The following is a 57,671-nucleotide window of genomic DNA, read 5'->3' on the forward strand; positions in this document are numbered from 1 at the left end:
TCATCGTACATAACCAATAAAAATGCGGCATTCGATTCAATAATAGGTTTATGACTACAAATACATAAGTGAGGACGCAACATACAGTGACGGCAACGCTCCACTTTCGCACCACGGGCACGGAATGGACGGGTCGAACGCGCAAGGCGTTCTTCATAGAGTTCATGGACAGCGTGAATGCGCATATTGCAGTTAACCTTAAACGAAAAAACGCCAGCATTGTACTGGCGTTAAGCTAAGTTGCAATAGCACTATTTATTGGGGAAACATTATGATTGCTACCAACTTGCTCTAATAGCAGAAATCAGGCAATAAAAAAGGTGGAATCAATCCACCCTTCTCACTTTTCTTAATGCATAGCTACAACTACTGACTAATCGCGCTATCAAATAGGTTCTTCACCAAACCTACGTAATCTTCAAGAAAAGTAATTTGTTCGTTGGTCGGACAGCGTGTCCATGCACCAGCAAGTACCTCACTTAGATCATCAACAACAGCATCAGCTTCTTGCATCAGTTTAAAGCGTAAGTCTTGCTCAATATCCGGGTTCTGGCTAAATACAACCATAAGGTTAGACGCGACCATATCTGTCACAACATCTTCCACTGTTTCAGTACAAGTATCCGTGTTTACATTTTCGAATAACGACAGGTGCTCGGTAAAATATTCTATCAGTGCCAAGTAACCTTCAGATTCAACAACCATATTCGTTCTTCACATTATTTACAATTGGGTCAATTCTAAATAGAAGAGAGATAATTTCAATCCCATTACATCATCTTGTTGCTACACATCAAATCTTGGGAGCCATTTTAACCCATTCGCCCGACCATTAAGCGATAACCACTAGAATTAAGGCATTAAGGTGAAACAACCGCTTCGCTTTCAGCAATAGTCATGTTTGATACTGTGCTCTGATTTCGTCCGTTTTGTTTCGATTCATACAAAGCATTATCCGCATTTTCTAACCAAGTCTCATACGTCCGAAAGCTAGGATTCCACTCGCTAACGCCTAAGCTAATGGTGACATTTATAGAGCGAACATCTACCGATACTGCGGCTTTTTGCACTCGATCACGCAATCGCTCCGTAAAATACAGTCCCATTTCAGCCGTTGTATTCGGTAAAATAACACCGAACTCTTCCCCACCGTATCGGCCTGCAATATCGCTTTGACGTTTAGTTCTTCGCAGTAAACTAGCCACAGTTCGAATGACACCATCACCGGCGACATGACCATAAGTATCATTGACTCGCTTAAAGTGATCGATGTCAAACATAATCAATGTCGCAGGTTGCTGCAATTGACGGCAGCGATCAAACTCTTCAAGTAAACAGCTTTCCCAGTGGCCACGATTATAAAGTTGAGTCAGGCGATCTGTCATACTCAAATGGGTTAGCTGCTCATTAGACTCACGTAAATGCGTTTTGTTTTTTGCAATATCAGACACATCGGTAATCGTCATACAGATATGACTATATTCACCACTTAATGATTTAAGTGGTGTTAATGTCATGTTCTGATACATCAAACTAGAGCCACCCGAGATGGGGCTGAAATTTTGAAAGTTAAAAATCTGCGGGCGATCTTCCCACCCTGTAAAAGAGCGCATGCGTAATTTGAATGTGGATTCAATTTTATTCTTCAACCACGCTACAGGCAGATCTTCGACTACATCAAAAAGATTATGCCCCATGATACTGTCGGTATTAATACCGCTATATGCTTGCATAAAGGTATTCCACGCCATCACGGTGTAATCACGATCAAGGATCACAACACCAGCGTCGATATTATCCATCACTTGTAGCGTTAAGTGAAAATCGGCTAAGTTCATCTGGTTCAATGTAGGGTTTCCATTATTTTTTGTATAACCGAAGTTGAACTGTTATCCATTAAGAACAGCACGTCACAATCTAGATCAAGTGACTCTGCTCGGTAGCCATACTCAATAGTAAAATATTCAGTTGCAGCGTTCTTGGTATTGTCACTCCAGTGCATGTACTCTTCTAACACTATGGGTTGACGTACCGAAAATGGAATATTCATGTGCTCTGTCAACGCACCAAGAAAGGATGACACCATTAAATTAGCAATATCGATAACTATTTCATTTGTGTGATCATCCACTTGACTAAACCCTAGCCGCTGGCCAAAAACTGAAATATCTTTGCCGTGTAAGCGCACTAAAGCTTCACCATAAATACCACCACCAACAAAACGCTGTGAAATAGCTACCGCGTGTTCATTATCACGGATTTCGTTTAACGTCATGGCCAAGCTACTCGCTTCTGTTGTCGCCACAACAGGCAAAGGCATAGTAATAAACTCACCCAAGTGATCAGAAATAATCGCAGCACCACGCCCAAGCGCAACGTTTGCGACCTCTCGAAAAACTTCAATATAGTTTGTTTCCACACAAGGAGATGCTGCATGCGGCAGGGCTGGTGATGTCACTCCAAAGCGACTTAAATTATCAAACAGTTCATTGGGCTCAAAAGGCTTTGCCATAAAATGCTTAACACCCAAAGTCTTACAGCGCGCGATAGCTTGCTGCTGAACATCGGCTGATAAAATAACAACATCGGTGTTATGTTCATTCACGGGCAAATGTTCAAGTAACGTATAACCATCCATGACAGGCATAGTTAAGTCGAGAAACAAAATATCTATGTCATGGTGGCGTAGACATTCAAGCCCCTCTTTGCCATTCAGTGCATAATGCAATACCAAATTATCGATAGAGCAGAGATAACGCGCCATTGTTCGGTGCACGAAAGGTGAGTCGTCACAAATTAGAATGTTATAGTTATGTAACACAGCTCTAGCCAGCCTTGAAAAGGACGTTTTAGATCAGTAATGATAATCAAACGATTTTATATTAGGTATTTTCATGCATGTAAATTTATTCAATAAGTGACACGGATCGTCTTTTTAGATAAAGGTGACATTTTTTTGGCAAATGAAACCATTGTTTTTATGGCTATTTTTTATATCTTCAGCCCAAAAGTACCGTTAAAGACGACAAGTTTACGTCAAATTTAACTCAATATTAACACTGCACAATACCGCTTCTAGCGCCAGTTTTGTCTAGTTTGTCATGCAATCAAAAAATGCAATACAGAATATGGAATGGCTGATAAATAATCGACTAATGTTGTTTTTATTTGAAATTGTTACCTTCAAATATGATTGTGATAAACTCTTCCATCACAAAAACATAACAATCAGGTAGATATATAATGAAAGTGATTCGCTGGATCTTAGGTCGTCTTATCTTGGTACTAAATACAATATTTTCGCCTAAAGGTTTAGCGCGCGAAGCCGATAAACAGCAAGAGGTAAATAATCAAGTTGAGAAATTAAAACTCTATCAATTTGAAGCCTGCCCTTTTTGTGTGAAGGTACGTCGCACTGCAAAACGCCTGAACCTGCCTTTAGAAACACGTGATGCCAAAGTTTCACCATGGGAACAGGAGCTTATTGAGCAAGGTGGTGCCAGAAAAGTACCTTGCCTGCGCATTGAAAAAGAAGACGGCGATATCACTTGGATGTATGAGTCAAACGACATCATCGCTTATCTTGAAAAACGCTTTGCATAAACCTTTACCTGCCACATTCATTATTAAACAGTTTGAGAAATAGAATGAAAAAAACCAAAACCATCACGACCGATGATATTTTATTAAAGCTTTGTCAGTCATTTTCAGGTGTATTATCAACCGCCACAGATACAGATGTTAATTACTCTGCAATGGTGCAAAAGATTAATAAAACCAGCTTAAAACCAGACATTGGTTGTTTCGTTTTATTTGATGGTGGTTTTACAGGCCTTGTTGTTGCCAACTTCTCACAGCATGCTGCACTTGAGCTTTACCAAGAATACATGTTGAAAATGGGTATTCCTGCTGATGAGCTTGCAATCCTGCATACATCAGACGATGTATCTAATGTACTCGGTGAGCTAATGAACCAAGTCATTGGTGATTTCACCAGTAAAATTCGCCGCGAACTGCAAATTTCTATTATGCAGAACCAACCAAAAATGTTGGCGCTAAACAAACAAATTTTACTATCGGTTGATACCAACCTAGACCGCCCTCAGGCTCGTCGTGTTAGTTTTACGACTCAGAAAAACAATATCTTCTACTTAGAATTAGCAATGGATAAAACAGAGTTCATTCAGATCGAAGAGTTTGAACAGCATGCGGCTGTCGACCCAGATAGCTTGATTGAAGAAGAACAAAATAAAAAAGCAGCATCAGGCGAAGCTAAATCAACATCATCAGTATCACAAGCAGAACAAGACCTGCTTGATGAACTAGGTATCTAATACCGATACTCAGTGTCGTAAAAAAGGGCTTGGCATCTATTGCCAAGCCCTTTTTAATGTTGGGTATATCTTCAGATTAGCGGTAACCGTGCTCGTTTTTCCAGCTACGGCTCATTTGATCAATAATACAGCTAGGTAGTGGACGGTGGGCTTGGGATGGTTTTGTAGTTATAGGTCGGTAACCTGCGATTTTTAATCGTAAATCAATCGCTTGGTTAATAGGCATACCTGCTTGAGCAAGATCCCAGCGAAATACCCTTAGTGCCGTATATTCGTGTTGTTCAATGTCACCACCATACGGGTATTTCAGCACTTTATCATAGGCTTGCTTTGCTAGTTCAAAATTAACTTGAATCATAAGCGCCTCCTGTAAACCAGTGTGCATCTTTTGCGTACTGGTTATAACCACAGTATTACGTTACAACGTAGCTGGCAAGTAAAATCACACCTTTTTCTGTCGTTTATTCATTAGTTACAAAAAAACCGAAACACAGTTTCGGTTTTAGCGAGTAAGTCATAATAAAGCTACTTAGGTATATTGAAATTCTTATCATCTGAGCAGGTGAAGGTATAGTAATTCTTCCGCTCGCTAAATACGGTAAAGCCTTTGCCATGACAATAGGCACCATTTAGCTCTTGCATATACGCTAACGTACTTTGATTCTTCACTACAAAGTAACTGTCGTTTTGGCAAATCACTCTTATTTTACCATCGTCACTTTTAGAGAATGCTTTCACTTTCGCACCGCATAAGGCATAGCTCGCTTCTACATAATCATCCGCTTGTTGATCGACCGTTTGACTGCATGCCGTTATTGCTGCTGTAAAGAAAATCACACTAAGTAAACGTATCACTGACACTCTCCTTTTCGATAGTGAAGAATTGTGTTCATTTTCAGTGTAGTAGTTAAGTTTGACGATGGCAGAATAATTACAAGGTGCGAAAGCAAAAAAGACCTAATCGCTAACCTTTTACGTGCTTTTTCTCATCGATGCGACGGCGATGCCAAATTGAATAATGACGTAGCCCAGCAGGGCCGTGCGCAATAAAAACAGATAAAATCAAAATGGTTGCAAAGAGTGCAGGTTTATTTTCAGGAATAATAACAAACGATGCTAACAAGCCCAGCTTTACAAAAGTCAGCACGCCTTTAAGCTGGATTAGCCATAGCTTGGAACTTAGTATTTCTGAAATCATCATCAAGACACCCGTCGCCATGGCTAACACCCACCATATTTGCCATTGATAACTTTCAACCTGGTATAAAATACCGGCGCTGGCCATCGCTATCCCAGTGATATGCAATGCTCGTAACCCTGTTTTACTTAAACGACGAATCCAAAAACGCGTTTCAGACATGCCGAACTCTTCTTGTTTCCCGCGCTTACGTGAAGAGCGAGCAGGCTCTTCCATCATTTTGTTTTTAGAAGCGTATTTTTGGTCGTTTTCTTTAGATTGAGTCATAGCATTTCATCACGAGTTTTAAACGGTTCGATTCTAATCGTTAATGACCAAATATCGAACCCTTGATTTCACTCAGATCGGATATACCTGAAATTTTATGGCTCACCAACAGAAGTGGCAGAAGTGAAAGTCGATATTTCCCCCTCGGTCACTAAAATACAATCCATTCCAGCTGCCAATGCAGCGCTCTGTCCTAGTAAGGTATCTTCAAATACGACACAGTATTTCGGCTCTACACCGACTTGTCTTGCTGCTTCAAGGAAAGTATCAGGGTGAGGTTTATGATTAGCCACATCACTTGCGGTAACGACAGCATCAAGTAGCGGCATCAGACCTGTGACATGTAATAACTCATCTGCGTGGCGACGCATACAACCAGTGCCAACAGCCACTTTTTTATCTTTACGATGTGCTTTCAAAATATCGACCGTAACAGGAATAATATTGCCTTTATGGCTGAGCGATTCGTAGTGCTGAAATTTTGTTTCGGCAAGTAGTTGTGGCTGCTGATCGAGACCAAACTTATCTATGATGGCTTGCGCTGTTTTGATGGTAGGCATGCCACCAAGGCTATGTAACCAAATCGCATCAAAAGGAATACCAAAGTCTTCACATGTTTTTTGCCATGAACCAACATGCGCAGGCATTGAGTCTATCAGGGTGCCATCCATGTCGAAAATCAGCGCTTGATACTTTGAAAGATCCATCTATATTCCCTCTTTCGATACGTGCTATTTGATTAATATCATTAACTCTCACGATATCCGAGAATAGTTCCGTTTACTAGCGCTTATCCAGATGGGCAATACCCCATTTTTTCGCTATACGATCAAAGAAACCCTGCGTCTGTTTTAATGTTACCCAATGGTTCACATAGTTAATCCATACTTGTTCATCATTTGGCATTAGCATGGCTATCGGAGTAGGCCTTTGCATCCCAGCCACGTTAGCCACTGTTAACTTTGGATAACGGCTTGAAAGCGACGCGGCTTCAATATTTGATGTTAGCGTCATGGTAACCCGTTTAGCGAGCAGTTCGTTATACGGGGTACTTCCTGCTACGACCATTTGGTGTTGGGCATCAGGAAAAAGTTCTTTCATGATCATCGCTTGCACCGTCCCCGCTGTTGCAGCAACTTTAACATAGCGAGAATTGAAATCTTGCCAACGCCGAAACTGGTTAAGGCTATCGACATGAACGACAGGCACAAAAGCCAGATAGAAGTAAGGTTTGCTATAGCCTGCGACTTTAGCGCGCTGCATATTCAATGATGCACTGCCCGTTATGTCGTATTTATCAGTGACTACACCACTAACAAGCGTTCGCCAATCTGCTGCAACATACTCAACAGTCACACCTAGATCTTTAGCCAGTTCAGTAGTGATATCTATATCGAACCCTTTATAGAAATTAGTCGCAGGATCACGCATTGTCATAGGGTGCCAATCACCCGTCGTTCCCACTCGAAGTACGCCACGATCAATGATTTCTTGCAGACGACTTTTCGCAGCCATTGCAGGCGATAAACTCAGCACAATACCGCACAATACCGCACAAATAAATTTCACCGAAGGATTCAGGAACAACGTTAGCTGCATAACGACCTCTCAAGGTTAGCGAACGTATTTAACCAAAACTCACCAGAGCCATGATGTAAACACATTCATTAAACATAGCAGTCTTTTACACTGATAAATAACAAATTAATCACATTTAACATTGGCCGTAGGCATGCTGCCATCGCCGTTTTATCGGCTATGCCCTTTCAAAAACACCTCGACACAAGATTCAAGATACTCCTTATTTTGCTGTTCTGAATCTTCAATTTTTTGTCCCAAGTAAGCCCAATAAAGTACCTTTCCATGTGCCATCAATAATAGCTGCATCGCCGCATCATGAGCCGGTAAGGCTAAACTAATCACTTGTTTATCGTGCTGAACTTGTAAGTATTGCGCTAACATGTCTGTTGTTGCTTGTGGGCCCGCTTGTAAATATACCTGGGCTAATTGAGGGTGTGTATCACTCTGGCTAACCGCCGCTCGGTAAGTTTGACAGGCTTCTTCGCTCAGCAGCATAGACTGAAAACGAAACACAAACTCTTTCAGTACAATATCAATGCTCCGATGATCCTCAAGCAAAGAGCCATCGAGCTGATTATCAACACATTTAGCTCGAATACAGGTATCAAAAAGATCATCTTTGGTCTTAAAGTGCGCATACACGGTCTGTTTTGAAACCTCCGCTTTGAGCGCAATCGTATCCATACTCACCCCATAGCCTTGTTCGCAAAACAATACACTTGCGGCCTTCAAAATCTGCTGTTTTTTTTGCTCACTTCGTGTTGTCACAATATCGCCTCACACAAACAATTTATTATCATTACCATTACAATCATACTAGACAGTCTAGTTTAATTCGTATATTTTTTAATCATACACTTTTCTTGTTCTATTGATAGATACACAGGAACCGATATGCCCTTTTCTGCAAAACGTTTTTCACTTCTACCGATAGGGCTAGCGATAGGCTTTTTGATCGGATCAAGCCTATTAATAGGATGTAATAGCTCAACAGCTGAGTCTGGTGACACCCCCGACATGGTACAAACCATCAAGGTTAATAGTGTTACCTTAGAGGCTAAGGATAGTTATCAAGTACAGCGTGAATACGTCGGGACAATACAAGCGGGGCAGCAAGCAAAACTAGGGTTTGAATTAAGCGGTAAAATCGCGCAATTGTTGGTCGATGTGGGTGACACGGTCAAACTGGGCGATCCTATGGTGATCCTTGATACACAGCTATTAAATACCGAGGCCGATCAACTAAAAGCACAGCAGGCACAAATAACGGCTCAACTCGATCTGGTGGAAGCAAACTTAAAGCGACAACGCTCATTAAAGAAAAAAGGGTTCAGCGCTGAGTCTGAAATCGATACCTTAAATAGCCAACGCAACGTATTACGTGCAAATTACCGTCAGCTCAATGCATCATTGGCAGCCAATCAATTACAGCAACAAAAATCGACCATTTATGCCCCTTACAAGGGTACGGTTAGTGCTCGTCATATATCAAAGGGCGATGTCGTTAGCATGGGCTCTCCTACCCTAACGTTACTCGCCACGACCCAGCAAGAAGCACATATAGGTTTACCTGCTAAACAACTGAGTAAACTTAAACAACAAAATCATGAACACAGTAATGCATGGTCAGTACGTGTTGGACAACTGCGTTACCCTGTCACCCTGTTAAACCCAGGTGCACGGGTTGATGTAAATTCTCGTACTGTTCAACTTCGCTTTGCTTTGCCTGATAGCGCACAAGTTATTGATGGTGAGTTGGCCTATTTAGCGTTTCAAGATAAACATCTCGCGGCCGGTTACTGGGTACCACTTTCAGCACTTACCGATGGTATTCGAGGAGTATGGAACGTATTCGCGCTTAACCCCGATGATTCGTCTTACACCGTTGAACGTCGTAGTGTACAGGTATTATTCGCCAACAATGATCAGGCTTTTATCAAGGGTGCTATCGAACCTGGAGAAAAAATTGTTGCAGATGGCCTTCATCGTTTAGTCCCCGGTCAAACGGTATCATTAGCAAAAAAGTTTCCCCTCCCTCTGAACAATGAGGGAGCATAAACTATGTTTACAATCATTAATAACACACGGCTGCTGATCTTAGCTGTTGCTTTATTGGTCGTCAGTGGCCTATCGGCCCTTAATACCCTTCCCCGAGCAGAAGACCCTATCATCAAGAATCGACACGCCAGTATTATCACCCACTATCCAGGTGCAACAGCTGAACGAGTTGAAGCCTTAGTCACAGAAAAGTTAGAAACCGAGCTACGCCAGTTGGATGAAATAAAAGACCTAACCTCTGTCTCTCGTCCCGGTATTTCAGTGATCACCATTGAGCTAAAAGACAATATTACAGACAGCGAACCCGTTTGGTCGCGAGCTCGAGATAAGCTATCCGATGCCGAGCCCCGGCTGCCAAAGGGATCTTCTCGTCCAGATTTGGATAGCGATCATACCTATGCCTTCACTGCTATCACCGCCCTGACCTGGCAAGGGAAATCAGACCCCGATCTGCTGACCATGCGCCGCTATGCCACCGAATTAGGTAATCGCCTGCGTAATTTGAGCGGCACTGAATTTGTTGATGAATATGGTATGCCAGATGAAGAAATTCTTGTCAGTATTGATCCTGCAGCCGCCAGTGCACTGGGGCGCTCTTCAATATCAATATCAAATGCCATAGCAGGTGCTGACGCTAAAAACTCCGCAGGCGAATTAGTAAACCGTCATAACCGCTTCACGCTAGAAGTGGCCGATGCTTTAAATTCGGTTGATCGCGTCAAGCGTGTACCTGTTGCTATTGACGACAATGGGCATGTTATCCGCCTTGAAGATATTGCAGACGTTGAACGCACCGCAGCTACCCCGCCCACACAGCTGGCCTATCTCCATGGTCAGCCTGCGGTGATCGTAGCTGCTCGTATGCAACCGCAGCTTAGAGTCGATAATTGGATGCAACGTGTACGTCTTTTTTTAGATGCCTACCAACAAGAGTTGCCAAGTAATATCAAAGTGAACCTGATTTTTGAACAACAAAGCTATACCGATAATCGACTGTCCGATCTTACCAATAGCTTGCTGATAGGCTTTTCGATCATTTTGGTTGTCTTACTACTCACTCTTGGATTTCGCTCAGCAGTCATCGTAGCACTATCACTACCGCTAACCAGTCTATTAACGCTAACCATGATGAAATTCACAGGGCTTCCTATTAATCAAATGTCAGTCACTGGTTTGATTGTGGCGCTGGGTATCATGGTAGATAACGCCATTGTTATGGTGGATACCATTCAACATTACCGCCAGCAAGGCGTTCAGAAAATACAATCGGCGATCAATGCCATCCACCACTTATGGATCCCTTTATTGGGTTCAACCTTAACCACGGTATTAGCATTCGCCCCTATCTTCTTGATGCCCGGCCCTGCGGGTGAGTTTGTTGGCGCTATTGCTGTGACTGTTTCTTTCTCGCTTATTGGTTCTTACATTATCTCGCATACCGTAGTGGCTGGATTTGCTTCTCGTTGGCTACCTCGCGCAAGTCACCATTCACAAGCTTGGTATCATACTGGTATTCACCTCCCTAAACTGAGCCATGTATTCAAACGGTCTATCAACTCAAGTATTAAACACCCTTTAATTACCGCATTACTCGTAGCCATTATTCCTTTTGCGGGCTTTTGGGGCGCGACGCAACTTACCGAGCAATTCTTCCCACCATCTGATCGTGATATGTTTGAAATTCAGCTTTTCATGCCGCCTCAGTCCAGTATCTACGCCACCGCAGATGCTACGGCACAGGTTGATAAAATCATGGCCGAGTATGCCAAGATTGAACAAGTTAACTGGCTGGTTGGCACTAACTTCCCCTCGTTTTACTACAACTTGGTTGCAGGCCAACGAGGGGCGCCCTACTTTGCTCAAGCCATGGTAAAAATGTCAGACTTTAGCGCCGCAAATAAGCTGATCCCTGAACTGCAACAACAATTAGATAACGCATTACCTCAAGCTCAAATTCTGGTTCGTAAGCTTGAGCAGGGGCCTCCGTTTAATGCGCCAATTGAAGTGCGTGTACTCGGTGCTAATTTAGATCGATTAAAAAGCATTGGCGAAGATATTCGTCTGATTATGGCGCAAACGCCAGATGTAACACACACACGTGAAACGCTACAGCCAGGTACACCTAAAGTTTGGGTGAGCGTTAATGAAGAAGCCAGCCAGCTCAGTGGGTTAACGCTGGCAGACTTTGCCAACCTACTACAGGCTTCCTTATCAGGCAGTGTTAATGGCTCCATCATCGAAGCCACTGAATCAATACCTGTTCGCGTTCGTGTCAGCGATACAGGCCGTGAGAATATCACTCATCTTAGTAATTTGCGCCTGCCCGTAAAATCGCAAAATGAAGCCACGGGCTTGCCTGTTTCTGCGCTTGCTGAATTGTCTTTAACACCAAGTCGTGGTGCGATTCCTCGCCGTAATGGCGAACGTGTCAACGTTATAGAAGGGTATCTTCGTGCGGGTGTACTACCACAAACTGCACTCGATCACTTTAAAGCACATTTAGCTGACTACCAGCAAACACTGCCTTCAGGCTATCGTATTGAATTTGGTGGTGAATCTGCAGAACGAGATGAGTCTGTTGGGAACCTAATGTCTAATCTTATGATGGTTATTACGCTTTTGATCATGGTTGTCGTACTTTCCTTCAACTCATTTAGACTCAGCCAGATCATTTTTACGGTCGGCTTTTTAGCGGCTGGCTTAGGGCTCTTCTCTGTTTGGCTATTTAACTACCCATTCGGCTTTACTGTCATTATTGGGATATTGGGCTTAGTAGGACTGGCAATAAATGCAGCAATTGTCATTCTTGCCGAGTTAAAGTCTTGCCCGAATGCAGTGAAAGGCGATCAAGATGCTATTTTGAGCGCTGTAATGAGTTGTACTCGCCATATAACATCAACCACGATAACAACAGTAGGAGGCTTTATGCCATTAATTGTTGCAGGTGGCGGGTTCTGGCCTCCGTTCGCTATCACAATAGCAGGCGGCACCCTGCTCACGACTATGGTTTCATTTTACTTTGTTCCCGCCATGTTTCGTGTTGCTGTAATGAAAAAACCGTTAGACGTTAGCTCGGCGACTACACCTATGAATGTTTAGGTATGTCTTAATAAACCAAATCACAGGTATTCAATAACTTCTGATAAGCACTTTCAAACCCCTCGTTTGGAAAATACTCATCATTAATCAGCAAGCTCTTACTACCGCTCCACTGGGCCAGCGTTGAGCCATTACCATAAGGCATACTATAAATAGTAAAGTGGCGATCACGGCGTTGGTATATCAGGTTTGCAGGTAAACGTCGGCTACGTAAATTTTGATTCATGTAATAATGAAACTCGCCTTGGCAATTACGTAAAACATACGAACCACCTTCACTACGTATCGCAATATAAGGCTGCTGAGTTTCGTCAAAATACCCTTCGTGCCATATTCCATACTCTCTGACCAGCTTAATCAAAGGCAAAGCTTTAGGCTTTTCAGGAATACTAGTAACCATTGATGCTTGAAGCTGATCATTCTGCTTATCGAGATCATCAGGGTGTGTATTCACTATCATAGGCTGTGAGTTCACCTTAACAGTTGGTGAATCAAACAAAGCCAGAATAGTTTGAATATGTTCACCCGCTGGTAATAGCATCATGGTAATAACCAGCAATGGCAGGCTAAATGCCACCCAAACTTTACGTTTATGGTTAACGCCTACCGTTTTAGCTTGCTTGAATACAGTCCCTACCCCTTGAAACGATGAATTTGGCTTCGTCGTTGCCGAAATGTCGGTGGTCAATGGTCGGATAGGATTTATTGATTTTGCCGTACGAAGCTCAATTTGCAGATCCGTGATATCACGCTTCAAACGTACATTCTCACGCTTGAGTTGGGTTAACTCATAGTCATCGGAAGATTGTTGGGCGTTTGTGCTACGAAGGTGTTTAAGCTCAGCTTCCGTTTTACGTAGTTTAACTTGTGAATCATCATATACAGCGCGAAGTTCTTCATGAATTTTTTCAAGCGTATCAAGCTGCTGCTGCAATTTATCTGCACGACTATCTTTCTTGACTACGGTACGAATAGCTTCACTAGCACCATTGCCTTTCATCACTTGCTCATAAGCTTGACGCACCATCTGCATCAAGGCCTTAGACCCCCCTTTATCAGGGTGAGAGCGGTTGGATAGCATTTTGTAGCGCTTTTTAATGTCTTCGCGAGACATAGAAGCGGTAGTGCCAAGTATATCGTGAAAAGATGTCATGTAATCGTAATGCCAATGAAATTCGCTTATGGATAAACTTTGCGTTACAACTATCGTTTTTTGTCATATGTGCAAAGCGAGGCTGATTATACATAAACACAAGCATAGACAATAAGTTTGTTTTAATCTTTCTCTGTATAGCGTCCCAATCATATATTCTCCTGTAATGGGTCCGCTATGTACGTGAGATAATCCAGTATAGTTCGCGACGAATATTCACATTAGGTATCTAAGTTTGTTTTTCGCATTCTAAACTCTCCTGGCGAACAACCTATGTGTTTTTTAAATACTCGAGAGAAATACGATACATCTTTAAAGCCTGTTGAATTCGCTATCGTTGCGATCTTTTCTCTATCAGAGCGCAATAAGCCACAAGCAAGGTCGAGTCTCTTTTTAATAATGTACTGTTTTAACGTCACACCCATAATGCTATGGAACAAGCGTGAAAAATACGTGGGAGAATATTGACAAGCATTTGCGAGATCTTCTTCTCTTAATGGCGCACTAATATTTTCATCAATAATTTTTAAAGCGGGTCGAATCGATATTTCACGGCTCTCTAAATTGCCTTTTGCGTCAGTGTGAATACTGTGGGTGTGCAATCGAGTAAAACACTCATCCAATTGTTGTCGGCTTGCATCAGCCCCGACGACGTCCTCTCCTCCTGCTCGTAATACATTTAACGCTAAGTCAGCATCAATTTTATGGTAAACCACTACAATTTTTGCTGAAGGAAAACGATTTTTTACAGCCCGTAGCAATTCAAAACCTTCCGAAGATGAGCTTAATACTTCTAGAAATATCAGCTCATGCCCCGTCATCGTTGAGAGCAATTCATATGGAGACACATCAACCACACTATGCGAAAACTTCAGGTTTTCTTTTGCTACAGTCGGCTTATCTTGTTGGCAACAACTTACCCAAATCACAAATCCACCTTTGAATGTGTCAGCAAAAACAAACTAACGAAGTCGATAGGCATTGCCAATCGCCCTGTTAAACCTCTGACACTCCATGTCGATGAATACAAATAACAGTAAATTCTTATTAGTATGATTTCACATACAAATTTTTCTTACTTATGAATAAGTAACGTCTAAATTTTTCAATATTTCCAGTCCCATACTCTGTCTCACTATTTATCCTTCGAGACAAAAATCTCCCGAGTTAACGATGCTTCAATGAGTTAGTTTGTTTTTACCCCCTTTTGTTTCGCTTTAAATAACCAGAGGGTCTATTAGGGATTACTTTAATAATTATTCATTCTAAAAACATCGCCATTTTTTTGACGATCGATACCGTTGAATATAATTATTTCACTCTGAACCCTAATTTAATATCGCAGAATTATCGTATTTACACTTTCTTTAGTGGCTATTTTTACTAAACCAGTTTCATTTGGGATGAAACACTATTTATATCAGCTCCGAATATTTTTATGCTAAGTGGTTACTTTTTTTGCAGACAAGATAGTTTTTTTTTATTAACATTGCGGCTCAAAATTTGAGTTCCGTTGAAGGCAGCAGGAGAGTGGCACGCTATTTGTTATTTCGATAACAAGTATTGAGCCCGCCGAAGAAGTAAGCGTTGACCGTTTGTGACTGTTCAAACATCTAACGTAAATCTTTCAGGCACCAGATAACCACCTTGATAAAGGTGCTGGTATGGACTGTTGTTGGAGGAGCCTCTGGAGAGATCCGTTAAATCGGACGCCGAAGGAGCAAACTTGTGATTATTCACAAGTGAAACTCTCAGGCAAAAGGACAGAGGAGATAAGATCAGCAGGCAGAATTTATTTCTGTCATCAAACATTTCTGTTGTTCTGTATCTCTTCCTTTGTTGTATTGAGGAAGGCATAAATGAATCCCCTTTTAGAAACACTACAAAATTTACTACAAACCATTGATAACCTTATTTGGGGTCCCCCGCTCCTTATCTTGCTTGTGGGTACAGGTTTATACCTCACCCTTCGCTTAGGTTTTATCCAAATACGTTATTTACCTTTAGCTTTGAGCTATGTTTTTTCACGCAATAAAAAACCAAGTTCAGGTAAAGGTGATGTATCTAGCTTTGCTGCACTGTGTACTGCCCTTTCTGCAACCATAGGTACAGGTAATATCGTTGGTGTAGCAACGGCGATTAAAATGGGTGGACCCGGCGCTCTATTTTGGATGTGGCTTGCTGCACTGTTTGGAATGGCAACTAAATACGCTGAATGTTTATTAGCCGTTAAATACCGCGAGCAAGACGCCAATGGCCAGATGCTTGGTGGACCAATGTATTACCTTGAGAAGGGTGTCGGCAGTAAATGGTTAGCGAAGTTATTTGCCATTTTTACTTTAGGTGTTGCTTGTTTTGGTATTGGTACTTTCCCGCAAGTAAATGCCATTGTCGATGCTGCTTACCTATCCTTTGAAGTACCGCCTGAATATACGGTAGTAGTACTCACTTTACTGGTTGCAACAGTAACACTTGGTGGCATCAAATCTATTGCTAACGTTGCAAGTAAAGTTGTGCCAGTAATGGCTGGCTTTTATATTCTGGCCTGTATTACTGTTCTTGCTAGCCAAGCTTCAGCGTTACCCGATGCCATCGCTCTCGTCGTTAGTTCTGCCTTTACTGGCCATGCAGCAACAGGTGGCTTTGTGGGTGCGAGCATTATGCTGGCAATTCAATCAGGTATTGCACGCGGTGTATTCTCTAACGAATCAGGCCTTGGTAGCGCCCCGATGGCGGCGGCAGCAGCCCAAACCGATTCTTGTGTGCGTCAGGGGTTAACCTCGATGACAGGGACATTCTTCGACACCATCATTATATGTACCATGACAGGTTTAACGCTTGTTGTAACCGGTGCATGGGAAAGTGAATACGCTGGCGCAGCAATGACAACCTATGCTTTTGCATCTGGCTTAGAGTCGTCTTACTGGGGCCCATTAATGGTTTCGGTTGGCTTAATGTTTTTTGCCTTCACCACCATTTTAGGTTGGAACTATTACGGCGAGCGCTGTATTACTTACCTATTTGGTGTAAAAGCCATTAAACCTTACAAATTTATCTTTCTTGTATTAGTGGCGGCAGGTGCTTTCTTGAAACTAGATATGATCTGGCTGATTGCTGATATCGTAAATGGTCTAATGGCAATCCCGAACCTTATCGGTCTGGTTTTACTGCGTGAAGTCGTTATCTCTGAAAGCCGTTTATACTTCTCACATCTAAAACAAGAAGCCAATACGCAGCAACAACAAACAGCGTAATGCTTTTCACATAGAACAATACGCGCTGTGAGTATAAGAACCCAAGTGACGTCATGCTACGTCGCTTGGGTTTATTTTTATCCTAACTGCCTATTCCAAATAGCGCGTCAGTTGTTGGTACAAATCAAAGCTACTGTCCTCTAGCCAGCACTCTGTCATTAAGTCCCCTTCCATTCGGAAAATCATAATTCCGGTCATAGTGACGACTTGATTTTTTGCTGGTATTCTCAACCAACCACCACAATATAGAGCAGAACATTGATACGCGGCCACCAGCTTATCATCGGCTTCTATCACTTGTTCAATTGAAAAAGACATATCACGAAAACGTTGATTCCAAAACTGTAGGTACTCACTATATTGATCGTGACTTAGCGATAGCTCGCGACCACCTGGAAGGTGAAAAATGAAAGGGTCGGCTGCACATTCGGCTAACCGCTCACCGTTGCCTGCGGCCAAAATACGGTTAAACCAACACTCAAGCCATGCTTGTTTACTCATCGCCACTACTCCTTGGCGTTAGCCGACTATTACAATCCTTACCATTGAGATTAGCTAATTCCAATTGAATGTGTAACCTAATTTCGTCACTTAATCATTAATAACTTCTCTGTTATTAACGTTAATGATTAGCTGATTCAGGCATGATATTGCAAGCAACATTACGCATGCGATCTAAACTAGATTGTTCCCAAGGGTAGATTTTATCGTGACTTTTTGTTGCGAGGTAAATTAAAGCTATCATCTGCTGCTTGGGCTAAATATGTGCCAAAAAGCAGCAGATACATTGCGACTAGTTTAGGTTATGAAGAGGTTGATTGCGGCATATACAAAACAGACTTAAAAGACTTGCCAACAATCTAACTAACTTATTCCATTTTCGGTAATACTGACAATTGAAGATGAAACAATGATCATTCAGGATGATCCACCACTGCGGTTACCTAATTTATTCTGTTATTCAAACTACTCATTATGATTTGAGAAATCACATCGCTAGCTGTGAAAATACGGCTTGGTAATGTGATAGATTAGCCAGTTGCGTATGGTGTTGTATTTTTTTGCCGACGGCGACAAAATCAAACCCCAGCTCTTGCGATGCATTGCGATTCCACTCTCCCGCTCCAATAAACACTCGGCGGTCAAATACAACACCGCTGTCTTGTTTCGCTCGAAATGTTGCAAGTGCCATAATTTCAGTGCGGCTCATGGCATCAGACGAAGAGGCAAAAGTAATCGATGAGGTATCAATCCCTACTGCACGTAGTTTCAATTTAGCAGCAGACTCCCATCCTCCCGTTGCTATAGCAACATGAATATCATCACGTTGTGCTAAGTGATGAACAAAATCTTTCGCTCCTGAAATTTCATATTCAGCGTGTGACTGGCTTGCCATTTCTTTACGCATTAATTCAACATAGCGCGATTCAACTTTGCGATGAATTAGCGATCGACTTTCCGTAATCTGATTTTTTTTGAGGATCTCATCCAATACACCAGAATCTGTCACATGTTGATAATGACTCCAATCTGGATCCACTGAGATCCCTAATACATCAGTAATTGCTTGTGTTAAACAACGTTGATCCAATGCGTTTGAGTTAACGAGCGTACCATCCACATCGAGTAAAAATAGGTTCATATTATTACCTTTTTAATTTCCTTAACGGTTAAAGCCGCGCCAGCTTGCGCTTGTAAATAAATTGTTGCAAGCCATTGATGCTATTTATCTATGAAACTATGCACAAGGTCATAATGTTGGATTAAAACACTGGTTTGTAACCGCTGTATGTCAGTAAAAAGGCGAAAATATGAACATGCAAGGGTTTGCCCGTAGTGACTTCATCTACAATTGTGAACTGAGTGATAACAATTAACGTACAACACTCATTGTTATGTTCGCTGTGCTAACCCTAATTTGCAGCAAGCTATACAAATAACAACGTAAAATAAGGAATGAGCAATGAAATCAAACCCTACACGACGTCGTTTTTTACAGCTCAGTATTGGTGGGCTTATTGGAGTAACATTAGGTGGCAAACAATTGATAAAGTCAGCTTCCGCCGCTGATCTTCCACATCTAGCAGAAGATGATGCGCAAGCCGCTGCATTAAAATACGTTCATGCTTCACCTGATAGCGAAAAACATTGCGCAAACTGCGCACTAATCCAAGGTAGCGACGGTGAAGAGTGGCGACCTTGCGCACTATTCCCAGGTAAAGTTGTAAACGCCAAGGGTTGGTGTTCTGCCTACGCGCCTAAGCCTAGCTAAACACTGACTTATCCAATTTGGTATTAACTAGGCTGATAGTAAACCAACCATAGCTTACACATACAAAATGCCCCCAATAATTAGTGTCCAACTATTGGGGGCAATTTGACCTCATCAAGCTTTTATCGTGCGCTTGGTTTACAGCTAGAAAGCTATTTAAAACAATGCTGCGCCCAACGTGCAAGGCCAGCTGTTACCGAACCAAAATAGCTACCACTTACAATAGGCACATCAGGTAACAATGATTCAATACTGGCGCGTAAAATAGGTGAACGCGCAGTACCACCCGTCATATAAATCACGTCGGGTTTTTTATCACTTTGTTGCATGGCTTCAATCACCAATTCCGCCATTTTAATACGAGGCGATTCAATTGCTGCAGCCATATCAGATTGCGAAATATCAGCCTGTAAACATTCTGATAGAAGATTCAGGTTGGTACAGTATTGCGCGGCATCACTCAAGGCTATCTTGCTTTCTTCGGCTTTACGCACAATTTGATAGCCTAGTGTGTCATGGTACACCTGGATCAAACGTTTCAATTTTTCTGGCTCTGCGGCATCACGACGTAGCTGATCCAAGGCGCGGAAATTACTGCTGCCATAAAAATCTGTTTGCGCTGCGACATTGTTAATCGCAATCGCATTCCAAAATTGGCTGATCGGCATATCCGTACCTTTTTGCGTTTTACTGCCAAAGCCAAATAAAGGCATCAACTGGCGAAAAGCGAGGTGAATATCTAAATCGTTACCACCAATACGCTGGCCACTGTGCGCGAGTAAACTCTTGCTACGGTCATGCTTACCCACCCACTCTGGACCCATTTCAATTAATGAGCAGTCGGTGGTACCACCGCCAATATCGACCACCAGCACAGTTTTATTCTCTGTTAGTGTACTTTCATATTCTAAACCAGCAGCAACTGGCTCAAATTGAAATTCGATATGTTGAAAGCCAGCACGTTGCGCAGCTTGTCGTAGAATGCCTTCAGCTTGCTGGTTAGCTCGCTCACCGCCTGTACCTTGAAAGTTAACAGGCCGACCAATAACTGTACTTGAAATGCTCTGTTGTGCGTCCTGTTCTGCTTTCAGTTTAATGTTTTTCATCATGGCGCAAACAAGATCTTCAAAGAAGCTAATCTGAACATCATGCAGGCCATTCGCACCCAGAAAAGATTTAGGTGACTTAACGTAATACACCTCTTCAGGATCATCTAAATAGCAATCCAATGCCGCCTGACCAAAAAGTAAATCACCGCGTTCTACAACAATATCTTCTTCTCGATTCATTGAAATCGCACGGCGCAACACTTGTTCACCCGTCGTATTAAACGGCGCTACATCCATAAAGCGATACAGATATTCACTGACAGATTCGCGTGTAGGCGCACACAAAGTTGAAGGAATGAAGTGCTGGTTATTTTCTAATGTTAATAACCTTGGTTTTCCTTGCTCCATCATAGCAACAGAACAATTGGCGGTGCCGTAATCAAACCCAATAAACATGCCACACTCCACTTTAAAAAAAGTCGGCAATCATACTGGATTGAGCAATTTCTTCAATATTTAGTGCAAAAAATTCTACTAACTAAAAAAATACAGAGTAGTAAATTGCTACCTATGGCATTTTAAAGTGTAAATGTATGTAAGTTTTGAAATTGGTTCACGATCTTTTTTGAAGAACCATTCATAATATAGGGCTATACACAACCACAATAAGCATCATGAAAAAAATACTATTACCTCTATTTATGGGATTGCTGGCACTTGTCGGCTGTAACGATACGTCAACACCAAAAGAAGGTGTTAAGTACACAACGGTAGCAACACCTATAACATCAACAACAGCGCCAGTAATGGAAGTATTTTCATTGGCCTGTGGTCACTGCCGGAATATGGATAAAATTCTGCCTGAAATTCAAAAATTAGCAGGTACAGAGATCGAGCAAGTGCATGTCACTTTCAATGAAAGCGCTCAACTTGCAGCATACATCTTTTACACCGCCGCTATTCAGTCAAATGGTCACCCTAAACCTGAGTTAATGGAGCAACTTTTTTCTTATACACAAGATAAGAAAGAAGGCGCTACTGAAGAAGATCGTAAAGCACAATTAATTGCGATTTTTAATCAGCACTCTTTACTTAGCCCTTATGAGCTTTCTGAAGAACAACATAAGCAAGTCTTCGAACAAATGGCTAAAGCAGAGAAAATTGTAGCCAATGCTGAAATTGCTTCAGTGCCCGCTTTTGTTGTTAAAGGTAAATATCTTGTTCAAAGTGATGCCCACGAAAGCTTAGAAGATTTAGCCAATACGATTAAATACCTTTCTCAGCTTTAATAGTTACACTTCCCCAAAGAAAAGCCGCTTGTGATGACAGTCATTTCAGCGGCTTTTCTATATCTATCCTTTTTATAGTTAAATACGACTATATCTAGATACTGGTATCTCATAACTGTTCCCATAATATATTCAACTAGCAATAAAAACGGCACTTTCAAATTCGCATCTATTTTGTTTATCTATTGAAAGAGTCTAGTTGAATAGAGCAAACGTAACAGCAGGATAAAGCGACTTCATACACTTCATAAAAACCTTATAAATCATATCCTAACAAACCACAGTGCGGTCTCCCCTAAAGAAGCCGATTCAATAGCCCTAACATAGCCTGCCTGACTCAGCTTATTTAGCCCACGCACTGTCATCCGCGTCATAATGTCAGGCTCGCAACTCAAATAGACATATCAGTTCAATTGTTATTTGAGTGTTTAAATTAAGTTTAAATCGGAAAAAAGACTGACTAAAAATTGAATTTTATCGTTTATCACCTGACTAATATTTCGTAGCAGCTCACATAACCACACCTCGCGACACCCAATATTAATTCACAGAACAAATGAGACATAAAAAAATAAAAATAACTCTTTAAATACATTTAAGATCATAAAATTACTAAAGAAAATGAAATATCAATTGATCGTTTTATGTTCTTTTACTGGTTTTAACGTCTCTGCCACATTAAAAATATTAGCAAGCATTTAGGAGTTAAATGCTTCACTAATAACAAATTTGGATACGTTAAAATGAATAAAAAAATTCTTGCTTTAGCAGTCGCAGCATTAACAACCTCTACTTACAGTAACGCAATCGAAGTCGTTAATGATGGTACAAATACTTTCTCTATTGGTGGCCGTTTAGCCGCTAGCGCACAATTCTCTGATGGTGATAGCAGCTTACAAAGCGAATCATCACGTATTAACTTCGCTTTCACGCACGCTCTCGACAATGGCTGGGATGTTGGTGCCAAAGCGGAATGGGGCTACGATGCATTAGCCAACGGCAGTAAAGAGAGCCATCTTTCTAACCGTCTTGGTCAAATCACCGCTGATAAAGAAGGCATTGGTCAATTTACTATCGGTAAAGCGTGGTCAATTCACTACGATGTAGCAGGCAAAACAGATATGTTTTGGGTGTTCGGTGGGGATACCGCAGGTAACTACGACGGTATTTCTGGTGATGGTGGCGTACATGGTACTGGTCGTGCTGATGACGTTATTCAATACCGTGGTAACTTTGGCGGTGTTCAAGTTGGCTTGCAATACCAATTTGAAGACGACAACTACGATGCGTCAGCTCAGACTGGTTACAACCGTAAAGGTGGCTACCAAGCAATGGCGGGCTATGACTTTGACTTCGGTCTTGGCCTAAGTGGTGTTTACGCTGAAACACAATTTGATGATCGCGAAAATGCAAAGATCGCCAATGCCGTAGCAAGCTATGAAAATTCAGGTTTATACCTTGCGGCTAACTACAGCCAATCTCGTAACCATCAATACCAAAATGATTACGGCTTAACAGGTGCTGAAACAACCAACGAAGGCGCCATTAAAGATGCCACAGGCATTGAACTCTTTGGCTCTTACGATATTGGCAGCTTCCAGCTACTAGGTGGCTATAACCAACTCACAGATGATAACTCAGACGCTAAATACGCGTATGCGACTGTCGGTGCCGCTTATTTCACAGGCCCAATCATTCTAGCCGCCGAATACAAAATTGATACCAGCAGTAAAAATGGTAACGGCTCTTCCGCTGAACTTGATGATGTATTAGCACTGCTAGTGCGTTACAACTTCTAAGTGATCGCCTCTCTTTCATAGAGAATGCTGAGTCTTGTTTGGGTCCCTCTGTAGGGACCCTTTTTGTTATTAGCACCGTTCCAATCACTTAATATTCAAGCTACATTAATTGCATTACAAATTACATAGACTCACATCAAACCATCTAGGGTGAACTATTTATCATTGCTGCAACTTCGACTATAGTATGCCCATCTTTCCTATACGACTTACGGATTATGAAGCACTTATTAAAACCCTTCATCGTGATTTTTTCGATGCTCATCATGGTAACTGGATGTAATGGCGCAGATGCTCCCAAGCAAGGTCAACACTACACTGTGCTTCCTGCGGCGATCACCGATGCCCCACAAGTGCTAGAAGTGTTTTCTTTCGGCTGTGGACACTGCCGTACTATGGAAGCCATCATCCCAGAGATGGAAAAACAAACGAAGACTAACATCGAAAAGATGCATGCAACGTTTGATCGTGGTTCACAAATGCTTGCTTTTATGTACTACACCGCGGTTATCCAAACGGATGGAAAACCAAGCGCTGAATTCATGGATGACTTGTTCGGCTATATTCAAGAGCCTACCAATGCTAGCGAAGACGAGCGTAAATCTCAGCTAGAAAATATTTATAAAAACAACAACCTAAAAACACCGTATGCCTTATCTGATGATGAGCAAAAAGCTGTAGTGGCAAAAATGGAGTATGCAAATAACGTGATGCAAGAGTCACAGTTAAATGCGATTCCCGCCTTTATTGTGGGTGGTAAATACTTAGTTAACACCAGTGCACATGACAGTATTGAAGATATTTCGACCACTATCAGCCACCTGCTGAAGCTATAGCAATACACTAGTACGCGATCATTTTTGTGTAAAAGATCGCGTACATTCTGCCCTCTATTTTCTATTCGTTCTCGCATAATTACGCGCTCAGAGCAGCACCTCCTTTTAACAGTCACCTTTCGTATATAAATTTTTAGCGCAAACCTTAATTAATAGACCTGTTTTCGTTAAAAGTAAAAAAACACTTTTCAATATGAACACTTTGTCTCATAACCCACTTTATGTGATTTTTTTGTGGAACTTTAATTATGTTATTACGACGCCACTCGTCTACGTTTTATACGCGAATGGAATGATTGTTCGTCATGTAACAATCATATAAAAAACACAATAATAAGGGACACTAAAATGAATAAGTCATTCATTGCCCTAGCAGTGGCATCAGTAGTAGCATTCCCCGCTTCAGCAACAGAAGTTTACCGCGATGGTGATACATCATTCTCTGTCGGTGGTCGCTTGGCTGTCCGTGCTGAACATACTAAATCAGTTGGATCTGAAGATAGTACGACCAAGTTAGTGAATAGCAGTTCACGTATTAACTTCGGCTTTACGCACGGTTTAGTCAATGACTGGATCGTAGGTGCAAATGCAGAATGGGGATATAGCCCCGTTGCTAATGGTAGCCAAGATTTTGGTAACCGTCTTGGTAACATTTATTTTGCCAGTGACAACGCAGGTACTATCACTATCGGTAAGCAATGGTCTGTGTATTACGATGTAGCAGGCTGGACTGATGTATTCTGGGTGTACGGTGGTAGTGCATCAGGTACATACGATGGCCGCGATGAAGACGGTGCAGCTGGCGGTGACGGCGGTGTATCGGGCACAGGTCGTGCTGATGAGGCCTTAAGCTACCGTAATCAATTTGGACCAGTGAAAGTTGGTGTGCAATACCAATTTGAAAACGGTTCTAAAGATGGCTCTCGTGAATACGGCCTACAAGGTAGTGTGATCTACGACATTGAGCAAGTGGGTGTTAGTCTTGGTGCGACTTACGGTCAAACCAAATATAAAGCGCAAGATGATGACAAAGTATGGTCACTTGCTGCCCTGTACGACAACAACAATATCTATGCCGCTGCGCAGTACGGCCAGTATGAAAACCATATTAACTTCAACGGCATAGGTGATGCTGTCGATAAAGCCAAAGGCTATGAGTTAATTGGGGCTTATACCATCCAAGACATGTACCAAGTCTATGGCGGCTATAATAGCGTGACTGATGATAACAGTGACGCTGAGCTATCCTACGGCCTAATCGGTGCAGCTTGGGTACCTGCGAACATTGTTATCGCTTTAGAGCTTAAGCTTGGCACTAAATCGAAAAATACCATCGGAGAAGACGTAGGTGCTGATCAATACGCCCTACTCACACGTTATAACTTCTAATCGCAATTGCGCATAAAGATGCTCCCCCAATTAAAAGCTGTCGGTAGGCAGCTTTTCTTTATTTGACGATAACCTAACTAAAGAGGCTCTCAAATCACCAAGCATCGAAATACATTGCGACTGAAAACCTTGTTACCTCGCAAAATGTAACGAAATATTACTTCCTTTGTGCCCACCACCACACATATGTATGACAAACCTTAACACTGCACTTTTTTTCAGGTATTTATAGTTTATTAACTTTAACGATAGCAAGCAAACCACTGACTTTTATCATTTAATCTGTGGTTAGCAAAAAATTATGCTTAGGATACACCAGCTGTAGATCGGCGTTACTCCCTACTTACTCCTTTCGCACACGCGAAATCAGTGCCTACTGAGTCCCAGTTCACTACCCCTGGCGCAAGCCTTTTCGCTGTTCGCGAATACTCGCTATCCCCGACGAAGTTTAAACGAATTTGTTTGATAAAAATGGAGACTCATCATGAGTGATATTGCACTATCGATCAGCATTCTTGCGCTGGTTGCTGTGCTGGGCTTATGGATTGGGAACTGGAAAGTCTATGGTGTTGGTTTAGGGATAGGCGGTGTGCTGTTTGGCGGCATTTTCGTTGGTCACTTTACTGATGCATGGGGCATCGGTCTCGATTCACATACCCTGCACTTCATCCAAGAGTTTGGCCTGATCCTGTTCGTTTACACTATCGGTATCCAAGTCGGGCCTGGTTTCTTTGCCTCACTAAGAAGCTCAGGATTAAAACTCAATGGCTTCGCTGCGTTAATTGTCATTATTGGCTGCCTTGTTGCTATTGTGCTGCATAAGCTCTTTGACGTGCCTTTACCTATCATTCTCGGGGTCTTCTCTGGTGCGGTAACTAACACACCATCATTAGGTGCTGGGCAGCAAATACTCAGCGAACTGGGCGCACAAGAAAACATGCTGGATTTAACCGGCATGGGCTATGCCGTAGCCTACCCGTTTGGGATTTGTGGCATCTTGCTGACAATGTGGCTACTTCGATTAGCTTTTCGTGTCGATATAGATAAAGAAGCCGAAGAATTTGAAGCCAATAATGGTCAGAGAAAACAGAGCCTTCATACCATTAATGTTGCCGTAAAAAATACCAACTTAAGCGGGCTAATGCTAAAAGATGTACCGGCCCTCACCGATGGTGACATTGTCTGTTCTCGATTAAAGCGCGGCGAGCAACTTTACGTTCCTCGGCCAGAATCAACGATTGAAGTTAACGACTTACTGCACTTGGTTGGTGAAAAACATGCACTAAGAAAAGCACTATTAGTTATTGGTGAAGAAGTTGATGCATCCCTTTCGACTCGGGGAACCGAGCTTCGCGTTCAGCGACTTGTTGTCACCAATGAAATCGTACTGGGTAAAAAAATACACGACTTAGAATTAAAAGAAAAATACGATGTAGTTGTTTCGCGCCTTAACCGTGCCGGTGTCGAACTAGTTCCCACCAGCCAAACGACCCTACAGTTTGGTGATATCCTTAATTTAGTCGGTCGACACGAAGCCATAGAAGCAGTCAGCGGCATTGTGGGTAATGCCCATCAAAAACTGCAACAAGTTCAAATGCTACCTGTTTTCATCGGTATAGGCTTAGGTGTGTTACTGGGGTCTATCCCTTTCTACCTACCAGGCTTTCCTGCTGCAATAAAATTAGGGCTTGCTGGCGGTCCATTGATCGTTGCACTCGTCCTTGCTCGCGTCGGCAGTATAGGCAAACTATATTGGTTCATGCCGCCTAGTGCTAACTTAGCCTTACGTGAGATTGGGATTGTGCTCTTTCTCGCTGTTGTCGGTTTAAAATCTGGCGGTGGCTTTGTCGAAACACTGGTCAATGGTGATGGGCTCAGTTGGATGGGGTACGGAATGGTGATCACCTTAATTCCATTAATCTCTGTTGGTATTCTGGCTCGCTTAGTTGGCCAACTAAATTACCTAACAATCTGCGGCATGTTGGCGGGGTCTATGACCGATCCACCAGCGCTTGCTTTTGCTAATAATATCCACAGTACCAGTGGCGCTGCGGCACTCTCTTATGCAACTGTATACCCACTAGTAATGTGCTTACGTATTTTATCTCCGCAGATCCTCGCTCTGCTTCTTTGGACGATCTAGCGCTAAAAATGTGACCAAGCTCGGCCAGTGCCTAGATAACTGGCCGTCTTTGTTACACAAACACTCATCCCACCAGTCAATTCACCTCATCAAACTCACAAAAACAAAACAACATACTATAAAGCAAAGTATTTTTATGACGATATAGATACCAGGAATGCATTTTTCATTCCTATAAGGATCATAAATACTATAATTAGGCGTGTTGTTATGAAGAAATTGAAGTTAAAGAGCAAACTTTTATTGCTCAGTTTACTCCCTCTATTTGTCACCTTGGCAGTAGCTATTGGGTTAATCGTAACGTTAGAACAAAATGCATTAAATGAAGAAGTGGTCCACTATCAAGACCGACTTATTTCAGAAAGAAAATTTCAACTTGAAGATGCCACAACGATCATCAAGCACTCTGTAGACAACATACTTCAAACCACACCAAACAAAGCAGAAGCAATTGGTGAAATCCGCAAGCTTCTCTCTCCTATCCGCTTTGCCGATGAAGACTCAGGTTATTTTTTCATCTATGACATGAAAGGCACCAATATTGTGCATTCAACGGCACCCAACAAGCACGGCTCTAATAGTATTAATGCCCGTGATGTAAATGGTGTTGCTTATATTCAGGATTTAATTAGCGCGTCACGTAATGGCGGTGGTTTTGTTGAATATAGCTACCCTAAAACAGCAAATGGACAGCCACAACCAAAACTCAGCTATGCTGCAGGCGTAAATAGCGGCAACTGGTTTATTGGCACCGGCTTATACATTGATGATATTGCAGAGGAAGTCGCAACCTACCGCGCAACGGCTGAACTCGCCATGCAGCAGCGATTTGAACTGGTGCTAATCAGCTCAGTGATCCTTGCTATTATTACCATTATTTTAGTGCTGTTTAGTGCCAACCGTATCACCACTCCAGTACAGAATATGGTTGATACCTTAAATGACATTGCCGATGGTGAAGGCGATTTAACCCGTCGCCTCAACGTTCAAGGTGAAGACGAAATTGCAGATCTTGCCAATGCCTTCAATCGTTTTGTCGCCAAGTTACAAACCATCATCAAGCAAGTTTCTGATGTAACGGAAAATGTTGGTCGTGCCGCAGGTAGTATTCACCAACAAACACAGGGACTCACTAAGCAACTTCACGATCATAATAATGAAACGGAACAAGTTGTTACTGCTGTAACTGAAATGAGTTCTGCTGCAAGCGAAGTCGCTATTAATGCCAATGAAGTGGCGAACGCTACTAGCAATGCAAGCCAAGATTCACAGCTTGCACAGCAACGTGTTGATACCTCAGTTGCTTCAATAACAGCATTGGTCGATGAAGTTGACCAAGCAGCAAAACACATTGATTCGCTTAACCAACAATCTCAGAAAATTGATAATGTATTGAAAGTTATCGGTGAAATTGCAGAACAAACTAACCTTCTTGCGCTCAATGCAGCCATTGAAGCAGCACGTGCTGGTGAACAAGGTCGAGGCTTTGCCGTCGTAGCAGACGAGGTGCGTGGCCTTGCAAGTCGTACCCAAACAAGTACTCAAGAAATCAAAGAGATGCTTGATGAGTTGCACTCTCTGGTTGCTCATGCCGTAAGCTCAATGGACCATAGCCAAAATACATGTACCGAAGCCGTTGGTGCCGCCAATTCAATTACTGAGAGCCTATCTTCGGTTACGGGTGCAGTTGAAGCCATTAACGATATGACCAGCCAAATTGCGACCGCAGCAACTGAACAAAGCTCAGTCACAGATGAGATCAACCGTAATATGATTTCTATCCAAGACATCGTCAGCCACCTTATCCAGTCGAATAACGATTCAGAGCATGTGGTGTCTGAACTCAACGAAGCTGGTACAGAGCTGAAACAACTGGTGGGGCAATTTAAAACAAGTTAACTACGACTACATCCTATAGCAGCATAAAAAATGGCAACGCACTCGCGTTGCCATTTTTATAATAAAGGGAGATACAAACGACTAATCATTAAACAGCAAGCAACTCCGCCCTTCAATCTCAATGCGTTGCACATTAGTCGCAAAAATATCGGTTAACCGCTCGGCTGTCATTACCTCATCTGGCGTGCCTTTCGCAACGCATGAACCGTTATTAAGTAAAATAACCTGATCAGCTTCGGTCAGCGTACGATTAAGATCGTGATTCGCCATAATCACAGCAATTCCTTGCTGCGCAATTTTCTTAACTAACCGATACATAGCCGCTTCCTGGCCTATATCCAGCGCAGCGGCAGGTTCGTCTAATAATAATAGCTTTGCATCAGGATTGATGGCGGGCCATACCTGTAGGCATGCAGCCGCTAAGCGTACACGTTGCCACTCGCCACCCGATAACTGCTGAATATTTCGGTTCAGCTTATCGTTGATCCCCAACGCAGCACAGATTTCATCAACCGCAGCTTGCAGCTGTGTTTTGCTTACACTGACTAAAGCTGACGTTGCCAATGCCAAGTAATGATACACAGCAACAGAGAATGCGGGACGATCTTGCTGCGATAAATAGCAACGACGCTGTGCTAATGATGGGTAGTCGTAACGAGTAATATTTTCCCCAAGAAATTGAATATTGCCATCGGCTGAAAAAAGTCCAGATAGCAATGAAATCGCCGTACTTTTACCACTCCCATTCGGGCCTATAAGGTGCAAAATTTCACCTGCATCCAATGAAAAAGAGACAGGCAATAGCCGAGGCGGCATAGCAAGATTATTCGCACTGATAATGTTCATAGCTTCACTTAATCAATATGGGAGCGGAGCAGCATCCAAACAAAAATGGGCGCACCAATCGTCGTTGTCACCACACCAACGGGCAATTCTGCCGACGATAAAGCAATCCGTGAGATCGTATCAGCAAAGGCCAACAACAAAGCGCCACTTATCGCGGAGAGCGGAAGTAAATAGCGATTTTCTGTACCAAGCGCTAATCGCAACAAATGCGGAACCACAAGCCCAATGAAGCCAATAATCCCACCTAAGGCTACCGATGCTCCAACTAATAACGACACAACCATGATTAACTTCCAGCGCAGTTTTACAACGTCTAAACCTAACTGCTTCGCATGCACTTCGCCCAGCATTAATACGTCAAGTTGTTTACCACGCGTACATAACCAAAGTAACACAGGCGCAACCAATACCCCGATAGATAGCTGTGACCAACTGACACCGCCAACACTGCCCATTAGCCAATACATGAGCTGACGTAAACTCAGATCGGTACTAAAGTAGAAGGCCCAAGTCACCACCGCGCCCGATAGAATACCAAGTGCCACCCCAATCAGTAGTAACTTCGCTGTCGACACTCGCCCCCCACGTGATAACCCAACAAGGATCAAAGTAAATGTGAGCGCCCCAAACATTGCCGCACTCATTGTCATGGCGGCACTCGGATCAACGGGCACAAAAAAGAGCAATAAAACAAGCGCGAGACTCGCACCACCGGAAATGCCTAACACACCAGGTTCTGCCAGTGGGTTACCTAATAATACTTGTAATACCGCACCAGAGGATGCCAGTGCTGCACCTATCATTAAGGCTGCAATTAAGCGAGGGTAGCGCAGCTGATACAGCAATTGCGCTTCGAGTTCGCCATCTGGTGACCAAGGTAATATCCAAAGTTCGCCCACAGATAAAGCAAAAAAAGAAACAAGTAAAAGAAGCGAGATAATAACAAAGCTACACGCTTTCCAACGTAATTGTTGGCGGTGAATAAGATCGTTAAGCTGCATGGGCCGATGTGTAATTAAATGATGGCGTAACAATACAATTAAAGCCGCACAATGAAAAGCATGAGCTAAGCACTCATGCTATCAAGATGTTACGCGGAATATTATCGAAGCAACCTATTGGGCTATAGCAGTTTATTGAGTAAACGCACATTTATTTAGGCTACCAAGATAACTTGCTTATGCGATTTAAATAACTTGAATTTGCCCTTCTGCTACAACATCAGTTTGTTGCACTAATAGGCAGGCTCGCTGTCCAATCGCCACATTAGGATTAGGGAAAACCACCGCTTCTCCTCCTTCTAATGAAAAGTACTTTTTGTCTTGGTCTTGCCCTAACAAACAGCCTTGTTCAAAGAAAGTAAAGTTGGCTTGCGAAGCAGGAAAGCTAAATTGAAAATCATCTGTTTCTTTGGTCAAGGTTCGTGTCACTTTATACACGACAAGCTTATCACCTTGCCAATCATACGCTTGATCATAGTGATGTAATAACTCCCGTAATGCGGTATCAAACGGTAAAAGGCGCTCAAGTTCATTCTCACCGATCTTAGCAACCCGCCCCAACTCCATTGTCAACGCTTGTGCGCCATGTTTAGCTGCGCTATACCAACTAAAGGTCGGTGAATCGGTACGAGAAAGTAACACGGCTTCCACTTTCGCCTGCTCTAAAAAGGCAAATAGCGCATTACTGCGTGTTGGACAAGTACTATGAGGACTAACGGCAAACGTATAATGAGTAGAGTCACGAATCGCGCTGTGTAGGTCTAAATGCCAACGTAATAAATTCTCCTCTTTAGGGTTAAGCATATCGCCCCCCTGATAAAAGAGATCAACTTCCTGCTGAAGGACATTGGCAGTTTCACGATCGATATTTGTCGGCTCGTTATGGCTCGCAAACAAACGGTTCATGTTCTCGGTAATAAAGCGCGTATGTGCCAATGTAGCGGTTGGATGTGCAATAATAAATAAAAGACGATGAACAGGCTTAAAATCCCCTTTCAATATTTCTTTACTCAATTGATCAAGTAGCTCTATTGGTCCCGTTTCATCACCATGTACCCCTGAAGAGACAACAATGCTTTTAGTTGTCGGTGACGTTACTGTAGGCTCAATCTTTAATACACCTCGGGCACGTAATTGAAACGAAATCCCGGATTGTAGCTGCCACTCGCCACCAACAAACTCACTATCTACATCAAGCGTCGCAGATAAAAACTCTCCAGCTTTGACACGATCCAGTGATGACATCGACAACCTCCTTGTTTATTCGACATATCATAGATATCGAGATTACAAGAATGTTAAACAAGAGTAAACAAACGCAACATTAAGATGTGAGTATAACTCGCCCATCAACTATCAAACTATTCTTGCGAGGGAATTAACGAAATGAGTATTACAGACAGAGGTGGTCAAGGTGGTAGATGGCATTTTTTAAGCAAAAGAAAACCCAAACGAATCTTGATGTTCGTTTGGGTTACTCAATGTTCATCGCTAAAAGCTGTTATTTTTCGATCTCGATATTTTCAACTCGAGCTTTTAGTTTTTGGCCAGGACGGAAAGTCACTACACGACGCGCAGAAATTGGAATATCTTCACCCGTTTTTGGATTTCGTCCCGGACGTTGGTTTTTATCACGAAGGTCGAAATTACCGAATCCAGATAACTTCACTTGCTCGCCGTTTTCTAGTGCTTTTCTGATTTCTTCAAAAAAGACTTCCACCGTATCCTTGGCGTCCCGTTTGCTTAATCCCACATTTTCAAACAGGTTCTCAGCCAAATCGGCTTTTGTGAGCGCCATAGATAACTCCCTCAAGACTAAGTTGAATGGATAGCGTACACAACATAAGTTACGTACCACTGTTAATGGGTTTGCTGGCCTGAAACCAAAACAAACTGCGTATACCCTCAAATGCAATTTGCAACGGTCTAGCTCAAGCTCAACTGTAGTCAAGTTTAAGCCAACTTGCTGATTTCCGCCAACTTTTTTAACTATGCAAACGTAAAAATAATCGACAAGGTCACGAAATAATGCTTGATTTCGATACGCTCGCTCATGCTTATCAAGGCCATTAACCGAGAATAAACACTATATTATCAGCAACATACAGAATTATCAGCCACTTTATGAACAAGAAATAGCAAAAATAACCAACTATCAAGCTGTTAGAGAATTTGGGAAACAGATCAAAAAAATATTCTAATTTTTAGCTGTATTTCGAAAACAAAGACTTATCTAGTCAGCTAATGTCACGTAATTTAGTGCCAATATACAAGATGAATTTATGAATTGCCTTCTTGTTCAGGCAACTCACATCATATTCCCCAGGCGAATACACAAAGCAAAAAACCTCTCCCAAGCCGCCTTCACCCCGAAACAGAACCAAATTGTATTCTAATAAAGTAAATTCAGCGTATAAAAAAGGGTGACTTATAACAAGTCACCCTCTATCTATTAGCTTACTTAGACTCGCTTTCGAAAGCCTAGTATTCCGTATTAATCACGTAACGACGCGTTGAACTTCTCAGCCAGTGCAGCAACAATCGCTTCAACTGCATTAGCAATATCCGCTTCTTCTAGCGTGCGCTCTGTTGATTGCAGTGAAAGTGCGATAGCAAGGCTCTTATTGCCTTCCTCTACACCTTTACCACGGTAAACATCAAACAAGTTAACGCCTGTTAGTAGTTCACCACCGTTTGCACGACAAGCTTCAACAACATCACCAGCTGCAACATCTTCGCTTACAACAACCGCGATATCGCGACGGTTTGCTGGGAACTTAGAAACAGCAACAGCTTCTGGTAGTTCACGTGAGTTGATTGCATTCCACTCGATCTCAAATACGATAGTACGACCGTTAAGGCCAAACTTACGCTCAAGTTCAGGGTGAACAGTACCAATTACACCAACCTCTTTACCACCAACAACGATTGCTGCTGTCTGGCCAGGGTGAAGTGCTGGGTGCTTCGCTGACTTAAAGCCAAATGCGACGTCGTTAGCCGTTAGTTCAAGAACCGCTTCCAAATCGCCTTTTAGGTCGAAGAAGTCAACAGTGTTGCTTTCAATGTCCCAGTGCTCATCGCTACGGTTACCCGCGATAACACCAGCAAGCATAGGTTCTTGACGCATGCCATTTTCAGCCGTTTCACAAGGAATGAAACGTAAGCCGTATTCGAATAGACGAACTCGTGGTTGCTGACGCTTCTGGTTGTGAACAACAGTGTTTAGCAAGCCTTGGATTAGACCAAGACGCATTGCTGACATATCTGCTGAGATTGGGAATGGTAGAACAAGTGGCTCAACACCAGGAACAATCAGAGTTTGTTGTTCTGGTTCTACGAAGCTGTAAGTAATCGCTTCGTGGTAGCCACGGTCAACAAGAAGGTCGCGTACACGCTTAAGCGGTAGGTTAGCTTCTTTGTGATCGTTCATGCTTAGTGCAGCAACAGGCGCTTGATTTGGGATGTTATCGTAACCGTAAATACGACCAACTTCTTCAATTAGGTCTTGCTCGATTGCGATATCAAAACGCCATGTTGGTGCTGTTGCAGTCCAGCCTTCAGCTGTTGTTTCAACCGTTAAGCCTAAACGCTCTAGGATCTCTACCACGTCAGCATCTTCGATGTGGTGACCTAGTAGGTTATCAAGCTTAGTACGACGTAGCGCAACTGTGTTTGGCTTAGGAAGATCGGCTTCAGATTCAACGCCAACAACAGGGGCTACTTCACCGCCACAAATTTCAACTAATAGTTGAGTTGCGCGCTCCATTGCATTGTGCTGAAGTGCGAAATCCACACCACGCTCAAAACGCATAGAAGAATCAGTGTGTAAGCCGTAGCTACGTGCGCGACCACGGATGTGGTCAGGTGCAAAGAATGCACACTCAAGTAGTACATCTTGAGTTTCACCCGTAACACCAGACTCTTCACCACCAAAGATACCAGCAATCGCAAGTGCTTTAGTGTGGTCTGCTACAACTAGCGTATCGGCGTTTAGTTCAGCTTCAGTACCATCAAGAAGCGTCAGTTTTTCGCCCTGCTCTGCCATGCGTACTACGATGCCACCTTCGATCTTCGTTAGATCAAATGCGTGCATAGGCTGACCTTGTTCTAGTAGAACAAAGTTAGTGATATCAACAACAGGATCGATAGAGCGAATACCACAACGACGCAGTTTTTCTTGCATCCATAATGGTGTTTCAGCTTTAACGTTCACGTTCTTAACAACACGGCCAAGGTAACGAGGACATGCTTCAGAAGCTTTTACTTCGATAGCAACAGTGTCATCAATTGACGGAGCAACTGCTTCAACAGCAGGCTCGGTAACGTCAGCACGGTTTAAAACGCCCACTTCACGAGCAAGACCACGGATGCTGAAACAGTCAGCGCGGTTTGCTGTTAGGTCAACGTCGACAGTCACGTCGTCTAAGCCAAGGAATTCGCGGAAGTCTGTACCAAGAACAGCGCTTTCTGCTAGTTCTAGAATACCGTCAGACTCAACATCAATACCCAGCTCAGAGAAAGAACAAAGCATACCGTGAGATGGTTGACCACGTAGTTTCGCTTTCTTGATTTTAAAATCGCCAGGAAGCACTGCACCAACAGTTGCAACCGCGACTTTAATACCAAGACGACAGTTAGATGCGCCACATACGATGTCTAGCAGCTCTTCAGCACCAACATCAACTTTAGTCACGCGCAGTTTGTCTGCATCTGGGTGTTGTTCACAAGAAACAACCTGACCCACTTTAACACCAGTGAATGAACCCGCTACAGGTAGAACGTCGTCTACTTCTAGGCCAGCCATTGTAATTTGGTGAGTTAGTTCGTCGGTAGTAACCGCAGGGCTAACCCACTCACGAAGCCAAGATTCGCTGAATTTCATAGTGATTAAACCTCTGGATTACTTAAATTGTTTTAGGAAACGAAGGTCGTTCTCGAAGAACGCACGTAGATCGTTTACACCATAACGAAGCATAGTTAGACGCTCAACGCCCATACCAAATGCGAAACCAGAGTATTTCTCAGGATCGATACCTACGCTGCGAAGTACGTTCGGGTGAACCATACCGCAACCAAGTACTTCTAACCATTTACCGTTTTTGCCTTTAACATCAACTTCTGCAGAAGGCTCAGTGAATGGGAAGTAAGATGGACGGAAACGTACTTCCACTTCTTCTTCAAAGAAGTTACATAGGAAGTCATGCAGAACACCTTTAAGCTGTGCAAAATTCACGTTTTCGTCAACTAACATGCCTTCCACTTGGTGGAACATTGGCGTGTGTGTTTGGTCGTAATCATTACGGTAAACACGGCCAGGGGCAATAAAGCGTAGTGGTGGTTGGCTCGCTTCCAGTGTACGGATCTGAACACCAGACGTGTGCGTACGAAGCATCAGATCTGGGTTAAAGAAGAAAGTATCGTGATCGGTACGCGCTGGGTGATCTTCTGCGATGTTTAGTGCATCGAAGTTGTGGAAAGCATCTTCGATTTCTGGGCCTGCTTCAGTTGTAAAACCAAGCTCACCAAAGAAGCTTTCAATACGTTCGATCGTACGAGTAACAGGGTGAATACCACCGTTTTCAATACGACGACCAGGCATAGTCACGTCAATCGTTTCAGCGGCAAGTTTTTGTTCTAGCTCTGCACGTTGTAGAGCGTCTTTACGCGCTACTAGTAAAGCTTGAACTGCTTGCTTAGCTTTGTTGATTTCTTGACCAGCAGTGCGACGCTCTTCTGGTGGTAGTTTACCTAGTTGTTGTAGTTGAAGGGTTAAGTGACCCTTTTTACCTAGGTACTGAACTCGGACTTCGTCCAGAGCGACTAAAGAATCAGCCTGCTCAATAGCTGCCGTTGCGTTGGCAATAATCTCGTCTAGATGTTGCATCATTTCCTCATCCACCCACAGGTGGCGTCCATAAGGGAGATATAAATTCGCGTAACGATACATACTAAAGAAACAAGCGTCTAAATCCAAATTGATTCGTAAGAAATAGGTTTGTTTGTTTAAAAAAATGCCCTGATGGGGAGAGAAAAGGAAGTTATAAGGTATCTATTTGAGAGATGAAGTGAATTTACGGTATTAATGGAGAGGCTATCTTTTGTATCCAAGGGTTTTCTAAGCATAAAAAAAGGAGAGCCTAAGCTCTCCTTTTCAAATCAAACTGGACTGAAATTACAGTGCAGCTTTCGCTTTTTCAACTAGTACTGTGAAAGTAGCTTTGTCGAATACTGCGATATCAGCAAGGATCTTACGATCGATTTCGATAGACGCTTTCTTAAGACCGTTGATTAGACGGCTGTAAGACATGCCATTTTGACGAGCAGCAGCGTTGATACGTGCAATCCAAAGTTGACGGAAAGTACGTTTCTTGTTGCGACGGTCACGGTAAGCGTATTGACCTGCTTTAGTAACAGCTTGGAAAGCTACGCGGTAAACACGTGAACGTGCACCGTAGTAACCTTTAGCTTGTTTAAGAACTTTCTTGTGACGTGCACGCGCTTGTACACCACGTTTTACGCGAGGCATAGGAGACTCCTAACTAAAATATTAAAAAATAAAACTAAAAACGATTAAGCGAACGGAAGCATACGTGCAACAGCTGCCACTTCACACTTAGGAAGGATAGCGTTTGGACGAAGCTGACGTTTGTTCTTAGTAGTACGTTTAGTCAGGATGTGACGTTTTGTAGCGTGCTTAAACTTGAAACCACCAGCAGTTTTCTTGAAACGCTTAGCAGCACCTTTGTTGGATTTCATCTTAGGCATGATGAGACTCCGCATTGTTGATAGTTAATAATCTAGTAATCAGGCGAACAAAAGCGCTGCCTAAGCAGCGCTTTTAGCTACTTTAATGCCGTAATTACTTCTTCTTAGGGGCAAGCATCATCGTCATTTGACGACCTTCTACTCGATTAGGGAAGCTTTCGCAGACCGCTAGGTCTTCTAGTTCTGCCTTAATACGATTTAGAAGCTCGATACCAAGATTCTGATGGGCCATTTCACGACCACGGAAACGTAGTGTGACTTTACCCTTGTTGCCCTCTTCTAAAAAGCGAGTCAGGTTGCGTAGTTTTACCTGATAATCGCCTTCGTCTGTACCAGGTCGGAATTTAACTTCCTTGATCTGGATTTGTTTCTGCTTTTTCTTTTGCTCTTTAGCAGCCTTCGCCTTTTCGAACAGGTACTTGCCATAGTCCATCACACGACAAACAGGTGGCTCGGCATTCGGGCTGATTTCAACTAAATCCACACCGGCTTCATTAGCAATACGAGTCGCTTCATCAAATGAAACAACACCAATTGATTCACCATCAATTCCCGTTAGACGCACTTCGTTAACACCGCGAATTTCACCGTTTAGACGGTGCGCATTTTGTTTAACTGGTGCTTGAGTTCTTCTTCCGCCTTTAATACCTTAGTCCTCCAAAACATTAAGCGTACGACTGCTAATCTCTTGCTGCAAGAATGCAACAAGGTCATCAATCTTCATTTTACCCAAATCTTTACCCTTGCGAGTTCTAACTGCCACTTCGCCTGCTTCGACTTCTTTGTCGCCGCAAACAAGCATGTAAGGCACTCGCTTCAAAGTATGTTCGCGGATTTTAAAGCCAATCTTCTCATTTCTCAAGTCCGCATTGACTCTAATTCCACATTTCTGCAGTTTTTTTACAATTTCTTGAGCATATTCTGACTGACTATCAGTAATATTCATCACTACAGCTTGCTGAGGCGCCAACCATGTTGGGAAGAAGCCCGCATAATCTTCGATAAGAATACCGATGAAACGCTCTAGTGAACCAAGAATTGCACGGTGAATCATAACAGGAGTATGACGTTCGTTGTCTTCACCCACGTATGTTGCACCTAAGCGCTCTGGTAATGCAAAATCTAGCTGTACTGTACCACACTGCCATGCACGATCTAAACAATCGTGAAGTGTGAATTCGATCTTAGGACCGTAGAATGCACCTTCGCCCTCTTGAATCTCATAAGCAATGCCCATTGATTCTAGAGCAAATGTTAGGTCAGCCTCAGCTTTATCCCACATTTCATCAGAGCCTACACGTTTTTCAGGACGCGTAGATAGTTTAACAACGATGTTGTTAAACCCAAATGTCTGGTATGTATCGTACACCATTTTGATGCAAGATGTAACTTCTTGTTGCACTTGGCTTTCTGTACAGAAAACATGCGCATCATCTTGCGTAAAGCCACGAACACGCATGATACCGTGAAGAGCACCTGATGGCTCGTTACGGTGACAAGAACCAAACTCAGCCATACGTAATGGCAGATCACGGTAAGACTTCAGACCTTGGTTGAAGATTTGTACGTGACCTGGGCAGTTCATTGGCTTGATCGCGTATTCACGGTTCTCAGAATTCGTCGTGAACATCGCTTCAGCGTATTTATCCCAGTGACCAGAGCGTTCCCAAAGTACACGGTCCATCATTAATGGGCCTTTTACTTCTTGATAATCGTACTCTGTTAGTTTTTCACGAACAAATACTTCTAGCTCACGGAAGATAGTCCAACCGTTGTGGTGCCAGAACACCATACCCGGTGCTTCTTGCTGCATGTGGAACAGATCAAGTTGCTTACCGATTTTACGGTGATCACGCTTCGCGGCTTCTTCTAGACGCGTAAGGTGTGCTTTAAGCAATTTCTTGTCTTGGAAAGCTGTACCGTAGATACGTTGCAGCATCTTGTTGTCGCTGTTACCACGCCAGTATGCACCTGCTACGCTCAGCAGTTTAAAGTGCTGACAGAAGCTCATGTTAGGTACGTGTGGACCGCGACACATGTCGATGTATTCTTCGTGATGGTAAAGGCCAGGACGATCATCGCGTGATACGTTCTCGTCTAGGATTTCCATTTTGTAGGTTTCGCCACGTGATTCAAACGTATCACGAGCTTCCTGCCAGCTCACTTTTTTCTTAACGACTTGGTACTTAGTTTTCGCAAGTTGAATCATGCGCTTTTCAATTGCATCAACATCATCTTGTGTTAGCGATTGCTCAAGATCGATATCATAGTAGAAGCCGTTGTCGATCGTTGGACCGATCGCCATTTTTGCTTCAGGATAAAGTTGCTTAATCGCATGGCCTAAAAGGTGAGCACAAGAGTGACGAATGATCTCTAGACCATCTTCGTCTTTTGCTGTGATGATTTCTAAAGCAGCATCTTTCTCAATCAGATCACAAGCATCAACACGTTCACCGTCAACACGACCAGCGATACATGCTTTAGCAAGACCTGGGCCGATTGAAAGTGCTACGTCCATTGTTGATACAGCGTTGTCGAATTGACGTTGACTGCCGTCAGGAAGAGTAATTACAGGCATTGAATATTCCTTACAGTGGTGCCACACACCAAGTAGCACATGTCAGTTGTAAAGCCTTTGAAAGCTTTTATGAGTAAATAAGAAGCTTTTGCTCCACCAACCCCGCAATACAGAGCGATATAGTGAAACAAAGCGATCGCGATGATAGCAGAGGCGCGTTAGCGAATGCAAAGCCTCTGTCTATAATCACGCTTCAACGAGTTGATATGTAACTACATAGAGTGACTCTATGTTAGGGTAAATATCTTGGATAACCGACTTTAGTTCAGGCAGTGTCATATTTTCTTGCTGAGCATGGAAGTCTGTCAGCTCGGAAAACAAAACAGGCGTTACCGCTTCAATTTTTAATTTACAGAACCAACGCCCCTCTTCGTATGTAGATACGTCTACGACTGACCCAGCCTGGTAATGGCTTTCAGACTCATCACGAATAGTGATCGTTTTCTTTTTTGCCAAAATATCCGCTTCGAAACGTTCGAAGAAGGTCATTTCTGTTGGAACACTATTCACGGTACTTCCTTACTATAAGGCCAATATAGAGGCACATAAGCCATTTAATTAGCGGCGACGTGGGTGTGGACGGCGTGATGAACGGTCTTTATAAGCAGAAGCTGCTTTAGCTTGTGACAGCTCAATTGACTCAACCGTTAGCACCATAGGCTCACGCGGTACAATGCCGCTTTTAAACGTACGCTTACGTGGCGGTAAGGCGTATTCTTCATCCGTTGCACGAGGCATACGCTTGAAGCGAGATAAGTAGAAACTTTCTAGCTTTTCTCTCGCCCACTCTGTTTTACGAAAATACTTAACGCAGCTAGCGATTGAAGGATTGGTGGTAAAGCAATGAAAACGCATTGCTGTTGCTAGAATCTCCCAACCATAGAAATCCACTAACTCAGTCAGTAAGGTTTCTAATTTAAGGCCGTGAAGTGGATTGTTTTGCTGTTCTTCTAACATTGTTATTCCTAAAAAAGCCAGGTAAGGCGTCATCATCGCACAATAGTATAGTATTCACTATATACGGTTTTACTCTTAAGCCTTGTCAACCAAAGCGTCGAACACCTCTTTGGCAGCTGTCATGCCATTAATCGCGGCAGGAAATCCTGCATAAACTGACATTTGCAAAATCACTTCAGTAATTTCCCTCTGGGTACAACCGACATTTAACGCACCACTAATATGCCCCTTGAGTTGTGGCTGACAGTTTCCCATTGCCGTTAGTGCTGCGATAGTGGCCAACTCTCGTGTACGAAAATCTAAACCATCACGTTGTAAAACATCACGTTGTAAAACATCACCAAATGGATATTCAACGGTGTACTTAGCTAAATCAGGGCACACATCGCGAAAAGTGTCCATCATGCTATCTGCAGCTCCGGGCGCTAGTTCATTCATCTTTGCCAAACCTGATTCGTATCTACTCGTCATGGCTTATATCCTATTCATCTGATTTTAAAGGTATAAAATAGCACTATTTGCTATCACTACCTATCACGTAATAACCTACTTTTAGTACAGATAGTGGACTATTTTGTCATCACGCCGTCTTAATTAACCCAGAGGCATTACCTGCAATATTGCGATCAAGCACAAATATCGAACAACCCCACTCAAGCCTCACTCGCTAAACTTGCAATACCAATCAAAAGTTGCTTTTATTTGTATAGGCAAATATGGAATACAGCAATGAGCCAATCTCCTCGCTACTTAGCAATCAAGCAATATTTAAAAGATCATATCCTGAGTCGGCAGTGGATGCCGGGCTATAAGATCCCAACAGAGGTTGCCTTGTCTGAGCAATTCAGTGTCAGCCGAATGACGGCCAATAAAGCAGTTAAAGAGTTGGTTACCGAAGGCTTACTGCAACGCACGCCACGGCGCGGTACTTTTGTCTGTCATAAAAAAGCTGAATCACCGCTAATGACCATCAGTAACATAGCGACTGAAGTGACCGAGCGAGGTCACCAATATTCAAGTCAGGTCATCAGTCAGCAGAAAGTATCAGCAACAGACGATACGGCATTACTATTAGGCGTCAGGCATGGTACAGCACTCTTTTTTACACAAATTGTGCATTTTCAAGATGATGCCCCTATTCAACTTGAGGAGCGCTGGGTAAACCCTGATTATGCACCTGAGTATTTAGATCAAGACTTTACGCAGCAAACGCCTAACGAATATCTTGTGCAAACATGCCCGCTTAGCGATATAGAGCATACTGTTGAAGCCATTTTACCGCCGAAGCGCATCTCAACATTGTTGAACATGCCCAACTCGACGCCGTGCCTATTACTTAATCGACGAACTTGGAGCAATAAAAACCTTATCAGTACCGCCTTGCTTTATCACCCTGGGGACAAATATAAATTAAGTTCGCGCAACGCCGTGTAATACCAATTTCAATAAGAGAGCGAGGATACACCTCGCTTTCATCTTCTTCTCTGCTAACTGCGTCAATATCAACAAAAAGTAAAAACCACAAACACACTTGTCGCTGTGTATATCCTACCGATCCTGCTCACAAAACCAGCTTAACTCGCTCTTATCTCGCCATAATGATCACATTTCTTTTACAACTTATCTTGAGTTCAGAGGTAAAATTGTCTATTTATTTGTATATACATTAATAACAATTAGAGACCATCATGGATCGTGTTCTTACCAATTTGAACCTTGTCACCATGCAGCCAGCAGCAAGTCCGTCCGCTAGTCATACTAACGACAGCAGCGATTGTAACAACGGCTACCAAGTTATCGAGAATGCAGTGATCGGTATAACTAATGGCAAAATCAGTTTTGTTGGCTCATCGGATCAAGCGGATCTTCATGGTCATCCTGATGTTATTGATTGTCAGCAAGCGTTAGTCACGCCCGGAATTATCGACTGCCACACTCACCTTATATTTGCAGGCAACCGTGCCAATGAGTTTGAGCAACGCTTACAGGGTGTGCCTTACGAGACCATAGCAAAAACTGGTGGCGGTATTCTTGCCACAGTAAAAGCGACGCGTGCAGCAAGTGAGGATGAGCTATACGAATTGGCCATTGAGCGTTTGGAAGGATTGAAACGTGACGGCGTAACAAGCATTGAAATTAAATCTGGCTATGGTCTTACCCTAGAAGACGAAATTAAGATGTTACACGTCGCAAAAGCTATTGGCCGCCTTGAAGATATTAAAGTCACTAGCACTTTACTAGCAGCGCATGCTCTCCCGCCTGAATACCAAGATCGTGCCGATGACTATATTGATCACATCTGCAATGACATCATCCCTGTTGTCGCCGCAGAGAAGCTGGCTGATGCCGTTGATGTTTTCTGTGAGAACATTGGCTTTAGTAATCAACAATGTGAACGTGTGTACCGCGCTGCGATTGAACACGGTTTGAACATAAAAGGTCACACCGAGCAACTGTCTAACCAAGGTGGCAGTCAACTTGCGGCATCCCTGGGGGCAACGTCTGTTGATCATATTGAATACCTTGATAACACTGGCGTTAATGCCCTACAACAGCATGGTACTGTTGCGACTTTATTGCCTGGCGCTTTCTATTTTCTTCGCGAAACCCAGTTTCCACCTATTGAAGCACTTCGCAACGCCAATGTACCGATGGCAATAGCCAGTGATTTTAACCCTGGTACTTCACCAATCGCTTCAATGCGCATGATGATGAATCTCGCATGCACCCTCTTTAGACTTACACCAGAAGAAAGCCTGCGCGGTGTAACCTGTCATGCCGCTCAAGCCTTAGGGTTAGGCGAAAGCCGCGGGCAAGTACGGGTTGGAATGGATGCCGATCTGGCAATATGGCAGTTAGAACACCCTGCCGAATTATCGTATCGCATTGGGGTGCCAGATTTACTCGCCCGTGTTGTTGATGGAGAGCTCTTTTATGCCGATTGATATACGCAGCGCAGTAATAGACATGACCCCATGGCAAGGCCGCAATGATCCTGAAGATGGCGATCGTGGTTTACGTTGGCACCATCAAGTGCAGCCAGCCGACAATGCCAACGATGAAGGCATCATGTTATTGGGGTTTGCTTGTGACGAAGGTGTCAGCCGTAATAAAGGCAGGACAGGCGCTTATGATGCCCCTGTCGTTATTCGCAAAGCCCTCGCAAACCTTGCTTGGCACCACAAAGAGCCTATTTATGATGGTGGTGACATTCACTGTGATGACGGCAACCTTGAACAAGCTCAGCTACGGTTAGCCAACGATGTATCACAAGCCCTGCGCCAAAAACACAAAGTGATTGTTTTTGGTGGAGGGCACGAAGTTGCTTGGGGGACATTTCAGGGGTTAGGCCGCTACATCCAACAAAAACAAACTCAGCAACATGAAATATCATCATCTGATTTTCCGCCACCGCACGCGCCGCGGATTGGTATTATCAATTTTGATGCCCATTTCGATTTAAGAAGTCTACCGACAGCCTTAGGTGGCAATCTTGGTAGCTCTGGCACACCATTTCATCAAGCTGCTCGCTTTTGCGAACTACAAGGCTGGCCGTTTCATTACGCCTGCATTGGCGTTAATCGCGCCAGTAATACCCAAGCACTATTTGATAAAGCCGATGCTCTTGGTGTGACCTATATAGAAGATCACGCCCTGATCTATTCGCAACTTAACCAAGCTATCGAAACATTAAAGGGCTTTGTTGCTGAGTGTGATTACTTATACCTCACCATTGATATGGACGCCTTCCCTGCCGCTATCGCACCAGGTGTTAGCGCACCAGCAGCTCGTGGTATCCCTCTCGATATTTTTGAGGCGTTATTGCACCCCATCTTTAGCGCAAAAAATGTGCAACGCGAGAATAAGCTAGTTGTCGCAGATATTGCCGAGCTAAACCCTCGCTTTGATATCGATAGCCAAACAGCACGGCTAGCGGCAAGGCTAACATGGCTGATTGCGCAATCGATCCGCTAATAATCGAACGATCCACTGAGCATTATCGATTCGTTGAACCATACAAACTCATTAAGAGATCAACACTAACTTGAAACTAACCATACACCGTCAATGCCCAAAGAAAACAGCATTCTGAATGGGCAGATACCGCAAGGAGAGCAAGATGACGCACCACTCTGCAACAGCACGTTTAGATGCAAGCCGAACCATTAGCGCCCCGACAGGCACATCGCTTACTGCTAAATCATGGTTAACTGAAGCCCCATTAAGGATGCTGATGAACAACCTTCATCCTGATGTTGCTGAACATCCTCATGCGTTAGTTGTGTATGGTGGGATCGGTCGTGCAGCCCGCAACTGGGAATGTTACGACAAAATTGTAGAAGTCTTGCAGCGCCTAGAAGACAACGAAACGCTTTTGGTGCAGTCAGGCAAACCTGTTGGTGTGTTCCAAACCCATAAAGATGCACCGCGAGTCCTCATCGCCAATTCCAACCTAGTGCCACACTGGGCAAATTGGGAGCACTTTAACGAGCTCGATAAGCAAGGTTTGATGATGTACGGTCAAATGACTGCGGGCAGTTGGATCTACATTGGATCACAAGGGATCGTCCAAGGCACCTACGAAACCTTCGTTGCAATGGCAAAACAACATTTTGACGGAACAGCCAATGGTCGCTGGATCTTAACAGGTGGCTTAGGCGGTATGGGTGGCGCACAACCACTAGCTGCTACCATGGCTGGTTTCTCGATGCTTGCAGTTGAATGTGATGAAAGCCGCATTGATTACCGCCTACGTACAGGTTATGTCGATTGTAAAGCAACCAACTTAGATGAAGCCTTAGCGATTATTGAAGAATCAAAACAAACGGGTAAACCTGTTTCTGTTGGCTTATTGGGTAATGCCGCGGATGTGTATAGCGAACTAGTTGAACGCAATATCACACCCGATGCCACCACTGACCAAACGTCAGCACACGATCCTCTGAACGGCTATTTACCTCAAGGTTGGAGCTTAGAATATGCAGTCCAGATGCGCCAAAAAGATGAAGCAGCAGTAGTCAAAGCCGCGAAACAATCGATGGCGATTCAGGTCAAAGCTATGCTGGCTTTACAGGCTAACGGCTCAGCAACCGTGGATTACGGTAACAATATCCGTCAAATGGCATTTGAAGAAGGCGTAGAAAATGCCTTTGATTTCCCAGGGTTTGTACCGGCCTATATTCGACCTTTATTCTGTGAAGGCGTTGGCCCGTTCCGCTGGGCTGCACTATCTGGCGACCCAGAAGATATTTATAAAACAGATCAAAAAGTCAAAGAGCTGATCCCAGATAATCCGCAGCTTCATAATTGGCTAGACATGGCCCGCGAGCGTATCCAATTCCAAGGCTTGCCTGCGCGTATTTGTTGGGTCGGCTTAAAAGACCGTGCTCGCTTAGGCGCTGCATTTAATGAAATGGTAAAAAATGGTGAGCTAAAAGCGCCTATCGTGATTGGGCGGGATCACCTAGATTCTGGTTCAGTCGCCAGTCCTAACCGCGAAACAGAAGGCATGATGGACGGGTCTGATGCTGTATCCGATTGGCCATTACTTAATGCCTTACTGAATACCGCTTCGGGCGCAACTTGGGTATCGCTTCATCACGGTGGCGGTGTTGGTATGGGCTTCTCTCAACACTCAGGCATGGTTATTGTTTGTGATGGTAGCGACGACGCCGCAACCCGTGTGAAACGCGTACTACATAACGATCCCGCCACAGGCGTCATGCGCCATGCTGATGCGGGTTACGACATTGCAAAACAATGCGCACAAGAACAACAGTTAGATCTCCCTATGCTAACCCCAAACACAAGTTCAGCTTCATGATAACGGCTAAGGAAAGCACTATGCAGCAGATTGATACCTACAAACTCGAAATAATGCCAGGCAAGCTTAGCCTAAGTCAGTTACGTGAAGTGAATCGCCACCCTGTGCATTTATCACTACATGCATCCGCCTATCCTGACATGAACACCAGTGTTGATGCCGTCACTCGTGTGATTGATGAAGACAAAACCGTTTATGGCATCAATACAGGGTTTGGCTTACTCGCCAATACTCGAATTGCGGTTGAAGATTTAGAAACACTTCAGCGCAGTATTGTCTTATCGCACGCGGCAGGCATTGGCGAATTCATGGATGACGCTACTGTTCGCCTGATGATGGTGTTAAAAATTAATAGCCTTGCGCGTGGCTATTCAGGTATTCGTCCACTTGTAGTCGATGCGCTAATACAGCTGGTTAATGCTGGTATTTACCCGTGTATCCCGAAAAAAGGATCAGTGGGTGCATCAGGCGATTTAGCCCCTCTCGCTCACATGAGTACCGTCTTATTAGGTGAAGGTGAAGCCAGAATCAAAGGCGAAGTGGTATCAGGTAAAACGGCACTAGAACATGCAGGGCTAGCACCAATTACCTTAGCGCCGAAAGAAGGTTTAGCGTTATTAAATGGCACTCAAGCATCAACAGCATTTGCGTTAGAAGGCTTATTTGCAGCAGAAGATCTGTTTGCATCCGCCACCGTGTGTGGCGCGATGTCAGTTGAAGCCGCATTAGGCAGCCGTCGTCCATTTGATCCAAGAATCCACCGTGTACGTGGCCACCGCACTCAAATGGATGCCGCTCAGGCCTATCGCCACCTACTCGATACCACCAGCGAAATTGGCCAATCACACCAACAGTGTGAAAAAGTGCAAGATCCTTACTCGCTGCGTTGCCAGCCACAAGTTATGGGAGCGTGCTTACAACAAATTCGCCACTCAGCATCGGTACTGGAAGTGGAAGCAAACTCAGTTTCTGATAATCCCTTAGTCTTTGCCGACGATGATGACATCATCTCTGGCGGTAACTTCCATGCTGAGCCTGTTGCGATGGCGGCGGATAACCTCGCTCTTGCCATTGCAGAAATAGGCAGCTTGTCTGAACGCAGAATGGCCTTACTGATCGACAGTGGCTTAAGTAAATTACCACCGTTTCTCGTCAATAACGGCGGTGTAAACTCTGGCTTTATGATTGCACAAGTCACGTCAGCCGCTTTAGCGAGCGAAAATAAAAGCTTGGCGCACCCAGCATCAGTCGATAGCTTACCCACATCAGCCAATCAGGAAGACCATGTTTCTATGGCGACATTTGCAGCCCGTCGCTTACATGAAATGGCAGCCAATACACGTGGTATTCTCGCCGTTGAGTTATTAGCCGCAGCCCAAGGGATAGACTTCCGTCATCCTCATAAAAGTTCACCTCGTATAGAAGAAGCCAAAGCTGCTCTTCGTGAGCGCGTCAGCTTTTACGATAAAGATCGCTACTTTGCGCCAGATATAGAAAAAGCCAATAGCCTACTGCTAGAAGCACAATACAACGCACTCATGCCAGCGCAGTTATTGCCTAGCGTGTGTAAATAAAATCCATACAAATAATTCATAATAATTTCGCCTATACAGGGGGTGGCTTTACCACCTCCTGCCATCTTTACACGCGTAATTATCACTACGAGTCAGTAACTTGCCAAAAGTTCATCATTAAAGCTCATATCAATAAAAATGCTTTAATATCAAAAGAAGGGCTAAAACCTTGATAAAAGCACGGTTATCAGTTCAATAAATAGTCTAAGATGTTGATGTACTTTATGACTTTCCCGTTCACCATTAGGGGTGTCACCTTTGTTGTCTTGATCGATTTGCCGTGGAGGATGCTATGTGGCAAGCAATTTCTCACCAGCTTTCAGAAATACTTGATCGACCATTTAAGATTCGCGAACATCAGCTGATCGAAGCTGGTGACATTAACCAATGCTATTGCATTAGCGATGGTGATGAACGCTACTTCGTTAAAATGAATGATCGCGACCTGCTGCCGATCTTTGAAACAGAAGCTGAAAGCCTTCGCATGTTAGCGGAATCAAACAGCATAGATGTCCCTAAATATATACATATGGGCGTCTGTCGAGACAAATCATTCCTTATTCTTAATTACCTACCAACAAAATTAATTGATGATAAAGCAGCATTTGTATTAGGCAAAGAACTCGCCAACCTCCACTTGTGGGGGGAGCAAGCCGAGTATGGTTTTGATCTGGATAACTATATCGGACTCACGCCGCAGCCCAATAAATGGCGACGTAAATGGTGTCGTTTCTTTGCTGAACAACGTATTGCGTGGCAATTACAGTTATGCGAAGAGAAAGGCATTAAGTTTGGTAACATAGACACCATCACAGGCAACGTGATTGAACTCTTAGTACAGCATCAACCAAAACCTTCTCTCTTACATGGCGATTTATGGCACGGCAACTCAGCACTCAGTGTCAATGGGCCAATTATTTTTGACCCTGCCGCTTATTGGGGTGATCGGGAGTGTGACATTGCGATGACGGAACTGTTTAACGGTTTCCCAGACAGCTTTTACGAAGGCTATGCGTCGGTATGGCCACTGGATGCCGGTTATCAAGAACGCCGTGATTTATACAACCTTTATCATGTGCTGAATCATTGCAACCTGTTTGGTGGTGATTATCTATTACAAGCAGAGCACATAATTAATAAGCTTGGCTTGACTGACTAATCTCGTCTACATACTCTCACTGCTACCCCATCGCCTGTTTACACAAACAGGCGATGTTTCATTTAGACTAACGAAGAACCCAAACAATGGAATTACAAGCTGCTGTATTCGATATGGATGGCCTACTGGTCGATTCAGAACCCTTCTGGCAACAAGCACAAGTAGAAGTATTTCAAAATCTTGGTGTAAAAATCAGGCAAGAAGACACCTTAGAAACAAAGGGGCTGCGCGTCGATAAAGTGGTTGAGCTTTGGTTCTCTCGTCAACCTTGGCAAGGCCCAAGCTGCGAAGAAGTCACAGCAACATTAGTCACCCGCGTAGAAGAATTAGTGGCAGAACATAAACCTATGATGCCTGGCGTACTAGAAACGCTTGCACACTGTAAGGCACTCAACCTCAAGCTTGCGGTTGCATCCTCTTCGCCGATGCGCCTTATCACCACCACCTTAAAAGCACTCGCGTTAGACGATACATTTGAAGTCATTGTCTCAGCAGAGCACCTACGCTTTGGCAAGCCTCACCCTGAAGTGTATATTAATGCCGCTGACGCCCTAGACGTTGCCCCTGAATACTGTGTTGCATTTGAAGATTCACTCAATGGCGTACTTGCCGCCAAAGCTGCTCGCATGAAAGGCATTGTTGTACCCGAACATGTTGTCGCAGAAGACCCACGCTGGGCCATTGCGGATCATAAACTTTCATCGCTTCACGAAGTAAATCAGCAATTATTAACAATGCTGTAAGTACTTAATCGTCACAGTCTGGTGCAAGGTTTTAACATCTTGCACCAAGATCAAATTTCTTTCCCCTACAACACTCTCCTTTGTTTCACTTCTAACACCTCTTTATATTTTCTAGTTTTAATCTTCCATTGATATGCCAGAAAAAAAATTCACTTTTGCGATCCCGCATCGGAGCAAGCTGCGAATATTCTCAATCAATCAAACTTTATAGTTAATTTTAGGCAGAAAGGATCGCCACCAGCTAGAGTAATAACATCAGGTAAATAATAGATGTAACAGTAGTAGATCGCCTTGCTACTCGCATAGCCAGACGAACTTTCACTAAACGTTATTCGTTCTCTCTTGTTGTTTTCAGCAACTTTTCTTAAACAAGGTGGATAACAATTTTTAGGCTACATAATGTTGCAGAAAAACACACAGTAAAATGCAAAAGCAGCGGATGGTTATGCTGTATATGCCATGGCATATTGAGGAGCGATAAATGAAACAGTATTCTGAACAATCAGCAAATTGCCCACACTGTGGCCATCATATTCATATCACGCTAGATACCAGCGGTGGTAGCCAAGAATTTTATGATGATTGCCCTGCATGCTGTCATGCCATTCATCTCAACATGCAGGTGGATGAGCAACACAAAACCATCAATCTTTTTATTGATGCAGACGACGAGCAGATCTTCTAATCGCTTTTTTGATATGTAAGCAATGCTTGGCGCTTATAGCATATCGCCCAAAGAGAGTGCTTTGGGCGTAGCTTATCTTAATAACAGCGAGTGTTTGAGAGCTGATAGTATTTTACAACAGATAGACGATTAGGCTTTATTCGCCAGTACACGCTCAACAGTATCCACTACAGCTTGTGTTTGTGGATCGACTTCAATGTTAATCATGTCACCCACTTCTCGCCACGCAAGGTTAGTGCGCGCTAATGTTTCAGGAATTAAGTTCACATTAAAAGTGTCTTCAACCACATCACCTATGGTTAAACTAATGCCATCAATACCAATGTAACCTTTGGTAAATACATACTTCATTTGTGCAGCCGGCATACGGAACCACACTTGGCAATTGTTCGGGGACTGGCGAATTTCAGACACAGTCGCCATACACATGATGTGTCCAGACATAGAATGGCCACCAATTTCATCACCAAATTTAGCCGCACGTTCGATATTTACGCGATCACCTTCGTTTAATAGACCTAAATTCGTTACCTTTAACGTTTCTTGCATTAAATCAAAAGAAACCAAATCACCTTCTCGTTTGGTCACGGTTAAGCAACAGCCATTGTGAGCAATAGATGCGCCTAGCTCAATACCTTCCAGCCAGGCTTTATCTAAACGCACAACATGAGTTTGGAACTGCTCTTTTTTGATGATTTCAACAATCGATGCCGTACCTTGCACAATACCTGTAAACATACTTTCCTCAGGAATATTTGTTAAGAAGATAATAGAAACTGCATGATATTCCATACTTACTGTAAAGATAAAGCGTCTAAATTAGCAGCGTAAATTTGCTTTTTTGCAAATTTATCTATTATTCATACATTACAGTTTGAAATATTTATACCAGTTATATTATGCTGCGTCCGAAATGACTACTATGTGTAATTCATGATGTAGCCGCTATATTACTACAAGTTGGATATCTTTATCATGGTGATGCTGAACACCAAAAATCTGGGCTTTCGTATCCAACTAACCCTCTCTATTTTTGTCTTACTGACGGCTGTTCCAATTGGCATAATGTGGTATTCAAGCTCTGAGCAAATTCTACAAAAGAGTGTTCAGCAGTTTTTCCGTCAATCCAACCAAGTCATCACCAACCACCTCGATGATTTTTTTAATGAAGCGCATCTTGTTTACCAGCATCAAATAACAGAGCACCAATCATTACCCCAAACTGTAAATCAACGTGATGAATTACTAAAGCACCTCGCAAATGTACTGGCTCACCATAATAATATTGACTACTTCTATTTCGCTTCTGCGGAAGGCAGCTTGCTGTCCCTTGGCCGCGATGAATTTGGGAATTTTGTCCGAATTGAGTCGGATCATGACAAAGCAGGTTCAACAACCAGCTACAGTACAGATTCTGCTGGAATCGGCATTGAAGTTATCAACACGAGTGCCCATTTCGATCCTCGTACTCGCCAATGGTTTCAACGCGCTTTACATTCGAAAGGGCCTGTGTGGAGCGATATTTACCCTGGTGCCATAGACAATGTATTAGGGGTTAGTCTTGCGAACGCACAATATGATGATCATGGCAATTTCCTTGGTGTATGGGGGCTCGATTTAACGCTATCAACGCTCGAGCATGAACTCCAAAAGAATATTTTAAGCCCAAACAGTCGGATCCTATTGATCAACGATCAAGGATCGATTGTGGCCAGTTCAGATAAACGCTTCCCTGCCCTTATGGAGCTAGATACGCCACTAACTCCTATTCTCAATGTGATTTGGGATAATATCAAAGACACACCACCTAAAAATACAATGAACGTCTCTGAATACCCCATTTTAGGGGGGAATTGGATGACAGCGCATACGAAATATAAACTGGGGGAAAACCGTTACTTAACAATCCTATTTGTTTCCCCTATTTGTGATTTTATTGGTGAGTTCATTACTACAAAATACTACGCAGTATTATTCACTCTCATTTTAATGATAATTGCCATGTATTTTGGCTCACAAGGCACACGCTACATTCTAATACCAATCAATCAGCTACAAGCAACGGTAAAGCGTATAACCTTAGGAAAGTGGAGCTCAAGAACACAACTGGATCGTGAAGATGAACTTGGTGATCTCTCTCGATCATTCGATAACATGGCAGAGCACCTACAAGTGACTATTTGCCAGTTAGAAGAAGAACAAAAAGAAACCACCCGTTTAAATAATTTATTGGCTTACAATAATCAAGAACTCGAACGTAAAGTGTTAGAGCGCACGGCAGAGCTTGAAGATGCAAACAGTAAATTGCAACAATTAGCAAACTTCGACCCATTAACCCAAGTGGCTAACCGTCGTCACTTTTGGCAGCTTTTTGAACAAAAGAATCAACAAAGTGCAGGTTGGCTGCTCATACTTGATATCGATAGCTTCAAAGCGATTAACGACACCTACGGACACCTTGTAGGTGATAGTGTATTGCAAAAGTTCTGTGCTATATGCCAGTCTTGCCTTGGTGCTAACGCATTATTTGGCCGAATTGGTGGTGAAGAGTTTGCTCTTTATGTCACCGACACTGACGCACCTAACATTCAAAGATATGCACAACAGCTATTAACTTGTGTTAGAAACACCCCACTCGTTATTGATGATCATACCATTAAATTTACGACCAGTATTGGGGTTGCTCGTACATCACCAGCTAAAAAAAGTGTGTATGCTGAAGCAGACAGAATGCTATTAAAAGCAAAAGCTTCAGGCAAAGACTGCGTTATCTTTTTACCTGAAACTTCTGCCCATACATAATAGAGTATTACGAGCTTTGTCTTTGGTAGTGCCTTGCTTTAATGCCTAATTTTCATGTGCTCTTTTCACCTCTTCACGAATGGAAAAACGTGAAATAACCACGGAAGTGATTATAATGCACACGCTTTCTGGCATCCTCCAGATGGCACTTGAATTCAGGTATATCCATGCACAAGTACAAACGAGAAACACATCGTTTACTCAAATTAACTATTCCCGTATTGCTTGCCTCTGTTGCACAAACCTCGATGGGATTTATCGATACCGTCATGGCTGGCAGTGTTAGCGCAACTGACATGGCCGCAGTTTCTGTCGCATCCAGTATTTGGCTGCCCTCCATTTTGTTTGGCGTTGGCCTACTCATTGCGCTGGTGCCTATTGTGGCGCAACTTAATGGTTCCGGAAAAAAAGACCGCATTCCCTTTGAAGTACAACACGGCTTTTATTTAGCCTTGCTTGTGTCCATCCCAATCATGCTTATCCTTTATAACGCAGGTAGCTTAATTGATTACATGGATGTAGAACCTGTTCTGGCTGAAAAAACCAATGGCTACATGTTTGCTGTTATGTTTGCCGTACCTGGTTTTTTAATGTTCCAAACTCTCAAAAGTTTTACCGAAGGGTTATCGTTAACCATTCCCGGTATGATCATTGGCTTCATCGGCTTAGCCGCGAACATTCCGCTCAACTGGATTTTTGTTAACGGTGAATTCGGGGCGCCTGCGCTTGGTGGGGTTGGTTGTGGCGTCGCTACAGCAATCGTCTACTGGCTGATGTTTATCGCCATGTTGGTCTACATCAAACTCAATAAACGCCTGCAAAAAGCGAACCTATTCCAGACATGGCATAAGTTAAACATTGCAGCCCTAGCTCGTTTATTTAAAATGGGCTTCCCAGTAGCGGCATCGATGTTCTTTGAAATATCACTGTTTGCTGTTGTTGCAATCATGATAGCCCCTCTTGGTGCTGTCATGGTGGCATCGCATCAGGTCGCTATGAATTTTTCATCATTAGTGTTCATGCTACCAATGAGCTTAGGTGCTGCGGTCAGTATTCGAGTGGGTCATCAACTCGGTGAAGAAAACCTACTTGGCGCTAAAGTCAGCAGTTACTGTGGTTTGGCCTCAGCCTTCGTGATGGCGATATCAACAGCCGTCTTAACCGTGACATTCCGCGAGCAAATCATTGCAATTTATAGTGATAATGCCGAAGTTATCCTGGTTGCAAGTCAATTGCTGTTACTCGCTGCTGTCTATCAATGCACCGATGCGATTCAAATCGTCGCGGCAGGTGCCCTACGCGGTTATAAAGACATGCGCGCCATCTTTATACGTACCTTTATTGCTTACTGGCTAATTGGCTTACCGCTTGGCTACACGCTAGGCATGACACATATCATCACAGAGCCTATGGGGCCACATGGCTTCTGGATCGGTATTATCTTTGGCTTAACCTCATCAGCCATCATGCTTGGTACTCGCTTACGCTGGCTACAACGTCAACCTGAAGCACATCAACTCGAAATGGCAACACGCTAGCTTCGTTTCTATTCGAGCAATAAGATGATTAAGGCGGCTTTATAGCCGCCTTGTTTATTTGCTCTTTTCTTTTTAGAAATCATCAACAGATTGCCAGGATATCATTGGTATTCCCTTTATTTTCAGATACTCTGAATACAGTACGTTAAGGCGTGACAGGGAAAAAAGATGAAGAAAAACAAGAATGATGCAAAGCTACTCAAGAAAGCACTGGAACTTGGTATGGCATTTGCTAAAAAGCAAGGCTATAACGATTTAGAACGTTATGTATCTTCCACTGACAAAGTTGAATGTATTTACCGTTTATTAGTGCAATACAAACAAATTACTCCCCTCGCTGTTGATCAAGAAGACGGCGTTAATATGAAGCACAAATTGGTCCTTTGGATCTCCCGCCTCTTACCGCCCGATCACGAATTACTCAAATAGTGCCAACTCGTCATTAGAAGAATAAATAGCACCGCATCATGAACCGTACTAACCCGCAGTTCATGGTGCGTAGTTTATACTTGAAGTCATAGACAACTTACCGAGATGTCTTCGTGAAGCGAGTTTAAATTACGCTCTGTGATGCACTATCTTTTATAAACACGATCCAGAGAACAGATTCGCATTAATCATAATACGTAAAATATCGCCTTTACTTTCAAACAGTTTAAATGAGTGACTAAATGAAAATCAAAACGGTATTATGCCTGTTATTAACCATGGCTTCTTTTACTAGCTGGGCATCGGAACGAAGCGAGCAAGCGTGGACGCTTATCGAACAAGGTGCATTTTTGGTTGATGTACGTACTCCAGATGAATTTAGCCAAGGCCACCTAACAGGCTCAACCAACTCCCCCTTGAGCACTGTCGACACCGCTTTTGCCGGCGTAGATAAAGAAATGCCCATTGTTGTGTATTGCCGTAGTGGTAATCGCTCTGGTAAAGCGATGGATTACTTAAAAAATGCAGGCTTTACTCAGGTGCATAATGGTGGTGGATTAGAAGAGATGCAGTCCTCTCAACCTAAATAACACGGTGCCCCTTGCATTATTAAAACAGATATAGGCAATGTACCTATCAAGGAATGTAATGCTTCACCGATCAGCGGAGCTGTAATTTACGTTCAACTAGCATAAGTTGCTTATACTTTTTAGATGAACAATGCCTCCGCTTTCGATCTCCTATTTAGCCACTCTTGCTGTCGGTACGCTTATCTTGCTTCGCGTATGATTGTTTTGGCTCTATCTGCTAGCTTAGTCCTAACAGGATGCGACAACAGTAGCGAATACCACTTCAATGACTATCATCAACGTCTAGCCAACGTATTGGATATCGACCCAATACCTTTTCATCCCCTGGAGGATTTGCCTAACTTTCCTTCGACACGCGATTTATATATACCAATAGACGACATACGTATCGGGTTACTTGATGCGTATGAACTGCGTCGCTGTGGTTTATTTCAGCTTATTGCCGACAGGAACTCCAGCCTAGGAAAAGTCCAAGACAAAACTCGCCAACTCAGGTATGAATTGCTGCTGTTAAACGGGCTAGAAAAATGCCTGACACACATCATACCAACAAGCCGTGA

General features: G+C 43.2%; 54 protein-coding genes and 1 riboswitch (2 of these 55 cut by a window edge). Of the genes, 25 read left to right on the forward strand and 29 right to left on the reverse strand.

What is annotated here, in order from left to right:
• From L4C35_RS02105 to L4C35_RS02120, 4 genes are all read right to left on the reverse strand, one after another.
• On the reverse strand, positions 1-185 hold the start of the coding sequence (locus tag L4C35_RS02105; protein WP_428461326.1) for a tRNA-uridine aminocarboxypropyltransferase. It extends 538 nt beyond the left edge of the window; the window shows 185 of its 723 coding nt (coding positions 1-185); it begins with the start codon at positions 183-185; the stop codon falls past the left edge of the window.
• 181 nt (positions 186-366) lie between these two features.
• Positions 367-705: a DUF3802 family protein gene (locus L4C35_RS02110; protein ID WP_428461327.1), complete on the reverse strand. Its 339-nt coding sequence runs from the start codon at positions 703-705 to the stop codon at positions 367-369.
• Positions 706-860: 155 nt separating this feature from the next.
• Positions 861-1,847 carry a sensor domain-containing diguanylate cyclase gene (locus tag L4C35_RS02115; RefSeq protein WP_428461328.1) on the reverse strand — a complete coding sequence of 329 codons (987 nt, stop codon included), beginning with the start codon at positions 1,845-1,847 and terminating at the stop codon, positions 861-863.
• A complete protein-coding gene (locus L4C35_RS02120; RefSeq protein WP_428461329.1) occupies positions 1,844-2,764 on the reverse strand; it encodes a response regulator in 921 nt (306 codons plus the stop codon). Before L4C35_RS02120 ends, L4C35_RS02115 begins: the two co-directional genes overlap by 4 nt.
• 479 nt (positions 2,765-3,243) lie before the next feature.
• Here L4C35_RS02120 and L4C35_RS02125 point away from each other — a divergent pair, with 479 nt between their 5' ends.
• On the forward strand, positions 3,244-3,603 hold the full coding sequence (locus L4C35_RS02125) for a glutathione S-transferase N-terminal domain-containing protein (protein WP_428461330.1): 360 nt from the start codon (positions 3,244-3,246) through the stop codon (positions 3,601-3,603).
• Between the two features lie 44 nt (positions 3,604-3,647).
• The gene (locus L4C35_RS02130) at positions 3,648-4,334 is read left to right on the forward strand and encodes a DUF3334 family protein (RefSeq protein WP_428461331.1); all 687 of its coding nucleotides are present in this window, start codon (positions 3,648-3,650) and stop codon (positions 4,332-4,334) included.
• A gap of 76 nt (positions 4,335-4,410) precedes the next feature.
• On the opposite strand, the gene L4C35_RS02135 is transcribed toward L4C35_RS02130, so the two are convergent.
• The 6 genes from L4C35_RS02135 to L4C35_RS02160 all read right to left on the reverse strand — a co-directional run bounded on the left by L4C35_RS02135 (position 4,411) and on the right by L4C35_RS02160 (position 8,148).
• Positions 4,411-4,692 carry a hypothetical protein gene (locus L4C35_RS02135; RefSeq protein WP_428461332.1) on the reverse strand — a complete coding sequence of 94 codons (282 nt, stop codon included), beginning with the start codon at positions 4,690-4,692 and terminating at the stop codon, positions 4,411-4,413.
• 167 nt (positions 4,693-4,859) lie between these two features.
• Positions 4,860-5,189: a hypothetical protein gene (locus L4C35_RS02140; protein WP_428461333.1), complete on the reverse strand. Its 330-nt coding sequence runs from the start codon at positions 5,187-5,189 to the stop codon at positions 4,860-4,862.
• A 109-nt stretch (positions 5,190-5,298) separates the two neighbouring features.
• Positions 5,299-5,799, reverse strand: a complete 501-nt coding sequence (locus L4C35_RS02145) for a hypothetical protein (protein WP_428461334.1) — start codon at positions 5,797-5,799, stop codon at positions 5,299-5,301.
• A gap of 95 nt (positions 5,800-5,894) precedes the next feature.
• The gene (locus L4C35_RS02150) at positions 5,895-6,506 is read right to left on the reverse strand and encodes a beta-phosphoglucomutase family hydrolase (RefSeq protein WP_428461335.1); all 612 of its coding nucleotides are present in this window, start codon (positions 6,504-6,506) and stop codon (positions 5,895-5,897) included.
• Between the two features lie 76 nt (positions 6,507-6,582).
• Positions 6,583-7,368, reverse strand: coding sequence for a transporter substrate-binding domain-containing protein (locus L4C35_RS02155; RefSeq protein ID WP_428461551.1), 786 nt, complete (start codon positions 7,366-7,368; stop codon positions 6,583-6,585).
• Between the two features lie 180 nt (positions 7,369-7,548).
• Complete coding sequence (locus L4C35_RS02160) at positions 7,549-8,148, reverse strand: TetR/AcrR family transcriptional regulator (RefSeq protein ID WP_428461336.1); 600 nt, start codon at positions 8,146-8,148, stop codon at positions 7,549-7,551.
• A 126-nt stretch (positions 8,149-8,274) separates the two neighbouring features.
• Here L4C35_RS02160 and L4C35_RS02165 point away from each other — a divergent pair, with 126 nt between their 5' ends.
• Together L4C35_RS02165 and L4C35_RS02170 are read left to right on the forward strand one after the other, a co-directional pair.
• Positions 8,275-9,438, forward strand: a complete 1,164-nt coding sequence (locus L4C35_RS02165; RefSeq protein WP_428461337.1) for an efflux RND transporter periplasmic adaptor subunit — start codon at positions 8,275-8,277, stop codon at positions 9,436-9,438.
• Positions 9,439-9,441: 3 nt separating this feature from the next.
• Positions 9,442-12,537, forward strand: coding sequence for an efflux RND transporter permease subunit (locus tag L4C35_RS02170; protein ID WP_428461338.1), 3,096 nt, complete (start codon positions 9,442-9,444; stop codon positions 12,535-12,537).
• Positions 12,538-12,544: 7 nt separating this feature from the next.
• Here the strand turns inward: L4C35_RS02170 and L4C35_RS02175 are convergent, their stop codons facing one another.
• Together L4C35_RS02175 and L4C35_RS02180 are read right to left on the reverse strand one after the other, a co-directional pair.
• On the reverse strand, positions 12,545-13,690 hold the full coding sequence (locus tag L4C35_RS02175; protein ID WP_428461339.1) for a DnaJ domain-containing protein: 1,146 nt from the start codon (positions 13,688-13,690) through the stop codon (positions 12,545-12,547).
• A 221-nt stretch (positions 13,691-13,911) separates the two neighbouring features.
• Positions 13,912-14,619, reverse strand: coding sequence for a helix-turn-helix domain-containing protein (locus L4C35_RS02180; RefSeq protein ID WP_428461340.1), 708 nt, complete (start codon positions 14,617-14,619; stop codon positions 13,912-13,914).
• Positions 14,620-15,367: 748 nt separating this feature from the next.
• A riboswitch (glycine riboswitch) is annotated at positions 15,368-15,467 on the forward strand.
• A gap of 82 nt (positions 15,468-15,549) precedes the next feature.
• Here L4C35_RS02180 and L4C35_RS02185 point away from each other — a divergent pair.
• Positions 15,550-16,944, forward strand: a complete 1,395-nt coding sequence (locus L4C35_RS02185) for an alanine/glycine:cation symporter family protein (protein ID WP_428461341.1) — start codon at positions 15,550-15,552, stop codon at positions 16,942-16,944.
• 90 nt (positions 16,945-17,034) lie between these two features.
• Here L4C35_RS02185 and L4C35_RS02190 read toward each other — a convergent pair whose 3' ends face one another.
• Positions 17,035-17,445: an ester cyclase gene (locus L4C35_RS02190; RefSeq protein WP_428461342.1), complete on the reverse strand. Its 411-nt coding sequence runs from the start codon at positions 17,443-17,445 to the stop codon at positions 17,035-17,037.
• 487 nt (positions 17,446-17,932) lie between these two features.
• Positions 17,933-18,586, reverse strand: coding sequence for an HAD family hydrolase (locus L4C35_RS02195; protein ID WP_428461343.1), 654 nt, complete (start codon positions 18,584-18,586; stop codon positions 17,933-17,935).
• Between the two features lie 321 nt (positions 18,587-18,907).
• On the opposite strand from L4C35_RS02195, the gene L4C35_RS02200 reads away from it, so the two are divergent.
• Positions 18,908-19,216, forward strand: coding sequence for a high-potential iron-sulfur protein (locus L4C35_RS02200; RefSeq protein ID WP_428461344.1), 309 nt, complete (start codon positions 18,908-18,910; stop codon positions 19,214-19,216).
• A gap of 152 nt (positions 19,217-19,368) precedes the next feature.
• Here the strand turns inward: L4C35_RS02200 and yegD are convergent, their stop codons facing one another.
• Positions 19,369-20,721 carry a molecular chaperone gene (yegD, locus tag L4C35_RS02205; protein ID WP_428461345.1) on the reverse strand — a complete coding sequence of 451 codons (1,353 nt, stop codon included), beginning with the start codon at positions 20,719-20,721 and terminating at the stop codon, positions 19,369-19,371.
• 218 nt (positions 20,722-20,939) lie between these two features.
• Here yegD and L4C35_RS02210 point away from each other — a divergent pair, with 218 nt between their 5' ends.
• From L4C35_RS02210 to L4C35_RS02235, 6 genes are all read left to right on the forward strand, one after another.
• Positions 20,940-21,554 (forward strand): thiol:disulfide interchange protein DsbA/DsbL, encoded by a 615-nt coding sequence (locus tag L4C35_RS02210; protein WP_428461346.1) that lies wholly within the window; start codon positions 20,940-20,942, stop codon positions 21,552-21,554.
• Positions 21,555-22,297: 743 nt separating this feature from the next.
• On the forward strand, positions 22,298-23,353 hold the full coding sequence (locus L4C35_RS02215) for a porin (protein WP_428461347.1): 1,056 nt from the start codon (positions 22,298-22,300) through the stop codon (positions 23,351-23,353).
• A 218-nt stretch (positions 23,354-23,571) separates the two neighbouring features.
• Positions 23,572-24,189 (forward strand): thioredoxin domain-containing protein, encoded by a 618-nt coding sequence (locus tag L4C35_RS02220; protein ID WP_428461348.1) that lies wholly within the window; start codon positions 23,572-23,574, stop codon positions 24,187-24,189.
• Between the two features lie 348 nt (positions 24,190-24,537).
• Positions 24,538-25,578, forward strand: a complete 1,041-nt coding sequence (locus L4C35_RS02225) for a porin (RefSeq protein WP_428461349.1) — start codon at positions 24,538-24,540, stop codon at positions 25,576-25,578.
• Between the two features lie 484 nt (positions 25,579-26,062).
• The gene (locus tag L4C35_RS02230) at positions 26,063-27,721 is read left to right on the forward strand and encodes a putative transporter (RefSeq protein ID WP_428461350.1); all 1,659 of its coding nucleotides are present in this window, start codon (positions 26,063-26,065) and stop codon (positions 27,719-27,721) included.
• A 210-nt stretch (positions 27,722-27,931) separates the two neighbouring features.
• Positions 27,932-29,620, forward strand: a complete 1,689-nt coding sequence (locus L4C35_RS02235) for a methyl-accepting chemotaxis protein (protein ID WP_428461351.1) — start codon at positions 27,932-27,934, stop codon at positions 29,618-29,620.
• An 81-nt stretch (positions 29,621-29,701) separates the two neighbouring features.
• On the opposite strand, the gene btuD is transcribed toward L4C35_RS02235, so the two are convergent.
• From btuD to L4C35_RS02300, 13 genes are all read right to left on the reverse strand, one after another.
• Complete coding sequence (gene btuD, locus L4C35_RS02240; RefSeq protein ID WP_428461352.1) at positions 29,702-30,466, reverse strand: vitamin B12 ABC transporter ATP-binding protein BtuD; 765 nt, start codon at positions 30,464-30,466, stop codon at positions 29,702-29,704.
• An 8-nt stretch (positions 30,467-30,474) separates the two neighbouring features.
• A complete protein-coding gene (gene btuC / locus L4C35_RS02245) occupies positions 30,475-31,467 on the reverse strand; it encodes a vitamin B12 ABC transporter permease BtuC (protein ID WP_428461353.1) in 993 nt (330 codons plus the stop codon).
• Between the two features lie 186 nt (positions 31,468-31,653).
• Positions 31,654-32,712 carry a succinylglutamate desuccinylase gene (locus L4C35_RS02250; RefSeq protein ID WP_428461354.1) on the reverse strand — a complete coding sequence of 353 codons (1,059 nt, stop codon included), beginning with the start codon at positions 32,710-32,712 and terminating at the stop codon, positions 31,654-31,656.
• A 256-nt stretch (positions 32,713-32,968) separates the two neighbouring features.
• The gene (gene ihfA / locus L4C35_RS02255; RefSeq protein WP_107302426.1) at positions 32,969-33,265 is read right to left on the reverse strand and encodes an integration host factor subunit alpha; all 297 of its coding nucleotides are present in this window, start codon (positions 33,263-33,265) and stop codon (positions 32,969-32,971) included.
• Positions 33,266-33,961: 696 nt separating this feature from the next.
• Positions 33,962-36,349 carry a phenylalanine--tRNA ligase subunit beta gene (pheT, locus tag L4C35_RS02260; RefSeq protein ID WP_428461355.1) on the reverse strand — a complete coding sequence of 796 codons (2,388 nt, stop codon included), beginning with the start codon at positions 36,347-36,349 and terminating at the stop codon, positions 33,962-33,964.
• Between the two features lie 18 nt (positions 36,350-36,367).
• Complete coding sequence (gene pheS / locus L4C35_RS02265) at positions 36,368-37,351, reverse strand: phenylalanine--tRNA ligase subunit alpha (protein WP_428461552.1); 984 nt, start codon at positions 37,349-37,351, stop codon at positions 36,368-36,370.
• Positions 37,352-37,639: 288 nt separating this feature from the next.
• The gene (rplT, locus tag L4C35_RS02270; RefSeq protein ID WP_048897216.1) at positions 37,640-37,993 is read right to left on the reverse strand and encodes a 50S ribosomal protein L20; all 354 of its coding nucleotides are present in this window, start codon (positions 37,991-37,993) and stop codon (positions 37,640-37,642) included.
• Positions 37,994-38,037: 44 nt separating this feature from the next.
• The gene (rpmI, locus tag L4C35_RS02275) at positions 38,038-38,232 is read right to left on the reverse strand and encodes a 50S ribosomal protein L35 (RefSeq protein WP_036832349.1); all 195 of its coding nucleotides are present in this window, start codon (positions 38,230-38,232) and stop codon (positions 38,038-38,040) included.
• A gap of 94 nt (positions 38,233-38,326) precedes the next feature.
• A complete protein-coding gene (gene infC, locus L4C35_RS02280) occupies positions 38,327-38,878 on the reverse strand; it encodes a translation initiation factor IF-3 (RefSeq protein ID WP_107302425.1) in 552 nt (183 codons plus the stop codon).
• A gap of 3 nt (positions 38,879-38,881) precedes the next feature.
• Positions 38,882-40,810 (reverse strand): threonine--tRNA ligase, encoded by a 1,929-nt coding sequence (thrS, locus tag L4C35_RS02285; RefSeq protein ID WP_428461356.1) that lies wholly within the window; start codon positions 40,808-40,810, stop codon positions 38,882-38,884.
• A gap of 186 nt (positions 40,811-40,996) precedes the next feature.
• Positions 40,997-41,299 (reverse strand): N(4)-acetylcytidine aminohydrolase, encoded by a 303-nt coding sequence (yqfB, locus tag L4C35_RS02290; RefSeq protein ID WP_428461553.1) that lies wholly within the window; start codon positions 41,297-41,299, stop codon positions 40,997-40,999.
• Between the two features lie 69 nt (positions 41,300-41,368).
• Positions 41,369-41,767 (reverse strand): VF530 family DNA-binding protein, encoded by a 399-nt coding sequence (locus L4C35_RS02295; RefSeq protein WP_428461357.1) that lies wholly within the window; start codon positions 41,765-41,767, stop codon positions 41,369-41,371.
• A 75-nt stretch (positions 41,768-41,842) separates the two neighbouring features.
• Positions 41,843-42,238 (reverse strand): carboxymuconolactone decarboxylase family protein, encoded by a 396-nt coding sequence (locus tag L4C35_RS02300; RefSeq protein ID WP_428461358.1) that lies wholly within the window; start codon positions 42,236-42,238, stop codon positions 41,843-41,845.
• A 258-nt stretch (positions 42,239-42,496) separates the two neighbouring features.
• Here L4C35_RS02300 and hutC point away from each other — a divergent pair, with 258 nt between their 5' ends.
• The 8 genes from hutC to L4C35_RS02340 all read left to right on the forward strand — a co-directional run bounded on the left by hutC (position 42,497) and on the right by L4C35_RS02340 (position 51,752).
• Positions 42,497-43,201 (forward strand): histidine utilization transcriptional repressor HutC, encoded by a 705-nt coding sequence (gene hutC, locus L4C35_RS02305; protein WP_428461359.1) that lies wholly within the window; start codon positions 42,497-42,499, stop codon positions 43,199-43,201.
• 254 nt (positions 43,202-43,455) lie between these two features.
• The gene (gene hutI / locus L4C35_RS02310; RefSeq protein ID WP_428461360.1) at positions 43,456-44,712 is read left to right on the forward strand and encodes an imidazolonepropionase; all 1,257 of its coding nucleotides are present in this window, start codon (positions 43,456-43,458) and stop codon (positions 44,710-44,712) included.
• Entirely contained in the window at positions 44,702-45,742 is a 1,041-nt protein-coding gene (hutG, locus tag L4C35_RS02315) for a formimidoylglutamase (protein ID WP_428461361.1), read from the forward strand. Before hutI ends, hutG begins: the two co-directional genes overlap by 11 nt.
• A gap of 145 nt (positions 45,743-45,887) precedes the next feature.
• Positions 45,888-47,591, forward strand: coding sequence for a urocanate hydratase (hutU, locus tag L4C35_RS02320; RefSeq protein ID WP_428461362.1), 1,704 nt, complete (start codon positions 45,888-45,890; stop codon positions 47,589-47,591).
• A 20-nt stretch (positions 47,592-47,611) separates the two neighbouring features.
• The gene (hutH, locus tag L4C35_RS02325) at positions 47,612-49,165 is read left to right on the forward strand and encodes a histidine ammonia-lyase (protein ID WP_428461363.1); all 1,554 of its coding nucleotides are present in this window, start codon (positions 47,612-47,614) and stop codon (positions 49,163-49,165) included.
• 292 nt (positions 49,166-49,457) lie between these two features.
• On the forward strand, positions 49,458-50,324 hold the full coding sequence (locus L4C35_RS02330; RefSeq protein WP_428461364.1) for a fructosamine kinase family protein: 867 nt from the start codon (positions 49,458-49,460) through the stop codon (positions 50,322-50,324).
• Positions 50,325-50,410: 86 nt separating this feature from the next.
• Positions 50,411-51,067, forward strand: coding sequence for a hexitol phosphatase HxpB (gene hxpB / locus L4C35_RS02335; protein ID WP_428461365.1), 657 nt, complete (start codon positions 50,411-50,413; stop codon positions 51,065-51,067).
• Between the two features lie 481 nt (positions 51,068-51,548).
• A complete protein-coding gene (locus L4C35_RS02340; protein WP_428461366.1) occupies positions 51,549-51,752 on the forward strand; it encodes a CPXCG motif-containing cysteine-rich protein in 204 nt (67 codons plus the stop codon).
• A 129-nt stretch (positions 51,753-51,881) separates the two neighbouring features.
• Here L4C35_RS02340 and L4C35_RS02345 read toward each other — a convergent pair whose 3' ends face one another.
• Positions 51,882-52,490, reverse strand: a complete 609-nt coding sequence (locus L4C35_RS02345) for a riboflavin synthase subunit alpha (RefSeq protein ID WP_428461554.1) — start codon at positions 52,488-52,490, stop codon at positions 51,882-51,884.
• Positions 52,491-52,727: 237 nt separating this feature from the next.
• Here L4C35_RS02345 and L4C35_RS02350 point away from each other — a divergent pair, with 237 nt between their 5' ends.
• The 5 genes from L4C35_RS02350 to L4C35_RS02370 all read left to right on the forward strand — a co-directional run.
• Complete coding sequence (locus tag L4C35_RS02350; protein WP_428461367.1) at positions 52,728-54,554, forward strand: sensor domain-containing diguanylate cyclase; 1,827 nt, start codon at positions 52,728-52,730, stop codon at positions 54,552-54,554.
• 167 nt (positions 54,555-54,721) lie between these two features.
• The gene (locus tag L4C35_RS02355; RefSeq protein WP_428461368.1) at positions 54,722-56,092 is read left to right on the forward strand and encodes an MATE family efflux transporter; all 1,371 of its coding nucleotides are present in this window, start codon (positions 54,722-54,724) and stop codon (positions 56,090-56,092) included.
• Between the two features lie 168 nt (positions 56,093-56,260).
• Positions 56,261-56,521: a DUF5062 family protein gene (locus tag L4C35_RS02360; protein ID WP_428461369.1), complete on the forward strand. Its 261-nt coding sequence runs from the start codon at positions 56,261-56,263 to the stop codon at positions 56,519-56,521.
• 242 nt (positions 56,522-56,763) lie between these two features.
• Entirely contained in the window at positions 56,764-57,111 is a 348-nt protein-coding gene (locus L4C35_RS02365) for a rhodanese-like domain-containing protein (protein WP_428461370.1), read from the forward strand.
• A gap of 195 nt (positions 57,112-57,306) precedes the next feature.
• Positions 57,307-57,671, forward strand: partial view of a DUF3080 domain-containing protein gene (locus L4C35_RS02370; protein ID WP_428461371.1) — the start only. 721 nt of this gene lie beyond the right edge of the window; 365 of the gene's 1,086 nt are visible here — the first part of the coding sequence; the start codon lies at positions 57,307-57,309; its stop codon lies beyond the right edge, outside the window.

The sequence above is a fragment of the Photobacterium kagoshimensis genome, assembly GCF_050337045.1.
In the GTDB taxonomy this organism is placed as follows: Bacteria; Pseudomonadota; Gammaproteobacteria; order Enterobacterales; family Vibrionaceae; genus Photobacterium; species Photobacterium kagoshimensis.

Bases quoted from the DNA above. Each gene is read 5' to 3' on its own strand.
- L4C35_RS02150 (WP_428461335.1), bottom strand. From the start codon at position 6,506: ATGGATCTTTCAAAGTATCAAGCGCTGATTTTCGACATGGATGGCACC.
- pheT (WP_428461355.1), bottom strand. From the start codon at position 36,349: ATGAAATTCAGCGAATCTTGGCTTCGTGAGTGGGTTAGCCCTGCGGTT.
- hutU (WP_428461362.1), top strand. From the start codon at position 45,888: ATGACGCACCACTCTGCAACAGCACGTTTAGATGCAAGCCGAACCATT.
- pheS (WP_428461552.1), bottom strand. From the start codon at position 37,351: ATGCAACATCTAGACGAGATTATTGCCAACGCAACGGCAGCTATTGAG.
- L4C35_RS02235 (WP_428461351.1), top strand. From the start codon at position 27,932: ATGAAGAAATTGAAGTTAAAGAGCAAACTTTTATTGCTCAGTTTACTC.
- L4C35_RS02330 (WP_428461364.1), top strand. From the start codon at position 49,458: ATGTGGCAAGCAATTTCTCACCAGCTTTCAGAAATACTTGATCGACCA.
- L4C35_RS02210 (WP_428461346.1), top strand. From the start codon at position 20,940: ATGAAAAAAATACTATTACCTCTATTTATGGGATTGCTGGCACTTGTC.
- L4C35_RS02225 (WP_428461349.1), top strand. From the start codon at position 24,538: ATGAATAAGTCATTCATTGCCCTAGCAGTGGCATCAGTAGTAGCATTC.
- L4C35_RS02360 (WP_428461369.1), top strand. From the start codon at position 56,261: ATGAAGAAAAACAAGAATGATGCAAAGCTACTCAAGAAAGCACTGGAA.
- L4C35_RS02350 (WP_428461367.1), top strand. From the start codon at position 52,728: ATGGTGATGCTGAACACCAAAAATCTGGGCTTTCGTATCCAACTAACC.
- L4C35_RS02175 (WP_428461339.1), bottom strand. From the start codon at position 13,690: ATGACATCTTTTCACGATATACTTGGCACTACCGCTTCTATGTCTCGC.
- L4C35_RS02215 (WP_428461347.1), top strand. From the start codon at position 22,298: ATGAATAAAAAAATTCTTGCTTTAGCAGTCGCAGCATTAACAACCTCT.
- L4C35_RS02135 (WP_428461332.1), bottom strand. From the start codon at position 4,692: ATGATTCAAGTTAATTTTGAACTAGCAAAGCAAGCCTATGATAAAGTG.
- btuC (WP_428461353.1), bottom strand. From the start codon at position 31,467: ATGCAGCTTAACGATCTTATTCACCGCCAACAATTACGTTGGAAAGCG.
- L4C35_RS02130 (WP_428461331.1), top strand. From the start codon at position 3,648: ATGAAAAAAACCAAAACCATCACGACCGATGATATTTTATTAAAGCTT.
- L4C35_RS02110 (WP_428461327.1), bottom strand. From the start codon at position 705: ATGGTTGTTGAATCTGAAGGTTACTTGGCACTGATAGAATATTTTACC.
- L4C35_RS02345 (WP_428461554.1), bottom strand. From the start codon at position 52,490: ATGTTTACAGGTATTGTGCAAGGTACGGCATCGATTGTTGAAATCATC.
- L4C35_RS02185 (WP_428461341.1), top strand. From the start codon at position 15,550: ATGAATCCCCTTTTAGAAACACTACAAAATTTACTACAAACCATTGAT.
- L4C35_RS02355 (WP_428461368.1), top strand. From the start codon at position 54,722: ATGCACAAGTACAAACGAGAAACACATCGTTTACTCAAATTAACTATT.
- rpmI (WP_036832349.1), bottom strand. From the start codon at position 38,232: ATGCCTAAGATGAAATCCAACAAAGGTGCTGCTAAGCGTTTCAAGAAA.
- yqfB (WP_428461553.1), bottom strand. From the start codon at position 41,299: ATGACCTTCTTCGAACGTTTCGAAGCGGATATTTTGGCAAAAAAGAAA.
- rplT (WP_048897216.1), bottom strand. From the start codon at position 37,993: ATGCCTCGCGTAAAACGTGGTGTACAAGCGCGTGCACGTCACAAGAAA.
- ihfA (WP_107302426.1), bottom strand. From the start codon at position 33,265: ATGGCGCTCACAAAAGCCGATTTGGCTGAGAACCTGTTTGAAAATGTG.
- hxpB (WP_428461365.1), top strand. From the start codon at position 50,411: ATGGAATTACAAGCTGCTGTATTCGATATGGATGGCCTACTGGTCGAT.
- hutH (WP_428461363.1), top strand. From the start codon at position 47,612: ATGCAGCAGATTGATACCTACAAACTCGAAATAATGCCAGGCAAGCTT.
- hutI (WP_428461360.1), top strand. From the start codon at position 43,456: ATGGATCGTGTTCTTACCAATTTGAACCTTGTCACCATGCAGCCAGCA.
- L4C35_RS02125 (WP_428461330.1), top strand. From the start codon at position 3,244: ATGAAAGTGATTCGCTGGATCTTAGGTCGTCTTATCTTGGTACTAAAT.
- btuD (WP_428461352.1), bottom strand. From the start codon at position 30,466: ATGAACATTATCAGTGCGAATAATCTTGCTATGCCGCCTCGGCTATTG.
- L4C35_RS02340 (WP_428461366.1), top strand. From the start codon at position 51,549: ATGAAACAGTATTCTGAACAATCAGCAAATTGCCCACACTGTGGCCAT.
- L4C35_RS02300 (WP_428461358.1), bottom strand. From the start codon at position 42,238: ATGACGAGTAGATACGAATCAGGTTTGGCAAAGATGAATGAACTAGCG.
- L4C35_RS02195 (WP_428461343.1), bottom strand. From the start codon at position 18,586: ATGAACCTATTTTTACTCGATGTGGATGGTACGCTCGTTAACTCAAAC.
- yegD (WP_428461345.1), bottom strand. From the start codon at position 20,721: ATGTTTATTGGGTTTGATTACGGCACCGCCAATTGTTCTGTTGCTATG.
- hutG (WP_428461361.1), top strand. From the start codon at position 44,702: ATGCCGATTGATATACGCAGCGCAGTAATAGACATGACCCCATGGCAA.
- L4C35_RS02295 (WP_428461357.1), bottom strand. From the start codon at position 41,767: ATGTTAGAAGAACAGCAAAACAATCCACTTCACGGCCTTAAATTAGAA.
- L4C35_RS02230 (WP_428461350.1), top strand. From the start codon at position 26,063: ATGAGTGATATTGCACTATCGATCAGCATTCTTGCGCTGGTTGCTGTG.
- hutC (WP_428461359.1), top strand. From the start codon at position 42,497: ATGAGCCAATCTCCTCGCTACTTAGCAATCAAGCAATATTTAAAAGAT.
- L4C35_RS02220 (WP_428461348.1), top strand. From the start codon at position 23,572: ATGAAGCACTTATTAAAACCCTTCATCGTGATTTTTTCGATGCTCATC.
- thrS (WP_428461356.1), bottom strand. From the start codon at position 40,810: ATGCCTGTAATTACTCTTCCTGACGGCAGTCAACGTCAATTCGACAAC.
- L4C35_RS02190 (WP_428461342.1), bottom strand. From the start codon at position 17,445: ATGAGTAAACAAGCATGGCTTGAGTGTTGGTTTAACCGTATTTTGGCC.
- L4C35_RS02365 (WP_428461370.1), top strand. From the start codon at position 56,764: ATGAAAATCAAAACGGTATTATGCCTGTTATTAACCATGGCTTCTTTT.
- L4C35_RS02250 (WP_428461354.1), bottom strand. From the start codon at position 32,712: ATGTCATCACTGGATCGTGTCAAAGCTGGAGAGTTTTTATCTGCGACG.
- L4C35_RS02145 (WP_428461334.1), bottom strand. From the start codon at position 5,799: ATGACTCAATCTAAAGAAAACGACCAAAAATACGCTTCTAAAAACAAA.
- L4C35_RS02170 (WP_428461338.1), top strand. From the start codon at position 9,442: ATGTTTACAATCATTAATAACACACGGCTGCTGATCTTAGCTGTTGCT.
- L4C35_RS02200 (WP_428461344.1), top strand. From the start codon at position 18,908: ATGAAATCAAACCCTACACGACGTCGTTTTTTACAGCTCAGTATTGGT.
- L4C35_RS02120 (WP_428461329.1), bottom strand. From the start codon at position 2,764: ATGGCGCGTTATCTCTGCTCTATCGATAATTTGGTATTGCATTATGCA.
- L4C35_RS02165 (WP_428461337.1), top strand. From the start codon at position 8,275: ATGCCCTTTTCTGCAAAACGTTTTTCACTTCTACCGATAGGGCTAGCG.